The organism is Chryseobacterium sp. Tr-659 (assembly GCF_011752975.1).
Lineage (GTDB): Bacteria > Bacteroidota > Bacteroidia > Flavobacteriales > Weeksellaceae > Chryseobacterium.
Map to the genome: position 1 here is coordinate 1 of NZ_VWWP01000004.1, position 57,671 is coordinate 57,671.

Sequence of the window (57,671 nt, forward strand, 5' to 3'; positions counted from 1 at the left end):
GGTAAACGCCCAACGGACCGGAATAATAGGCTCCGCCTCCTGTGGAAGATTGTGGTACGGGAAGGTAATCTTTTGCCTGTCTTCCAAATTGATCGTATTCGATATGGGTTACCACATCTTTTTGCAAGGGGGATGCTTTTACATTAACAACCTGCTTAGGCCTTCCCAAACCATCGAAATACTGAACGGTTTCTGAGGATTTTGTAGCGGCAGTTCCGTTATAATCCAGATAAGTTTTGGAATAGACATAGTTTTCGGTAGAAGTCAGCGTCTGGGCACCAACCACATTGGACAGAAGCAATACTCCCACCGGAATTAATATTTTTTTCATCAGTTGTTAGTTTTTTTGATATTGGAATACTAAATTCAAAGGATTAGAAGAAGACGGATCAACAGTTCCTGACAACAATGTTGCCGTACAGTTCCCTTCTGTGTCAATAAATATTTTCCATTGACGATTTGAGCCGGTTTCTGTAAAAGTAATTTGACGATTTGCAGAAGGTACACATGAAGTTCCTACTTTTCCTATATTTATACCATTACTCCAGCTTTGCCAAATGCCATAACCTGAAAAGGAAAGATTAAAATTAACATTGTTATTAATTGTAGACGTAGAATTATAACTGTACTGAGGAGTACCAATGGTAGATGAGAATGTAAAACTACAAGATATCGCAGAAGTACAAGTCCCATTTTGATTTGCCATATTTTGCCCATTTGCACTAATATCATCACTGGCTTTCATATCTGCAGCTAATTGACTTACGTCAGAGGTATAAGTTCCAGCAGGTACTGTATAAGTATAAGTGCTTCCAACCGCATTTCCTGTACAGTTATTTTTTGTGAATACCTGACTTACTTTAGCATTAGAATATATTACAGCAGTATTCGTTGCGTATCTGTATCTAAATTCTTTTAATATTTTATTATTGATATCAATAATTTTTTCTAATCTATTAGTTACATCATATTTATAGTATTCTCTAACTCCTGATGGCGGTGTTATACTTGTTACTCCAATTAAAGGATCATGTGTATAGGTCGTAATTTGGTAATTAGCTAAATTCACATTTTTTCTAAGATTATCTTCTGCATTCAATAAAGCTTGCTCATTAGATGGATTTTGTGCATCATAATTAGAAGTAGAAATAATATCATTAATATACATTGCAATATTATCATACTGCACCCCTTCTATTTTTGCTATTGGCAAGCTAAAGTTATACCCCCAAATAACAGATACCGGAACTCCTTCTTTAGTAGTATATTGAATAAGGTTTCCTTTTGTATCATACTTGTCGAGGGTTATCTCCGTTGGAGAAGTATTGTTGGATAAATCATAGGAAGTTGTAGACTTTGGAAGTACAAAATTACCAATCTGGGCATCAGGTAGGGAAGTCGGATAAACCGTTTCTGTTTTTGATATTAATTTAGAAATACTATTATTCGTTTGTTTCACAATAGTTTCTAAAGGAATGCCTACCATATTTTTACTAATCAATAACTGATTCCCTTTTTCCTGTGCATAATTATAAGTTGTTTCATTAACAGATAAATCAGGATATGTAGTTTTTTGAATATATGGTAAATATTTATTATTGTATGTTGTTAATGTTTTAGTTTCTATGAAACTACTTGATCCCGCTGGAAAATACTCTTTTGTAGATATTGACTCTAATAGGGATTTGTAAAGATTAATACTATAATTGTGTATCAGTCCAGGTATTGGTTCCTCAATACGAGCATCACCACCATATGATACGGTGTTTCCAGACATTGAAATTAAAGGTCTTGCAATAAAGGATGTTACTGGTTCTAAAATTGCCCCTGAAATAAAATAAGTATTTTGATTATCAGGATAATTAAACTTATAATTATAAAGTGACTCTTTTATTAATTGATTATTATCACTGTAATAAAGCTGTTTTATGATATCTCCATTACCAATAGATACATAAGCTCCCCTGCCTTTCATATTCAAACAAGTCATATTATAGCTATTAGTAAAATAAGTTTCAGTTTTGCCCTTCCCAATAGTTACTTCTACAACTTTACTATAACCTACATGATTTCCTTGAGGAAGTGTAGAAGTACCTTGGGAAGGCGCTCCTTCATATACTGATAGTTTAAACATCTGATGATAAGTATTGCAGCTTGGTTCAGATGTAAATAGGGTAGATGCATCTGCTACCTGTCCCATCGAAGCAACTATAAAATCACTCTTTTTGTAGCATCTGTTTTCTATTTCGTAAAATCTTGGCAACTCAGAAAGAATACCATTTGATATAATTTTTGTTCCATTTTCGGAGATTTCATCATATTTATAATTTTTCAGTATAGGTATTGTTCCTGCTTTTTCTGTTGACTTGATGCTTTTTATTCTTATTCCTCCTCCAAAACTAAAATCACGCGGAATACTTGTTGGAGAATTATCTAACAACGATTGTAAAGGAATATTTGAAAATGTATTCGGCTCATAATCATATTCGGTTTTGCCTCCAGTCGGATATGAAATACTCGTTAATGTTCCAGCCAACGACGCCGTTGAAGCTCTCCTATCAGATAAATAATGTTTGCCATTAGAAGAAAAATTAAAGTATCCTTGACTGCTATCAAATGAATCTGATCCTGGTGGTGCATATGTTTCGTTATACCAATATCCCGTTGCATCATTATTAAATGAAGTTAAATTAAATATCTGTTGACCTTTTAGATATTTGCTTGGATCAGGAATAAAAGTATCACTATTGCTTTGTCCATTGTAATATCCCCAAAAATCACTTGAAAAACTTAGCTTATTTGGTAAATTATGGGTTGAGTTGTAATCAAAAACATATTTTTCATTTGTTAGTGATTCAGTCATACTTAGTAATTTTAAACGGTGAGTGAAAATTTTACTAGTTGCACCCGACCAAGCGACTAAGGGATTAGAGTTTAACCAATTAACCAATTGAGTTGTATTAAGATTATCTGTTGCAATAAAATAATCGTAGTTAAAATCATATTGTTTGATCAACTTGTAATTATTGTAAATTTTTATTGCTGACAACTTTTTAGAGTTGTTAACATCATCCCTATCCATCCATAAAAATTCAATTTTCCCATTTGAAAATTCAATTTTTTCAATAAAACTTTCATCTATTACTTGTGTACTACAATGAGTAAGTCCGTTAGCCTTTATATCTGCAATTGTCCCAGGAAAATTAGGTGGAAAAGTAATCCCTACTCTTGTATTCCTGCAACCTGCTAATCTACTACTCTTTAAAACAGGACTATAATAAAATTTAATTTTTCGTCCGACAGGATCTTCAATTTTTGTTAAGTATTTTGAAACCCCAGTTACCGCTCCATATGTTCCCGTTAATGGAATGCTAATTTCACTAGCTCCATCAAAAGAATATACTATTCCCCTATCATCGGATACTTTAAAATTATAATTGCCATAACTATCGGGCACAAAATTTAAATTACCTGATGGTATTAGTTTAAAATCTATATTAGGCTGCTCAGCAATAGCAAATTTTGGATAATCAGTTTTTGTTGTCTTTGGCATATCTAAATATGCCTTATGAGTTTTATTAGGTAGGTTAATTAAGAAAAGATCTGGTTGCAGATCCATTGATAAATAAGTTCCACTTTCAGAATAGTTACTATTGGAAAAATTATTTGTATAATAAGAACTAACAGACGTACTATTATTCCATGGTAAAGTAGTACAACCCTGTATTGATCCAACATACCCTGAAGCATTTCTAGGGAATATATTGTAATATCCGTATAAATTAAAGTCATTGCTTCCTGCTACTATTTGAGAAACTCTTCCTCCTGCATTTAGACTCCAGCCTAAACCTACAGATGAAGCTTCGTCAGTCACTTTGATACCTCCTGCATGATATGAAATCGAAATTGGGACTTCTATATCTCCTTCTTTAATCGTGAAAATTGGAATATTGATATTAGGTACACCTGTATATAAAGACACTGGTGTTTCTGAATATCGAAATAGTGCAGCAGCATTTGGCGATTGTACTGCAGTATTGTTGACTGCATTTTGTATAATTGATTTTGAACTTACTTGATTTTGAGCGTGTAATAGTAAAATTTGCAAGCCGATACTTAGTAGAGTTAATATTTTTTTCATCATGTTATTTCTTAATCAGCTTTGCATTCGCTGTTTTGTTATCATTAGTTTTTATGGTAATTAAATAAGCTCCCTGAATGAGCGACTGGGTATTGATCTTAGTCACCTTATTCTTTGTTTTCAGGTTCTGGACCTGTCTTCCACTCATATCATACAACAGAATATCAGCCTCTTTGAAATCAAAGCCGATTTCTACATACGCATAATCGGATACAGGGTTCGGATAGATCTTAATATCATACTTCTCAATTAGCTGATCTACTTGTTTATCTCCAAGTTTTACAATCTTCCAGTTTTCTTTGCCTAACTCTTCTGCACTCGTTCCTGCTAAAATGATGGAACCATCACGGTTTAATTTTAAATCGGAAAGTCTTTCTTCTTTTTTTCTGGATTCTCCGGCAATGTGTTTTCTCCATTGTTCGTTTCCGTTTTGGTCTAAATACAGCATCCAGAAAGTCTCATCATCTTTCTCTATTCTTCCTTCTGCCTGGGTATAACCTCCCAACAGAATGCCTTTTGACCTCCGGCTTCCATCTTCCAGCTCCCCGCTGATCACATTCATTCCCATCAGGACATCTCGGTTTTTGAAGTTGTAGGATTTCTGCCACTGTTCTTCTCCTCTTTCGTTTAAGGAAATCAGCCAAAGGTCTGTGCCTTCTTCAATGCCTACTGTTTTATTGCCGGATCTCTCGGATCTGGATTCTCCTCCAACAAGGTAACCTGTTGAAGTTAATGCCAGTGTTCTTAGATGGTCATCTCCTTTGCCTCCGAAGTTCTTTTCCCATTCTACTTTACCATTTTTATCTAATTTGATGATCCAATAATCACCTTCCCCGAAATTGCTGCTGACTTTGGAATGAGAGACAAGCTTTGCACTGCTTCCAGCATCCTGCTCCCCGCTTCCCGCCTTCACCTCAGAGCTTCTGGAATAAACTCCCACTAAAGCTCCGCCATCTTTTGTAGGAATCATCTTTTCGACTTCATCCAACCCTTTTCCGCCTAAAATTAATTGAGAGAGCTCTTTTCCGTTTTTGTCGAGTCTTGTGATCCAGACATCTTTGGAACCATAGCCTTTTGAAGCGTTTTGTACATTACCGGCTGCAAAGAATCCTAAGTCTGTGGTTTGGATAACAGCTCTGGCTTCTTCATCGGAAGGGGTGCCTAATGTTTTCTGCCATAATTCATCGCCGAATTCATTGATTCTGATCAGCCAGATATCGGAACCGCCTTTGGATTCTTCTTTTTTATCTAATCCTTTTCCTGAGTAAGAGGTTCCGGCTAGTAGAAAGCCCCCATCCTGAGTGGTAACGGTGGCTGACAGGTAATCATGGTTAGATCCTGAGAAATATTTTTCCCAGGCCTGGTCTCCCTGCTGGTTGAGTTTAACTAAATGGAAATCGTAACCGTTGTTTGGTTTAGTTCCAGCCTCCTGTTTCCCTCTTGATTGTATGGCGCTTCCGGTGATAAGATACTGCTGATCGATAGTGGTGGTGACCTGTGAAAGAAAATCCTGGGTAGAGGATTTGATATCTTTCTGCCAGACCACTTCCTGGGCACTTGCACCCAAGACTGTACATAACGTAAATGCACAGAGATAGATTCTTCTCATATTTATGGTTTTTATTTTGGCGGAAAGCTAATATTTTCACGTAACATCAGTCAATATCATACTTTCAATTAACAGATTTTAGGCATCATTCATTTTATTTTAGGATATTTTTTAAACCACAATTCTTATTTAAACAAAAAAACCTTTGAAAATCATCCGAAGGTTTTTTGATTTTTTGCTTCAAAAGCACAATAAAAAATAAAAGGCCCTGCCACATTACGAGGCAGAACCTTTCTTCTAACTATCTATCTAAGCGAACTTTGATTTAAATCAGGCAAGTTTTTTTAAGCAATAGAAATCATTGATTCCTATTTATACAATCGTTGATTTTCCGATTCTTACATTTTCAAAATTATAATAGGATTTCTCTGAGTATCTGATGTGATCTGCGATAAAGCTTCCCACTTCACTTGTTAAATAATGCTGCTTGCTGTTAAGATCTACCGTAACATATTTATTTTCAATGGCATGTTCAACAGATTGTCTCAGTTTACCGGCTGCGGCCTGTAAATTCAGATGATCCAGCATCATCGCAACACTCAGAATTGAAGCGACAGGGTTTGCGATTCCCTTTCCTTTAGCTTGCGGATAAGATCCATGAATAGGCTCAAACAAAGCATTATTCTCTCCTACTGAAGCTGACGGAAGCAATCCGATAGAACCTCCGATCACACTTGCTTCATCAGAGATAATGTCTCCAAACATATTTTCCGTTAAAATCACATCAAATTGTTTAGGATTAAGGATCAGCTGCATCGCTGCATTATCTACAAACATATAATCAAGCTGTACTTCAGGATATTCTGGGGCAATTTCCTGACATATCTTTCTCCATAATCTGGAAGTATCCAATACGTTCGCCTTATCAATGAGTGTAAGCTTTTTATTTCTTTTCTGAGCTTCCTGAAATGCCATATGTGCAATAGGAATAATGTCTTCTCTGCTATACTTACACACGTCATAAGCATAAGCTCCTTCAGGATCGGTAAATTTTTCACCAAAATAAATCCCGCTTACCAATTCTCTGAAGATCTGAATATCTGCTCCTTCAATAATTTCTCTTTTAAGCGGACTTTTGTCGATCAGAGATTCATATGTTTTCAATGGACGGATATTTGCAAAAAGACCTAATTCCTTACGTAGTTTTAAAAGCCCTTGTTCCGGTCTTACCTTCGCTTCAGGATTATTATCAAAAGCCGGATCTCCAATGGCCCCAAAAAGAACAGCATCAGATTCTTTACATATTTTCAAAGTCTCTTCAGGTAAAGGATTTCCTGTTTTAAAAATAGCTTCAGCTCCAATCAATCCATATTCAAAATGGAACTTATATTGAAAGACTTCAGCAATCACATCCAATATCTTGATGCTTTCACCAATAATTTCCGGTCCTATCCCATCTCCCGGAAGAACTGCGATTTTAAAATAATTGTCGCTCATTTGTTTTTTGTGTTTTTAGTTCAAATTCTGTAATCGCCTTTTTTTTGCTGATTAAAAAATCAATATCGTCATAGCCGTTTAATAAGCATATTTTTTTATAAGAATCAAGCTCAAAGGTTTCTGTTGTATCTTTAAAGCTGATAGACTGCAATTCTACGTCAATGGCGATTTCATTGTCAGGGTTTTCTTTGATTCCTTCTAAAATTTCTTTTAAAAATTCTTCTGAAACCTTCACTGGAAGAAGCCCGTTGTTTAAAGCATTTCCTTTAAAGATATCAGCGAAATAACTGGAAACAATAACCTTAAAACCGTAATCTGTTAATGCCCAGGCAGCATGTTCACGACTACTTCCGCATCCGAAGTTATTTCCTGCCACCAGAATTTCACCAGCGAATTTCGGATTGTTCAAAACAAAATCAGGATTAGGTTCTCCAGTATGGATGTTGAATCTCCAATCTCTGAACAGATTCTCCCCAAACCCTTTTCGGTCAATACTTTTCAGGAATCTTGCCGGAATAATCTGGTCTGTATCTATATTTTCTGCCGGCAATGGAACTGCACGGGATTTTACTATAATTAATTTTTGCATGTACTTTGTTTATTGAACTTCTGAACACAAAAATTTCTTTTTTACACTTTAGTTCATTTAAGAATGTATAAAAGGACATATAAAAACTCAAGTAACAACAAAATCAAAGATTTTTTGAAAAGCTTAAGCGCTCTTTTATATGATTAAATAATAACTTTTCTTACCTAAGTGTTATAATTTTTTGTGCCTTTGTGGTTAAAATATATTTTGATCCTTTTAGTTTAAGCTTTCAAAAGCCGATATTCTACCTTCTATGGCAGCTTTTGCAGCAGTAAGCGGACTGGCAAGGATTGTTCTTGCCCCTTGTCCCTGTCTTCCCTCAAAGTTTCTGTTCGAAGTAGATACACAATATTCTCCTTCCGGGATCTTATCATCATTCATCGCCAGACATGCCGAACATCCCGGCTGACGAATCTGAAATCCGGCATCATTGAAGATTTTATCCAACCCTTCTTCATAAATCTGTTTTACAACTTGTTGAGAGCCCGGAACAATCAAAGCTTTTACTGCTTCTGACTTGCTTTTTCCTTTAATATATTGTGCAGCAGAACGGAAATCTTCAATTCTTGCATTGGTACAGCTTCCTATGAATACATAATTGATTTTGATATTGGAAAGTGCCTGTCCGGCTTCCAACCCCATATACTGTAAAGCCTTCTCTTCAGACTCGTTTTGAGGAACAGGAATTGTTTCATGAATGGAAATTCCCATTCCGGGATTTGTTCCGTAAGTAATCATCGGGTGGATTTCTGATGCATCAAAACTTAGTTCTTTATCAAAAACAGCCTCTTCATCGGTTCTCAATGTTTGCCAATAGGCTACTTTTTCATTCCATTCCTCTCCTTTCGGAGCAAATTTTCTTCCTTTCACATAGTTGAACGTAATTTCATCCGGAGCAATCATTCCTCCTCTTGCTCCCATTTCAATACTCATATTACAGACTGTCATTCTTCCTTCCATAGACATTTCTTCGAATACATTACCTGCATATTCACAAAAATATCCTGTTCCTCCGTCTGTTCCTATTTTTGAAATGATATAAAGAATAACATCTTTAGGCTGTACGTCTGCATTAAGCTTACCGTTCACCGTAATTCTCATTGATTTCGGTTTATTAAGAAGTAAACACTGGCTGGCAAATACCTGAGCCACCTGACTTGTTCCTATTCCGAATGCTATCGCTCCAAATGCTCCGTGGGTAGAAGTATGACTGTCTCCGCAAACAATGCTCATTCCCGGCTGGGTAATTCCTAATTCCGGAGCAATGATATGCACAATTCCCTGATATTGATGCCCTAATCCAAAAAGTTCAATATTATTTTTCTGACAGTTTTCCGTCAGCTGCTGAACCTGATTTCTTGAAAGTTCATCTCTGATCGGCTGCTCCTGATTCAATGTGGGTACATTATGATCTGCTGTTGCTACAATCTGTTCCGGTCTGAAGATCTCAAGATTTCTGGACTCCAGCTCTGCGAAAGCCTGTGGACTTGTAACCTCATGGATCAGATGTTTATCAATGTAAATGACCTGTGGCCCATCCGGAACGGTGTCCACCACGTGAGCATCCCATACCTTATCAAAAAGTGTCTTTTTATTGTTGTTCATTTTTTACTTTATCTTGATTGTATTCAAACCTAGCCTATTTTTCTGCTGAAAGATTCCATGATCAGGCTCAGATCATCATTGCATATTTCTTTCTTGATATCGGCAACTTTCAAAAACTCCTGATACAAGTAATCCAGTTCATTCTTGGTAACATCAAAACCTATATGCTTAAAACGATAAGCCAGTGCCGAGCGGCCGCTTCTTGCCGTAAGAATAATGGAGGATGCGGTCACTCCCACTTCTTCCGGATCAATGATTTCATACGTTTCTCTGTTTTTGATCACTCCATCCTGATGGATTCCGGAGCTGTGGGCAAAAGCGTTAGCTCCTACAATCGCTTTATTAGGCTGTACAGACATTCCCATAAGATCGGAAACCATAGTACTCATTTCATTCAGCATTCTGGAATTCACATCTGTATACAGATTCAAATCTTTATGCTGCCTAAGAATCATTACCACTTCTTCCAATGCCGTGTTTCCGGCTCTTTCACCTAATCCGTTGATGGTACACTCGATCTGGCGGGCACCGTTAATAGCCCCTGCAATAGAATTGGCAGTGGCCAGTCCAAGATCATTATGACAATGGCATGATAGCACAGCTTTTTCAATACCTTTTACATTTTCTCTAAGGTATTTAATTTTCTGGCCGTATTCTTCCGGAAGACAATATCCTGTTGTGTCGGGGATATTCAATACGGTTGCTCCGGCTTTGATGACAGCTTCACAAACCTGCGCCAGATAAGCATTATCTGTTCTTCCGGCATCTTCAGCATAAAATTCCACATCTTCCACATAACTTTTAGCATATCTTACCGCTTCTGCAGCACGTTCAATGATATCTTCTCTGTTTGAATTGAATTTATATCTGATATGAGAATCGGAAGTTCCGATTCCTGTATGTATTCTTGGCCTTTTCGCAAACTTCAGGGCTTCTGCAGCGGTATCAATATCTTTTTTATTCGCTCTGGTCAGTCCGCAGACTTTTGCATTTTTTACCAGTTTTGAAATTTCCGAAACAGATTCAAAATCTCCCGGACTGGAAATCGGAAACCCTGCTTCTATGATATCAATCCCTAGCTCGTCAAGCTTTTCTGCAATAATCAGTTTTTGCTCCGTATTCAGTTTACATCCCGGAACCTGTTCTCCATCTCTCAGTGTGGTATCAAAAATTTCAATTTTTTCGGAATTCATAAATGAAGTTTTTTACTTAATTTTGATCCAAAACTACAGCTTGCTATATTTTTTCAGTTTTATTTTTTCTGAAAATTACAATATTCAACTGTTGAAAAAATAGACATAATCACTTATTAATCAATAATTTAATTTTCAAAAATTTACAATGGCAGAATTGCAGAAAGATTTTTTGTTTGTACTGGTAAAGTCATTGACCACCTCAGAAAAACGACAGTTTAAGTTGTATGTGAACCGGCTCGGAATTAACGTAGACGCAAAATTCTTACTTCTGTTTTCTGAAATGGATAAGATGAAAGAATATGATGAAAACATAATTATTGAGAAGAAAATATCAACAAAACAGCAGCTTTCAAACCTTAAGGCTCATCTTTATAAACAAATTCTCGTAAGTCTCCGCATGAACCCAAGTCATCAGAATTATAGAATTCAGCTTCGGGAACAGCTAGATTTTGCCAATATTTTATATCAAAAAGGGCTTTATAAACAGGCTTTAAAGATACTGGACAAAACCAAGCAGACCGCATTGGAGCTTGATGAAAAAAGTATTGCTTCTGAAATTATTGATCTTGAAAAAGTAATTGAATCTCAATTTATTACCCGAAGTATTGAAGGACGTGCAGAAGAGCTGATCAGGCAATCACAGGAAATAAGCAAACAAAACCGCTATACTACAAAGCTGTCTAACCTTTCGTTGAAATTATACAGCGAAATGCTTACCCACGGCTATGTAAAAAACGATACCGGCCGTGAAGAAGTTTTAAGTATTTTTAATGAACAGATTAAAAACATCAGACTTGATAAACTGAATTTCACGGAAAAACTCTGGTATTTTAAAGCGCATGTCTGGAAAAACCAGCTTTTACAGGATTATAAATATACTTTGAAATATGCCTATCAGTGGGTAGATCTTTTTCATAAAAAACCAGAGATGATCTACAGTCATCCGGTTTGGTATATCAAAGGAAATACCTATCTGCTGAAAATTCTTTTTCTTTATGGAAATATAGATATTTTGGAGGAACATTTTAAAAGTTTCAATAAGATGGTGAATGCCGAAAATTTTGCTCAGAATGAAAACCTTCAATCTTTGATTTTCCTTACCCATTATAATACATTGATGAATATTCACTTTGTAAAAGGTGAATTTTTCACGGGGACAAAACTCATTCCTGAAATAGAGTTAAAGATGGATAAACTCCGAGAAAGGATTGATGAACACCATTTTATGATTCTTTATCTTAAAATGGCAGCTATGTTTTTTGGCAGTAAAATGTTTAAAAAATCAATTGAATATTCAATGCGGGTCATAGAATCTAAAGGGAATGTTCAGGAAGATTTGCTGTTCCATACAAGAATATTGATCTTAATGGCGAAATACGAATCCGGAAATGATGAAGACTATGATGAATTTATTGCCTCTACTTTAAAGTTCGCAAAAAAGATGAAAAAGCCAGAGGAATTTCATTTTGAAAGCATTCAGTTTTTTAAAAATCTGAATAACCAGATTCCTGATCAAAGGCAAAAAGCTTTTGAAATTTTTGATAAAAAGCTGGAGGAATTTTCCAAGAATGAATATTACAGAAGATCCTTATTTTATATTGATATCCACGGCTGGATAAAATCTAAAGTTCAGCATGTGGATGTAATTGAGATTATCAAGCAGAAAGTAAAATATAAAAGAAAAAGCTAGCAGGAGGTAATTTTTCCAGCCAGCTTTTTTATCTTTTTGTCGTTCACAGATTGAGCAGATACAGCAGGCTTTTATTTCGCTGTAATACGGAATCATCTTCAAAAACGGCTCAATTTGCAAGAGAAATTGTATTATTTATAAATCCTTTCTATAAAATTCAAAGCATTATTGTGGCTGATTTTTTCCACGATTTCTGTTGAAAATCTTTTTTCAATCTCATCATTGATGGCGGGATACACTGAAGCGTTAGAATGTTCAGGGAAGAAAAACGGATGACGGGATTTATCCGGATGATCCTTCCAGTAAAAGTAATCGGCTCCATAAGCGATATTATCTTCTGCACCAAGATCCAGCCCGTATTGAATATGTTCATACAATCTTTCAGGATGTTCAAAATCAACATAATCTTTAATAAAATTCAACCCTATCAATCCATTTCTGTTGATCACTTCTTTTGCCAGCTCATCAGGAAGATTTCTTTTGTTTTTACAGACTGTTCTGTAATTTGAATGGCTTGCCAGTACAGGAATTGAAAAATTTCTCTGATCTATGTAGTTAAAAATATCATAGGCAAGCTGGTCACTTGTGTGGGCCAGATCAATTGCTATCTTTCTATCAGCAATATAATCGATCAAAACTTTTCCATCATCTTTTAGGCCGGCTTCCGAATTGTTTCCGCCTCCAAAACGATTTTCTGTATGATGGGTAAGCCCGATATAAAAGACTTTCTGAGTATTTTCGATAATAGTTTCCAGATTTTTAAATCCGGAATCCAGGCTTTCGGTTTCATCACAAAAGGCAGATCCGTTCTCTATGGAAGCAATGACTCCTACCTTGTTTTTATTTTCCTCATTTTTATAATCATCTCCATCAAAGAAGAAAAAATTTTCATTTTTTATAAGATCTGAAAATAATTGGCTTTGTTTCTTCCCTTCTGCAGTACTACCTGTTCCCGTTCCTGCATAAATCGCCATTACCTGCAACATAACATTCCCTTCCTTTAAATAAGGTAATGAGCACCCTATCTCTTTATCATCAATAGTTGAATTTGATCCTAGCAAATAGTGGAGTAAATCGCAATGCAGATCAATGTTTAATATATTCATAATTATCTGTAATTTTGGGAGTTATATTTTTGATTGGGTGTATTATTTACTGAAGATAATAATACAATTCTTATTTGAATAATCACTGTATATTTTTCTTCAATTTGAATCCTTTAAATTAGCATTATTCATCATAGTAATATCATATTTTAATTAAGTTTATGAGATTTAAAATATCTATTACTATTTATCTTGATCGCGACAGATTTTTAAGAATAACAGGCTTTACAAGCTTGATTGCAGACATAAAAAGCAGGCTTTTTTCCTCTGAAAATCTTTAAGTGCATAAGCTATAAAAGTTCAAACAGTAAAAATCTTCTGTTATTTAATATTAATTATCATTCTAAATAGGTGCTAATATAGTTTATTATCTAAAAAATGCGTATTTTTGCATCTTAAAATTTCTTAGTAAACAATGATAAAAATTACACTTCCAGACAATAGTGTCAAAGAATTCGAGGGAGCAGTTACTCCCCTAGATGTGGCAAAATCTATAAGCGAGGGATTGGCTAGAAATACCATTTCCGCAATTGTTAATGACAAACAAGTAGAAACGACCACACCTATAACCACGGATTCTACGGTACAGCTTTTGACCTGGAATGATGATCTTGGAAAGAAGGCTTTCTGGCACTCTTCTGCCCACCTTTTGGCGCAGGCTATCCTTGAGTTTTATCCGAATGCTAAGTTGACCATTGGTCCGGCAATTGAAAGCGGATTCTACTATGATGTAGATTTCGGGGATGAAAGCTTATCTGAAAAAGATTTCGAAAAAATCGAAAAAAAGATTCTGGAAAATGCGAAGAAAGGTTCTACTTTCTCTCTATATCCGGTTTCTAAAGATGAAGCTTTAAAAACATATGCAGACAACCCATACAAAGTGGAACTCATCTCTAATCTTAATGATGGAGAAATCACTTTTGTAACTCATGATAACTTCACAGATTTATGCCGTGGAGGGCACATTCCTAATACAGGTATTGTGAAAGCAGTTAAAATTTTAAATGCTGCAGGAGCTTACTGGAGAGGAAATGAGAAAAACCCTCAGCTGACAAGAGTATATGGTATCTCTTTCCCAAAACAGAAAGATCTTACTGAATATCTTGAAAGATTAGAAGAAGCAAAAAGAAGAGATCACAGAAAATTAGGTAAAGAACTTGGAATTTTCGCATTCTCTGAAAAAGTAGGTGCAGGTTTACCGCTTTGGTTACCAAAAGGAACCGCTTTAAGAAGAAAATTGGAAAACTTCCTTTCTGATGCTCAGAAAAAAGGCGGTTATGAATTCGTAATGTCTCCACACATTGGAGCAAAAGAATTATATGTAACTTCCGGACACTGGGATAAATACGGTGCAGACAGCTTCCAGCCTATCAAAACTCCGAATGAAGGAGAAGAGTTCTTATTGAAGCCTATGAACTGCCCTCACCACTGTGAAATTTATAAAACATCACAATGGAGCTATAGAGATCTTCCTAAGAGATATGCAGAGTTCGGTACAGTATACAGATATGAGCAAAGTGGAGAACTTCACGGATTGACAAGAGTTCGTGGGTTTACTCAGGATGACGCTCACCTATTCTGTACTCCGGATCAGCTTTCTGAGGAGTTTGAAAAAGTAATAGACCTGACACTTTATGTGTTCAAGTCTTTAGGATTCGAAGATTTTGTAACTCAGGTTTCTTTAAGAGATCCTGAAAACAGAGAGAAATATATCGGTTCTGATGAAAACTGGGAGAAAGCAGAAAACGCAATTATCAACGCAGCGAATAAAAAAGGATTAAAAACGGTAATAGAATACGGAGAAGCTGCATTCTACGGACCTAAGCTTGACTTCATGGTGAAAGATGCATTAGGAAGAAAATGGCAGCTTGGAACGATTCAGGTAGATTATAACTTACCGGAAAGATTTGACCTTCATTATATCGGAAGTGATAACGAAAAGCACAGACCGGTAATGATCCACAGAGCACCTTTCGGTTCAATGGAGCGTTTTATTGCGATCCTATTAGAAAATACTGCTGGTGATTTCCCATTATGGCTAAGCCCGGATCAGTTTATTATTCTCCCAATCAGTGAAAAATATGTAGATTATTCAAAAAATGTTTCACAATTTTTGGAAAATCACGATATTAGCGGTCAGATTGATGACAGAAACGAGAAAACCGGTAAGAAGATCCGTGATGCTGAATTGAAGAAGATCCCATTCATGCTTGTTGTAGGGGAAAATGAAGAAAAAGAAGGCACAATTTCTGTAAGAAGACGTGGTGAAGGAGATCTTGGAGCAATGAAACTGGAAGATTTTGTTGCTTACTTCAAAAAAGAAGCAGCCATCTAATCTGAATAAAAAAGAATTAAATCCTGAGCGATTCAGAAAATAGATCAATCGCTCAAGATTTTAAATAAATAAGTAGTTAACCAATAAAATTATAATACAATAGCACAAAGATTTAACAACAGGGGCCCACAGAGACGTCCGGTACAAGAGGACGCTCACTTGATCAACGATAAAATTCGTGTGAGAGAGCTTCGTTTAGTGGGCGATAACGTAGAACCGGGAGTTTATCCAATTGACAAGGCAAGACAGCTTGCTACAGAACAGGAATTGGATCTGGTAGTAATTTCCGATAAAGCAGAACCATTCATTGCGAGAATATTAGACTATAAAAAGTTTTTATACGAGCAAAAGAAAAAACAGAAGGAACTTAAAGCTAAGCAGGTAAAAGTAGTTGTAAAAGAGATCCGTTTCGGGCCTCAGACTGATGATCACGATTACGAATTCAAGAAAAAGCATGCTGAAAAATTCCTTGAAGAAGGTTCTAAACTTAAAACCTACGTATTTTTTAAAGGACGTTCGATTATCTTTAAGGACCAGGGAGAAATTTTGCTTTTAAAACTTGCTCAGGAATTGGAGCATGTGGGTAAAGTAGACCAGCTTCCTAAACTTGAAGGAAAAAGGATGATTATGATGATGAGTCCTAAAAAACCAGCAAAATAATTAAGTCATTATTTTACATACAAACCTCAAAGCAATTTGAGGTTTTTTTATTTTATTACCATGGGAAATTTCATCGTACAACAACCTATTTTCCATATGTTTTATTTCGGTGAGTAAAGAAAAGTGATCTTGCTGCTGAAGAGCTGCCATGATATATATTCACTTAGAAAAAATCTATTTCACTCCAATCTGCGCTCCTTTTTATAGCCGAATCTATTGCTGTTAAATTTACGTTAATGATATTTTCTTATTGTTCTTATATTTTAATCAATTATTATCTTAGATCAATGTATTGTGAAGATTTTCCATCTAGATTTGCAGATATATAAAAATAAAACGAACTATTATTAATAACATAAAATAAAAACAATGAGCACACTTAAATTAAAAGACGGAACAGAGATTTATTACAAAGACTGGGGCAAAGGGCAGACCATTTTCTTTCATCACGGATGGCCTTTATCAAGTGATGATTGGGATGCACAAATGTTTTTCTTTCTGGAACAAGGCTACAGAGTAATTGCTCACGACAGAAGAGGCCATGGAAGATCCGAGCAAACTCCTTACGGACACGATATGAATACTTATGCTTCAGACGTAGCAGAGATTGTTGAGGCATTGGATCTGAAAGATGTAATTCACGTAGGACATTCCACAGGAGGTGGTGAAGTGATCCGATATGTTGCTAAACATGGGAATGGCAGGGTTTCAAAAGCTGTTTTGGTAAGTGCTGTTACTCCTATTATGGTTCAGAATGAAAATAATCCGAACGGAGTTCCGATTTCTGTTTTTGATGACATCAGAAATAATACGGCAAAACACAGACAGCAGTTCTTTATCGATATTACTTTCCCATTTTATGGCTACAACAGAGAAGGAGCCGAGGTTTCCGAGGGAATCCAGAGAAACTGGTGGAGACAGGGCATGAACGGATCTATTAAAGCTCATTACGATTGTATCAAAGCTTTCTCTGAGACAGATTTTACAGAGGATCTTAAAAGTGTGGATGTACCGGTATTGGTAATGCATGGCGAAGATGATCAGATTGTACCTTTTGAAACAACGGGTAAAGTAGCTGCTACTCTGCTTAAAAACGGAAAACTGATCTCTTATCCTGGTTTCCCACACGGAATGCCAACAACGGAAGCCGAGACCATCAACAGAGATCTCTTGGCATTTATCAAGTCTTAATTATCTCCTTTCATATATAAAAGCTGTAATTGATCTTTTCAATACAGCTTTTTTTACATCCAAATCCACACAGCTTTCTTCTGTAAAGGGATTAAAGTAAAAATCCTTTCATGTGTCACATTTTTTTTGTAATTTTGCAAACTATTATTCCTAATGTCCTTAGGAGTAACCAAAACAGATATTGATAACAAAAACAATAAAAAAGCAAAACAATGCCAAAATTAAAAACGAAATCAGGTGCTAAGAAACGTTTTGCTCTTACTGGTACTGGTAAGATCAAAAGAAAAAACGCTTACAAAAGCCACATCTTAACTAAGAAAGAAACTAAGCAGAAGAGAAATCTTACTACTACTTCTTACGTAGCTAAAGTGGACGAAAAAAGCGTTCAACGTCAATTAGCAATTAAGTAGTTTTTATAAATCTATATTCGGTTTATAAGAATTCAAAACAAATTCAAAATTTTAACCCTGAAACGGTGCAAATAAGAGTAACATCAGTTGCCGCCCTTTTCAAAAAAAACAATTTAAATTATGCCAAGATCAGTAAATGCCGTAGCTTCAAGAGCTCGCAGAAAGAAAATTTTTAAGCAAGCTAAAGGTTTTTTCGGAAGAAGAAAGAACGTTTGGACTGTAGCTAAAAACGCGGTAGAAAAAGCAATGCAATATGCTTACCGTGGTAGAAAAGAGAAGAAAAGAAACTTCAGAGCACTTTGGATCACTCGTATCAACGCGGGAACCAGAGAGCACGGAATGTCTTACTCTCAATTTATGGGAGCTCTTAAAAAGAACAACATCGAACTTAACAGAAAAGTTTTAGCAGATTTAGCAATGAATCACCCTGAAGCTTTCAAAGCTGTTGTAGATCAAGTAAAATAATGTAGAATAGATTTTGTTATCAATATAGTCCCGGGTTTTCCCGGGATTTTTTTTTGTGTTTTTTTGCAGATTCTTTTTTCATCGAAATATCATTAAAAATTCAAATTAAAAAAACATAAATAGTTAAAAATATAATAATACATTTAATTTAAAGTGAATATAAAACTAGTGTAATAATAAATTGACTAACAAGTTTTATAATTATTAAAAAATCAATTAAAATACAATAAATAGCTTTAATTATTGAATACAAATGGCAATTTATTATTATATTAGCAACCGAGAAAAGAATTTAATAAAATGAAAAGAATTGCAGCTTTTTTACTCACTTCTGTGGCAGTACAAAGTATTGGAGCACAGAGTTTTATTCAGGCATATAAAGACAGAGCTGATATGGTTACCCAAGCTAATATCACAGCAAATCTTCAGCAGTTTGCAGGTTTGGGGATAAAAACCACGGGTTCGGCTGCCAATACGGCTGCATTCGACTGGGTTAAAAACAAATACCTCTCCTATGGATACGCAGCCAATACAATTACGGAAGATATCTTTACCTACGGCAGCACAAATCCAAAAAATTTAATCATTACCAAAACGGGAACTTTGTATCCTGACAAATATGTAATTATCTGCGGGCATTATGATACTATTATAGGAGCTGGAGTGAGCGATAATGGCAGCGGAACTTCTATTATTTTGGAAGCTGCAAGAATTTTAAAAGATGTTCCTACTGAATATTCTATAAAATTCATTCATTTTTCCGGAGAGGAACAGGGACTTCTCGGTAGTAAACACTATGTAAATAATGTTGCTTATGAAGCAGGTGTTCAAAAATTAGATATAAAACTGGTTTTAAATATTGATCAGGTAGGAGGACTTATAGGAAATAATAACAATACCATAACCTGTGAAAGAGATACGGGAGGAGTATCATCTAATAATGCAGCATCTAATACAGCCACTCAGGAGCTGATGAACTGCACTACCCTGTACTCTCCTCTCCAGACCAATCTGTCTTATGCTTACAGCTCGGATTATATGCCTTTTGAGGCCAAAGGATATATTATTACAGGGTTTTATGAATATCTGAGAAGCCAAAATGAACATACTGCAAATGATACATTTGCCAATATTGATCCAGTGTATGTTTTTAATGTAGGAAAAGCGGCAGTAGGTGCTTTACAGCATTTTGCAGTGGCTGCAACCACCAATAATCTTTTAAGTACAAACGAAAATTCTGTAAGAAAAGCTTCGGAGTCTGTTAGAATCTACCCTAACCCGGCCAAAGATACGGTTACTATTGAGTTTCCGCAAAAGGTAAAACAATTCAGCGTTGAGATTGGTGATATGGCCGGAAATATTGTATTAAGTACGGAAAATCAGGAGAAAATCAATGTATCCGGGCTTAAGAACGGGGTTTATACATTTACGATAAAAACAGATAAAGGAAACACCACAAAAAAAATAATCATTGAAAAATAAATAATGCTGATAAAGTACGATCAATACATCTTATCAGGTATTAATATAGTATGCAAATGAAAAAAACAGCTACTTTTTTACTGGCTGCCATAGCCATGCAAAGTGCCGTAGCCCAAAATTTTATTCAGGCTTATCAGGACAGAGCAAATATGGTTAATCAATCCAATATTATTACATCTCTTCAGGAGTTTGCTAACTTGGGAGTTAAAACCACAGGTTCACAAGCTAATGCTAATGCATTGGACTGGCTTAAAAATAAATATCTTTCCTATGGATACAGTGCTGCCCAGATGGTTGAAGATCCTTTTACCTCCGGAAGTTATACCTCAAAAAACTTAGTAATTACCAAAACAGGAACTGTATATCCTGATAAATATGTTATTATATGCGGACACTTTGACAGCATCACCGGACTGGGGATCAATGATAATGGAAGCGGAACTTCTATCATTCTTGAAGCTGCGAGAATCCTGAAAGATATTTCTACGGAATATTCCATTAAGTTTATACATTTTTCCGGAGAAGAACAGGGACTTCTGGGAAGCAAGCACTACGCCAATACGGTTGCTTACCAGGGAAATAATCGTGTGCAGGATATAAAGATTGTCTTTAATCTTGATCAGGTAGGCGGCGTTATGGGGAATAACAATAATACGGTTTACTGTGATCAGGATCTGGGTGGTCTTTCTTCAAACAATGCTGCTTCGGCTACTGTAACCCAGGAATTGAGAAACTGCACCACGCTCTATTCTACTCTTCAGACCGCTGTAGATCCGGCGGCAGATACGGATTATATCCCTTTTGAGCAGAAAGGTGAAGTGATCACAGGTTTTTTCGAAAGAATAAGAAGTACTTATCCTCATACTGTTAATGATACATTCGCCAATACGGATCCCGTATATATTTATAATATCGGGAAAGCATCCGTAGGAGCGTTACAGCATTTTGCCGTAGCTACCGGTACATTGGGAACTCATGAGGTTGTGGTGAAAAACTCATTAGAAAGTGTAAAAATTTACCCTAATCCTGTAAAAGATATGCTTAATATCGAGCTTCCGAATCCAGGGATTAAAAATTTCAGTTTTGAAATCACAGATTTCCAGGGGCGTTCTATTTTAAAGACATTTAATGAAACTAAGATCAATGTCTCCGGGCTGGAAAATGGAGCTTATGTGGGCATTATAAAAGCTCACGATAAGACCGTAGTGAGAAAAATATTAATCGACAGATAACTTTTTTAGTTGCATAAAAAAAGGATTTACAAGACTTCTGAATTATTTTCAGAAGTCTTATTTTATTAACCAGATTTAGATTCTTAATGAATATTCCAATATGACAACTCAATTAAAATTAATTATATAAAGTTGATCAAGAAAACTGACGGGTTTTAATTTTATTTTAAAAAATTAAACACTTCATTGTGATTTATTAACTATATTAGATTTACCAAAACAATATTAATAATATGAAAAAAATCACCACAGTTTTATGTGTTGCAACACTGATACAAAGTATCGGAGCACAATCTTTTATTCAGGCTTATAAGAACAGAGCTGATATGGTAACCCAAACAAACATTACCAACAATTTACAGGAATTTGCAAGCTATGGAGTAAAAACCACCGGCTCACAAGCTAATGTGAATGCCATGAACTGGATCAAGAACAAATATCTTTCTTATGGCTATACTGCCAGTCAGATAGAGGAAAGTCCGTTCACATTTGGGAGTACAAGTTCTAAAAATTTAATCATAACAAAAACCGGAACATTGTATCCTAATAAATATGTTATTATTTGTGGGCATTTTGATACAATTAACGGTCCGGGAGTGAATGATAATGGCAGCGGAACTTCGATCATCCTGGAAGCAGCCAGAATTTTAAAAGATGTTCCAACAGAGTATTCTATAAAATTCATTCATTTCTCCGGGGAAGAACAAGGGCTTAGAGGAAGCAGTCATTATGTGAATAATGTTGTTTATCAGGGAGGCGTGCGTAAACTGGATATAAAACTGGTATTCAATCTTGATCAGGTAGGTGGTGTGAAAGGAAATAATAACAATACGGTTTATTGTGATGAAGACCAAGGCGGGCTTTCCAGTAATAATGCAGCTTCTGCGGCGGTAACTCAACAGCTTAGAAACTGTACAGCGCTCTACTCTCCTCTTCAAACCGCTGTGGATCCGGCGGCTGATACGGATTATATTCCTTTTGAACAGAAAGGAGAAGTAATTACCGGATTTTTTGAAAGGATAAGAAGTACATACCCTCACACTTCCAAAGATACTTTTGTGAATATGGATCCGGTTTATGTTTACAATATCGGAAAAGCAACTGTTGGGGCTTTACAGCATTTTGCCACGGCTTCAACTTCCACCAGTAAAGCAGCATCAAAGAATTCGCTGGAAGGTGTTAAGATTTATCCAAATCCTGCCAATAATGTTTTAAATATTGAATTACCGGATACCAAAGAAACCAATTTCAGTTTTGAAATTACCAATCTTACCGGCAGATCGATGTTGAAAGTTAATAACGAACGAAAAATTAATGTTTCTTCTCTTCAGAATGGAGTTTACGTAGGTATTTTAAAAGTTGGAGACCAAACTCTCGTTAAGAATATTATGATCGAAAGATAAACTCAACAAATTCATAATAAAAAACAGCAGGAATATTCCTGCTGTTCTATTTTTGAAAACGTGTTTAAATATTTTTCATTTTAAACAGTTATTTTTTAATGCCAATTCTTTGATTTTAGAAATAACAGCCTCTTCATGAATAAAGCCGTTTTTAATATCTGTTAATAGTTCCTCCAGAGTTACTTTATAAACATCCGCTTCATTAATAGTAACAGCAGACATATATTGCCCATCATTCATTAGATTCAGAGCTTTCTGTAATTTTTATTTATCTCTGTTTTTAAGAATTCCTTCGATATCATCCATTGAAAATCCTTTGGCTTTCAACAGAATTAAGAAGTGATATATCAGATCTGCAGCTTCATTTTTAAAGAGCAATTCATTATCATCTTTAGCTTCTATAACCAATTCTACAGCCTCCTCACCTACTTTTTGAGCTACTTTATTAATACCCCTCTGGTATAACGAATAGGTATAAGAACCTTCTGCTTTATCATCAATCCTTTGAGAAATTTTTTCTTCAAGTTCGTACAAAAATCCTTTAGAGTTCTTTTCACCGAAGCAGCTGAAACTTCCCGTGTGGCAAACCACATTCTTGGGTAAAGCTTTGATCAATAAGGTATCCTGGTCACAATCAATATCTATACTTTTTACCGTTAAAAAATTCCCGGATTCCTCTCCTTTTGTCCAGAGTCTGTTTTTGGAACGGCTGAAAAACGTGACAATTCCTTCTGCTTTTGTTTTTTCGAATGCTTCTTCATTCATATAACCCAACATCAGAACCTGTAAAGTTCTGTCATCCTGAATGATCACCGGAACAAGACCATTATCTTTATTAAAATTAATATTCATCGTACGTTGATTTTTTGAGTTTTTAATTCTTTTTTCAATTCCTGAATGCCTATTTCATTAAAATGGAAAATACTGGCTGCCAATGCTCCTGTAGCTTTAGTTTCATTAAATACTTCAACAAAGTCAGCCACAGTACCCGCACCTCCCGAAGCAATAACAGGGATCCCGATTTGCTCTGAAACAAGCTTTGTAATCCGAAGATCAAAACCATTTTTGGTACCATCACCATCCATTGACGTTAGAAGGATCTCTCCCGCTCCCAGAGATTCTGCTTTTTTTGCCCAGTCTATCGTAATGAGTTCTGTTGCCTGTCTACCACCTTTGATGTGAACGAGATCAGTATTCTCTACCAGCCTGGTATCAATGGCCACTACTACGCACTGGCTTCCGAATTCTTTAGCCAGATGAACAATAAGCGCCGGATTTTTTACCGCAGAAGAATTGATACTGATTTTATCTGCCCCGGCTTCAAGAAGCTTTCTTACATCTTCTACGGACGAAATTCCGCCGCCTACCGTAAATGGAATACTAAGCTCTTTAGCGATGTCTTTTACCAGTTCTACGAAAGTCTTTCTGTTTTCAATGGTTGCCGTGATATCAAGGAAAACAAGTTCATCTGCTCCTTCCTGCTCATATTTCTTTGCAAGTTCTATGGGATCCCCCGCATTTTTAAGGTCCTCAAAATTGATTCCCTTCACCGTACATCCGTCTTTAATATCCAAACATGGAATAATTCTTTTTTTAAGCATTTTCAATAAAATTTTGAAGTTGTTGCAGGCTTATTCTGCCTTCATAAATTGCTTTTCCGATAATTGTCCCGGCACAGCCGATATCTTTCATTTTATACACGTCTTTGATGCCTGAAATGCCGCCACTTGCCACCAGCTGCACAGAAGTCTTATACAAAATCTCTATATAAAGCCCTGTTGAAGGTCCCTCCAGCATACCATCTTTTGAAATATCAGTACAAATAGCTGTCTGAATCCCTTTTTCCTGATATTGAAGAATGAAGTCAATCACATCATGACTGCTCTCTTCCAGCCATCCGGATGTTTTTATTTTTCTGTTATCGCAGTCAGCTCCCAGAATGATATTTTCTGAACCATATGTTTCAATCATCCGGAAACAGAATTCGGGATCCTGAACAGCAATACTTCCTAAAGTAATCTGTTGGGCTCCTGCGTTAAAAGCTGTTTCAATATCTTCTTTCGTTTTCAGACCACCCCCAAAATCGATATACAGGGAAGTTGAGCTGGCAATATTTTCCAACACCTTCTGATTAACAATATGTTTAGATTTTGCACCATCAAGATCTACCAAGTGAAGAAACTGAATCCCAAAACTCTCAAACTCTTTAGCCACTTCTACAGGATCTTCATTATAAATTTTCTTTGTGCTGTAATCTCCCTTCGAAAGACGCACACACTTTCCATCAATAATATCAATAGCCGGAATAATTTTCATTTGTTCATGTTTTTATTATTATAAATTGATAAAGCTGTTTAATATCTGATTCCCTACAGTTCCTGATTTTTCCGGGTGAAATTGTACTGCATAAAAGTTGTCTTTCTGTAAAGAAGCACTGAACGGCAGGATGTAATCACATACCGATGTGGTAAAATCTGACAATTCACAATAATAGCTGTGAACAAAATAAACATCATCCCATTTCTCTACGGCTGAAAACAAAGACGAAGTCTGATTTGAAATGGTATTCCAACCCATATGAGGTACAATGTCTTTAGCAGGAAACCTTCTTACACTGATATCAAAGATTCCGAGTCCTTCGGTATTTCCTTCTTCATTATCTTTACACATAAGCTGCATTCCCAGACATATCCCAAGAACCGGCTGTTTTAAAGAAGGAATAAGAAGATCCAGTCCTCTTTCTTTCAATAGTTTCATCGTTGAAGAAGCTTCCCCTACGCCAGGAAATATCACTTTATCCGCTTTCAAAATCAGTTCAGGATCATCTGTGATCACAGAGTTTCTATTCAGCCTGTTAAGAGCATTCTGAACTGAATTTACGTTTCCTCCGTTATATTTTATTATTGCGATCATATTTATAAACTTCCTTTTGTGGAAGGTAAACTATAATTAGTGTCTGATTGATTTACCGCCATTTTAATAGCTTTTGCAAATGCTTTGAATATGGATTCGATTTTGTGGTGCTCGTTTTCACCTTCTGCCCTGATATTCAGATTGGATTTTGAAGAATCAGAGAAGGATTTGAAAAAGTGAAAAAACATTTCCGCAGGCATATCTCCAATTTTTTCCCGCTTGAACTCTGCATCCCAAACCACCCACGATCTTCCTCCGAAATCGATCGCCACCTGGGCAAGACAATCATCCATCGGAAGCAGGAAACCATATCTTTCAATCCCTTTTTTCTTTCCTAATGCTTTTAAAATGGCTTCACCAAGAACAATTCCAGTGTCTTCTATCGTGTGGTGTTCATCTACTGCAAGATCTCCGTTCACTTTTATCTTCAGATCCATATTCCCGTGTCTGGCGATCTGATCCAGCATATGATCAAAAAAATGAAGCCCTGTAGAGATTTCCGATCTTCCGTTTCCGTCAATATTCACTTCAATTTCAATTTCTGTTTCATTCGTTTTTCGGGACACTTTTGCTTTTCTCATTCCTGATTTTAGGAACTGATAAATCTTTGCCCAATCTTTAGTAGAAAGCTCAGATTCATTATTAAAGTTTTGATTAAGATAAATAGATTTAGTTCCCATATTTTTAGCTAATTGAACATCACTATCTCTATCACCAATTACATAGGAATTTTCAAGATCATAATTGCCGTAAATATATTTCCCAAGCATTCCTGTTCCCGGTTTTCGCGTGGGTAAATTTTCATGTTCAAAACTTTTATCAATCAAAATATCGCTAAAGATGATGCCTTCATTTTCGAATGCTTTCAACATTTTTTCATGAGGAGCAATAAAATCTTCCATCGGAAAGCTTTCCGTTCCCAACCCATCCTGATTGGTTACCATAACAAGTTCATAATCCAATTCATTGGCAATTTTTGCAAGGTTTTGAAAAACGCCGGGATAAAACTCAAGTTTTTCCAAAGAATCCACCTGAAAATCCGTAGGCGGTTCAATGATTAATGTGCCGTCACGATCTATAAAGAGTACTTTTTTCATAATTTAAATGCTTTTTAAAAGGTTAATCAGCTTTTCATTTTCTGCACGGTTTCCTACATTAATTCTGATGCATCCAGCAATCGCAGGATCTCTTCTGCTCGTTAGAATCTCTTTCTTCAGCATATTTCCGTATACAGATTCAATATCTTTCACTTTAATCAAAAAGAAATTGGCATTCGTAGGAAATACTTTTGAAATACATTCAATTTCCTGAAACTGTTCTTCCAGCCATTTTCTCTCTTCCAGAATGCTCTTTACATTTTCTTGAAGTCTGCTTTCATCATCCAGTGTTTTCAGAATCAGTTCCTGGCTTAGTACATTCACGTTATAAGGCGCTTTCACTGTATTGATAAGTGTAATAATTTCTTCTGAAGCGTAGGCCATTCCTACTCTTGCTCCGGCAATTCCCCAAGCTTTTGAAAAGGTTTGAAGAACAATCAGATTGGAATACTTTTCCAGAAGCTCCAGGCTCGATTTTTTTCCGGAAAACTCAATATAAGCTTCATCCACCACTACAATTCCGTTGAAATTCTGAAGATAAAATTCAATATCATCAATACTGTTTCCGGTAGGATTATTAGGTGAACACAAAAAGAAAATCTTGAGAGTTGCGTCTTCTGCTGCTTTTAGAAAATCATTTTTTATGATCTCAAAGTTTTCATCCAGATCAAGTTTTAACACTCTATTTTCATTGATAGCCGCATAAAAACCATACATTGCAAAGGATGGATTCATCATCAGAATAGAATCTTTTTTAGGCTCACAGAAAATTTTAATGATCAGATCAATAAGCTCATCACTCCCATTTCCGATGGCAATCTGCGAAGGAGACACATTTTTAAGTGCAGCTAATCTGCTTTTAAGCTTCTTTTGAGTAGAATCCGGATAGCGGTTACATGTTCCGAACGGACTTTCATTGGCATCCAGAAATACCGGAGCATTAAACTCATTATGATCCCTAAAACTGATATACGGCTGTAATTTTAATATATTTTCTCGTACTAAAGTATTGATACTGTTATTTTTCATTGAATTGATTTTTATTGTAAACAAACGCAATAACCAAACGGTCGATTATTATGTATTAATTATTTTAATCTTATGGATACTGCATTTTTATGCGCAAATAAACCTTCTGCTTCTGCCATAAGTTCTATGGTCTTTCCTAAATTCAGGAGCCCTTCCTTTGAAAGATGTTGAAATGTTATTTTCTTTACAAAGCTATCCAGTGAGACTCCGCTATAATTCTTTGCATATGCATTGGTGGGAAGTGTGTGATTGGTTCCGCTGGCATAATCTCCCGCACTTTCACAGGAATAATTCCCGAGAAAAACTGAGCCTGCATTCTGTACTTTCGGGATATATTTTTCAAAATTATCAACAGCCAGAATAAGGTGTTCGGGAGCATAAATATTACTAAATTCAAGAGCTTCTTCTAAAGTATTCACTACAATAAAAGAGCTGTTTTCCAGCGCCTGACCTGCAAACTCATTTCTTGGTAAATCTTTGATTTGCCGCTCAACAGCCCTTATAGTTTCATCAAAAACTTTAACCTCAGTAGTAATAAATACAACCTGACTATCACTTCCGTGTTCTGCCTGAGAGAGAAGGTCTGCTGCACAAAATTCAGGGACAGCCTGCTGATCTGCTATAACAAGAACTTCACTGGGACCGGCTGGCATATCTATGGCAACTCCGTAACGCTGTGCATATTCTTTAGCAGCTACGACAAACTGGTTTCCGGGGCCAAAAATTTTATATACCTTGGGAACACTTTCCGTCCCTAAAGTCATCGCAGCAATGGCCTGAGCTCCTCCTGTTTTAAATATTTTTGTAACTCCGCAAAGTGTAGCCGCATACAAGATGGCAGGATTGATATTTCCGTTCTCATCCGGTGGCGAACAAAGAATAATTTCTTTACAACCTGCCAGATTTGCCGGCACCGCAAGCATTAATACGGTTGAGAATAAAGGAGCTGTCCCGCCCGGAATATAAATTCCCACATTTTCAACAGCCCTATTTTCTCTCCAGCAAACAACACCTTTTGTTGTCTCAATTTTTTGAACTTCCTGTTTTTGTGAAGCGTGGAACTTTGAAATATTCTCTTTCGCCTGCTGAATGGCACTTTTCAAATCATTATCGATTTGATTTACTGCACTTTCTATTTCTTCTTCGGTAACAGAAATTCTTTCTGTATCCGCGTTATCAAATTTTCTGTTGAATCCTATTAAAGCCTGGTCTCCATTTTTTTCAACTTCTGCAAATATTTCAGCCACGAGTCCTGAAATCTCTTTCTGCTCTAAAACAGGGCGCTTCACCAAATCTTTCCAGATATTTTGTTCCGGATATTTATATATTTTCATAGTTTCTTCTTTAAATAACCATTTTATCAATGGGAATAATTAAAATATCCTGTGCTCCGTTGTCTTTCAATTCATCAATCACTTCCCAGAAGCGTTCTTCATCAATCACAGAATGAATACTACTCCAGCCTTCTTCTGCCAAAGGAATAACCGTGGGACTTTTCAGAACCGGAAGAACTTCAGCCACTTTTGATATCTTTTCGTTGGGAACATTCATCAGAATGTATTTTGAATTTTTTGCTTTTAATACAGCTTTGATCCTGAAAACAAATTTTTCAAGAATCACGTTTTTTTCAGAAGATAATTGAGGAGTTTGAGCGAGTACAGCCTCGGATTTCAATAAAGTTACCGTTTCTCTGAGCCCATTTTTGAATAAAGTGCTCCCGGAACTTACAATATCACAGATTCCTTCTGCCAGGCCGATATTAGGTGCTATTTCCACAGATCCGGAAATGACGTGAATATCTGATGTAATGCCCCTGGTTTCCAGAAAATTCCGGAGGGTATTTGGGTAAGAAGTGGCTATTTTTTTGCCTTGGAAATAAGAAATATCGTCTGTTTCCACTTCTTTTGGAACAGCAAGTGAAACACGGCATTTTGAAAAGCCCAGCTTTTCAACAATCTGAATGTTTTTTCCCTTCTCTATTAAGAGGTTTTCTCCCACAATGGCAACATCCACTACGCCATCTTCAAGGTATTGGGGGATATCGGAATTCCGGAGATACATAATTTCCATCGGAAAGTTATCTACCGAGACTTTCAGCTGGTCTTTTCCGTTGTTGACGAATATCCCACAGTCTTTGAGAAGCTGTAAGGATTCTTCGTAGAGCCGGCCGCTTTTCTGAATCGCAATTTTTAATTTACTCATTTCGTCTTTTTTGAGTCCGAGTAAATAAAAACTGATCTATTGAAATTTCTGAGGAGAATTCAGGAAACAAAAAAACCGTCTATTTACTCAGACGGTTTTAATTATTTTTGATTTTAGCACAAACATATATCAATCAATTCCGCCTAACAGAGATGATGATAATAATGATGTAATGCTAAAAAAATGGGTTTCATTGTATTGAATTATGATGCAAATGTAGGGTTTATTTTTAAATTGCAAAGTTTTTTCCGCTTATTTTTTGATAAAGATTCATTAATTCTTCTGCAATGGGTTCGTCATTAAACTTCTGAACAAACTCAAAACCCTTTTCTTCACGGCGTTTCCTTTCAGATTCATTTTCCCATAAAAATTTTATCTTCGCTCTTATATCAAGTTCATTGGATGGATTAACATACACAGAGTCTTTCCCTCCCGCTTCAGGCAGGCAGCTTGTGTTGCTTGTAACCACAACAGTTTTAGAGAAAAGTGCCTCAATCACAGGAATTCCAAAGCCTTCAAAGAAACTCGGGTATACAAAAATATCTGCGAGTTTATAGATGGCAGCCAGTTCGTCCATAGAAACTCCTTCCAGAAACAACACTTGTTTTTCCATCTTATTTTTCTTCAGGAAGGTCTCTATTTTCTGATAGTATTTCGTCTTTCTTCCTACCACCACCAAAGGAATTTCTGTACCGCTGATCGCTTTTACTACATTCAAAAGATTCTTACGGTCTTCAATAGTTCCTACATTCAAAATAAACCTTTCCGGAAGCTTGAATTTTTCTTTTGTTTCCTTCATTAATTCCTGAGACTGCTGTTCTTTAAAAGCCTTATGACAGCCCTGATAAATCACTTCAATTTTGCTTTCGGGAACTTTTAAAAATTCAATAATATCTCTTTTCGTCTGTTCCGAAATAGCAATAATCTTATCCGCAGTATCCGCCGCTTTTTTGAATTTCCAGAAATGAATTCTTCTGTCAAAAAAAGAATAGTATTGGGGATACCTGGCAAAGATCAGATCATGGATGGTTACAATTTTTTTAATAGGCTTTGTGTCCCATTTTAAAGGAAGTTCCCCGGATAAGCCATGGAAAATATCCGCACCAAGTTTTTGAGCATCTTTACCCATTTTAAGCTGTCGTGAGAAATTTCCTTTTGAAGTTTCCACAAATGTAACATTCGGGCGCTCCAGAATCTCTTTTCCGCGGTCAGATTTATTTTTATTGAGTAAGAGGTATTCATTATCCGGTTCATACTGAGAAAGAATTCTTACAAGGTCTCTTGAATAATTCCCGAGACCTGATGTATTGTGAAAAAAACGTTTCGCATCAAAAGCAATCTTCATCGTTGTATCTGTTTTTGAAATTCCTGAAATGTTCCGAATATATGTCCTTTTTCTTTCAGCCAGCCTACAAACGCATCAAATCTCTCCACCATATCTTTTCCTGAATTTTTTACGGTAAACCCGGGAAGTTTAAATGCTTCATCTTTGATTTCCGCAAACTCCCAGGGATGGAAATAAATATTAAGATAATGATCCTTTTTCAAAGTATCAGCAGCAAGTTTTCTATACATAAATAATGGAAAATTGTGAAAGCTTAGCCAGAATAAAGGAATTCTGAAATTTGGAGAAACAGAAGCCGGAACTTGTGTTACATTTCCTTCTTTGAAATAGGTTCTCGATACTTTTAAATTGTTATATCTTCCAGGTAAAAACGTAGGATTGATGGAAGAATTATATGAGTATCCTGCTTTTTCAACTGCTTTTTCATCTACAGGCATCATTCTCGGCATTCTTAATCCTGTTACTTTGGTTGAGAAGAGTTCTTCCAGTTTTTCTCTTGATTCTTTCAGGTGTTTTTCTTCGAACTCTGAATGAAACCAAGTATGAGAAGCCAATTCATGGCCTTCTTTTAATAATCTCTCTATGAGATGTTTGCTATTTTCTGCAAAAACGACTGTAGAAAAGAAAGTCGCCTTTGCATTATGTTTTTTAAGGATGTCCAGGATTCTTTCCAATCCTGTTTGTGAAATTGAAATTTGCTTATCAAAGGGAATTTCACCCTTATATTCTAATGGCATATCAAATTCTTCAATATCAAAACTCAATAAAACCATTCTAAAAATTTTTGTTTTTAATAATATAATTAGGTCTGTCTTTCACCTGTTTAAATATTTTACCTAAATAAATTCCCATGATTCCCATAATGATGAGCTGAAGGCCACCAAAGAAAACAATAGTCATAATTAAAGATGCCCAGCCTGAGATCTCAGTTTTGGCAACAAATGAATGAATGACATATGCTCCGTACCCGATCACTGAAAGTGCTGAAAACAGAAAGCCCAGATATGCCGCAAGATAAAGAGGTTTTACACTGAACGCGGTAATTCCGGTAAAGGCAAACGTGAACATCTTTTTAAGGTTATAACTGCTTTGTCCGGATAATCTTTCATTAGCTTTAAAATCAATACCGGCCTGTTTGAATCCCATCCAGCTTGTTAGTCCTCTCAGAAACAAATCATCTTCATTGAAACTGCGCATTACTTCAACAGCATTGGCATCCATCAGTCTGAAATCCGAACCTCCTCCTTTAGTTAAATTTACATCAGAAAGGCTTGACAAAAGTTTATAAAAAAGATCGGATGTTTTTCTTTTAAAGTAAGAGATTTCCTTGGGATACGTTCTTACTGTGAAAACGATATCATAGCCTTCTTCCCATTTCTGAATCATTTCAGGGATAAGCTCCGGCGGATGCTGAAGATCTCCATCCATAGAAATAACGGCATTTCCATTGGCATTGTCCATTCCGGCTTTTACAGCAGGCTGGTGGCCAAAATTACGGGAAAATTCGATAAACTTTACTTCATCATAACGGTTTGAAAGTTCTTCTAATTTTTGTTGTGTATTGTCTCTGCTGCCATCATTGACAAATATGATTTCAAAGTCATAACTGCTTAATCCATCAAAAACCTCTTTGATCTTCTGATGGATCATGGCAACATTTCCTTCTTCGTTATAGGCGGGAATTACAATTGAAATTTTCTTCATATTTACTAATTCAGGCTGTAGTTTTTCTCAAAATCTTTAGTTAAAAGTTCATATGTAACTCGTAACCAAATCACAATACAAGGTACTGCTTTTAAAGAATATTTGATGATATAATTCTCTTTTACAAATTTTGGAAATAAATCCGAAGTTGAAAAACAAGTGAAAATAATGACAAAAACAAGCAGTCCGATAATCAACGGTGTTCTTTCTTTCTGAAGGAAAAACCATATAAGTACTCCTACCACAGCAATAATATATGTTGGAGACTCTGAACTGGAACTGAACAATACCAGAAACAGTAATGTTGATGCCAGAATCATCAGCTGGAAAGCGTAATGTTTGTATTGTTTAATTCTGATGTAAGGCAATGCAAAAAGCGGCAGTCCAAATGTTAAAAATACAAGGTTAGAAATGGAGGCATCTCCTAAAATTCTTCTTACAAAGCCCATTAGCGAGATATCCTGCATATTTCCCAATACCTGATTTTCATTATTCTTTTCTATGATAGACTGAAACCAGTCAGTATAGCACTGTATTACAAATTTCGGGCTTGAATAGGCCATTGGAAGTACAAAGAACACAATGGCAATTCCAATTCCTGAAAGAATAAATTTAGTCTTGTTTTTAATAAAGAAAAACTGTGTCAGTCCTACAATTCCATAGATTTTCACAAATATTCCTATCAGGATTGCAGTTACGGATTTTACTTCTTTTCTTTCGTAAATGTACACTGCAGATAATAACAAAAGCCCTGTAAGCGCTACGTTGAACTGTAAGCTTAATGCTGCTGTAATATATTCCTGAAGGCAAAGCAGTCCGAAAATTGCTTTTTTAGAATCGGAAAACGGCAGCTTATAAACTCCGTAGACGAAAATAAAAGTATTGGCAATATTCCAGAGTGAGATTCCTAACCAATCGGGCATCATGGCAAACGGCGCAATCAGTGCGCTGAAAAATACTCCGTAATGATTTAAATCAAAATAAAGATCCGGGTAATGGATAAATAAGTTCTTCTGATGAACAGTATTAAAGAATACGTTTTTAAAAATCAGATAATTATTGATCGCATAATCTCCTCTGAAGTATTTGGAAATTGCTGTAACAACTGATATAATAAGATAAACCCCAAATATATATTTAGGGTTTAAAAGTATTTTAAGAAATTTTTCTTTCAAGATTGTGGTATTAGCTTAGAATATTAATCTTATACAGCCACATTATTATCTCTCAATGCATCATTCAGAGATGTTTTCTTATCTGTAGATTCCTTTCTCTGACCAATGATCAATGCACATGGAACCTGATATTCTCCTGCAGGATACTGTTTGGTATAGCTTCCAGGAATTACTACTGAACGTGCAGGAACTCTTCCTTTAATTTCAACAGGTGTATCTCCTGTTACATCAATAATTTTTGTTGATGCAGTCAGTACAACATTGGCACCCAATACTGCTTCTTTTTCTACATGAACTCCTTCTACAACGATACATCTTGAACCGATAAAGCAGTCATCTTCAATGATTACCGGCGCAGCCTGTAACGGCTCCAATACACCACCGATACCTACACCACCGCTCAGGTGAACGTTTTTACCAATCTGTGCACAGCTTCCAACTGTAGCCCATGTATCTACCATTGTTCCGGAATCTACATATGCTCCAATATTTACATAAGATGGCATCATAATTACTCCCGGAGCAATGTAAGCACCTTCTCTCGCCACTGCATGTGGTACAACTCTCACACCTTTTTCAGCATAGTTTCTCTTCAAAGGCATTTTATCATGAAATTCAAACGGACCTACTTCAATAGTTTCCATTTTTTGGATTGGAAAATACATTACGACAGCTTTTTTCACCCATTCATTTACCTGCCATCCGTTTTCTGTAGGTTCAGCAGTACGAAGTTCACCTTTATCAACTAAAGAAATAACCTCTCTGATCGCCTTCTGGCTGTCTTCATTTTGTAATAGTTCTCTATTATCCCAAATATTTTCAATAGTTTGTTGTAACGACATGTTTCTTATTTAAATTAGTTTGAAAAAATTATACCGGCCAAAGATACAAAAAAGTTCAGCAAAACGATTTTTAACATCATGCTTTTAATAAAGGCTCAACATGCGGCCAACTCTCTTTTTATAGGCAAAGTAGATTTCCCCGTGTTGTTTATCCAGATAATCTTCTTCAAGTCTGATCTGAATTTGTATTAAAACACTTCCCATAAATAAAAACAATAAAGTAATCATAGTTGGGAAAGCTAAAAAGAAACCGGCAAGACTTACAGTCATTCCCAGGAATATAGGGTTTCTGGAAAACCTGAACAAACCGCGGGTTATTAATTCAGTTTTGACCTCTTCATCAATTCCTATCCGCCATGAATCTTTCATTTGAAGCTGAGCAACAGTAACCCAGAGAAAAGCACCAATCATTAAAATAATTCCGATATATTTCAAGCCATCAAGATTCATCGATGTGATCATAAAAGCTGAAAATGCCTGACTGGGAAAGAATAAAAGTGTTAAAGTGTAAATAAATAAGCCTAATAAGGTAATTTGAAAATACCGACCAATAAGTGCATATGCTGAATCATCCTTCGGAAGGACGTTTGGATTTTTTCCAATTCTTCCGGCCACTTTCAAACTAATTCCTAAGAATGAAACTCCAAAAAACAGAATAAAATATATTGGAATAAAGTATTGGATAAAATCTGTCATAATATTATAGTTTTTGACAAATTTCAGAAGTTTTATGATGCAATACTATTGCAATGATAACCGCTTTATTAGGATTGCAAATTTTCGCGACCGGAAATCTGGAAATTCACCTCCTTGCGGGTGAAGAAAATTCAAAGAATACTTTCGGGTAAGTTTTGGCTAAAGCCCATCGAAGATTGACATTCTATTAAACAGGCTAAAGCCTGTTTCTTTTGAATGTAAAGGGATCTTAATCCAAAATAATGAACTCCATTGTTTTTTCAACATGTTCTTGCTTACTAATTGCAGCTGCATACGGAATATTGTGTGGGGTGTTGTATTTTTTTACATAAGCGCTGTTAATATCTTTTGTAAGATGATTAATATCTTCAGGAACGACTGCTTTTATAGAGTATATTTCTTCACCGCATTGAATCTCTCCTTTCGGATTTTCTAAAAAAGAATTATACCAGCTTCTTTCGGCGAGGCCCCAGGATCTTGCGAAAATTCTGTCATGAACTACAACCATCCATATTTCAAGAAATCCAGGTCTTTCCAATCCTGCTTTGATCCCAATAATCGTGTTTGTTGTGATGTACTCCAATGCATTGTCTTTATTCATTATCTATATTTTTTTGTAAAACTAGTATAAGAGAATAAAAGAAAAAATTTTTTTATGCAGAGTGTCAGAAATAGAATCCGGATAAATATTTTTCTGATGTTAATAAACTTTTACAGCATCATTTTGCTGAGAGCGTTTGTAAGACAATCTTTATAACTTTTGGCTACTGTAATTTTCATTTCACCACATACGAGCCTGTTGTCTTCGAAAGATTCTACATTGGTTAAATTGACAATATATGAATTATGAACCCGCATAAATTCCTCCGGGAGATTTTCTATGAGTTCTTTAAGGGTTTTGTAATAGATATATCTTTTGGTATCTGTGGTATAAATTTCCACATAATTCCCAAGCCCTTTGATTATATTGATGTCTTTAAAAAAGAGTTTAATCAGCTTCTTATCTGTTTTAATAAAGGCAAATGTTCTGTTTTCCATGATCAATATGATATCTTACAGTACTCTCTGAGCATGAAGATAAGCCTTGTTCCAGTATTTTTCGTTCAGGGAAGAAATAATCACTCCTTTTGAAGTAGAGGCGTGAATGAATCTTACTTCTCCGTCAGGGCCAATATCATGAACGATTCCTACATGAGAAACTCTGCTCCCTCCGGCAGTGGCAAAAAATAACAGATCTCCAGGCTTTACTTCTCTGATATCGATATTTTTTCCCGCTTCAGCCTGATCGGTAGATCTTCTCGGAAGACTGAAGTCGTTTTCTTCAAAAACTTTAACGGTAAATCCGGAACAGTCGAATCCAGATGAGGTATTTCCTCCAAATTTATAAGGGGTTCCAAGATATTTCTCAGCATCTTTTAGAATTTCATTGATTGATCTTGGTACTTTTCCGTCAAATCTTGAATCCAGTTTTCTGAGGTTTTCAGATTTTGCTATTGTTTTCGTACCGGATTTCTTACTGGCAGAAGCATTCTTTGATGCTCCGCAGGAAACCACAAAAGCAGATGCGATCAGTAATACAGACAGCTGCTTTATTCTCAGCTTATATCCAAATAATTCCGTTCCCATACTCGTCTGATTTATACTTAATTAACTAATTCAGGACAAATATACATTTTATATTTTAATTATATTATAACTATACTACAACTATATTATAAATATATGTTAAAACTTTGATATTCATTATTTATTGGTATATTTGAGTCCAATTTTGGAAGTATGGCAACATATGAAAGTCTTATCAAGATCACAGGGGCTGTTGGGGACCTGGTTTTTTATAATCTGAACGGCAAAAATGTGGTTCGGAAGAAAAGCGGGTTCAATAAAACAGCTTTTAAAAAGAGTGCGTCTTATGAGAAGGTACGGCAAAACAGCTCAGAATTTGGGCATTGTTCCAAAATAGGAAAGGTCATCAGAAACAGTATTGATTCTTATATTAAAGAAGCGGGTGATCTCCTCCTCTACCAGAAGTTTGCAAAGTTAATGACCAGTATCAAAGATCTGGACCTCATTTCGGAAAGGGGTAAACGAACCGTAGAGAACGGGTTAAAAACTGATGAAGGTAAAAACCTTCTTAGAGGCTTTGTATTTGGTGAAAAGAAAAACCTGACAGGTTGTATAAGGAGTCAGGGCCAAGCCTTATATCTAAGTGAGCATTGTTTGGCTGAGGAAGCTACTATTATCACTATAAAGATAGATTTTGAAAGCTATCAAGCCGAACATATTGAAGCATCGATTTCATTTCAAAAAGAAAAGAATCAGGGTTTGAAAGAATATGTTTCAGAAAATGATACTTTGCTTTATTTTATTGCATTAAAAGATGAAAAGGGTGAAATTACTCATATGGGATTTCTCTAAGCTTTCTAATGCGACCTAAAGTGTTGAAAAATAAAAAAGTCTGCAGTTGGTTCTGCAGACTTTTTATTTTTTATTTTTTCTCTCCTTTCCAGCTTCCTGATCTTGCAGGTGTCGGAATGGAATTGGACCAAGTTCCGTTTCCTTTTTTATCCGTAGTTAACGTTCCTCTGAATTCTCCTTTTGAGGGAAGCCCTACTGTTGCGTTAAGGTCTCCTGATTCACTTAAATTACCGGAAATATTATAGTTTTCATTATTTACATCGGAATGCATTGTTCCTACCACTTTACCGCTGTCATCTACTACAAAGTTCCAGACTCCTTTGTCATTTCCGTCATAAGTGCCGGACCATGTTCCTACGTAGTCAAAAATGGTATCATCATTGGAGCTACAACCGATAAATAAAAACGCCGTTAAAAAAAGTAAAAAAATTTTCTTCATAGTTTAAAGTAGTTTTATAACCTAAAATTTCTGTTATTTTCTGTTCGATTTCGTAATAATCTTGAGTTGCAGAAAACAAACTTTAATATTTATTATTTTTTATTTCGTGCAAATCTACTAATTTTTTATTCAAATTATCTGAATTTTAATCAGTCCTCTATATCTTTATTAAAAATCAATATATTCCGGCTAAAATACAAATATTTTTCAAACAAAAACAGCTCTCTAAAATTTTGAGTTATCCTAAGTTTAAAAAACTCACTTCAATTTATATTAAGAATATTTAAAGTTGATGGCATATACATTTTAAGCAAATTTTAATTTTCATTGCATATATATTTCCTATATTAGTGAAAAATTTAAAATATTTACTCAATAACATGAAAACAAAGACATTTTTTTGGGCATCTTTTGCTTTTTTTAACAGTTTAAGTGCGCAGGTAGGAATTAATACAAATACTCCAACCCAAACTTTAGACATTAATGGTCAAGTTAGAGTAAGAGGATTATCCAATGCTGACGGGAAGATTGTAGCGGCGGATTCTCAAGGAGTTCTTACATTGATTTCGCCGGAAGAACTTTTTGCTCCGAAAGCATTATTGAATACTTCTATGTCTGCATCTGAACAAAGGCTGACTATTTATGAAGGAAAATGTTTTGTTCCTACTGACAATGCTTCATCTTGCACTGTTTCTTTAAACCATTATACTTCATGCCTAGGATTCAATAATCCTGTAGATACCCAGGTTGTGATTGGGCAAGGAATCAATACAGGTAACGGACAGTTTTTAGGTGTATGGACCGCGAGATATGTTGATAATAAAGGATTTTCTAATGCCACTCCTACTGCGAACCAGACGGCTCCTGACTATCCCAGAATTTCTTATCCGACAGCTAACAAGGTTAATTATTTAGGAAGCGGTGACTTTGCCGGACAATGTAATGCAGATTTTGTAACCACCATCAACCAGACCACCGGAGATATAAAGATAGAATCTGTGAAACGAAGCATGTATGCTCATTTGGTGTATCTTATTAATATTGCCCGCTCCAGATCTTTATAATAAAACGATATTTGATTTCAGAAACAGCTGCAATATTTTCATTGTGGCTGTTTCGCTTTTATAGAAGATACAGCTGAATTCTACCACAAATAATAATATAACTACTAATGTAATAAAAAGCCTCCGAATCCGGAGGCAAAAACTATTGGGATGAATGAAAAACTTTGATTAAAAGTATGAAACATTCATTGGTATCTTTATGAGCCGAGTCATAATAAAGAAAATCTTTATTTCTGGAAGTTTAATTTTAATATTTAACGAATAAACGGGACTACCTTTGAGTCCCGTTTATTTTAAACCTGAATAGAAATTATAATCTGTTTTTCAGCTTATATAAATTTATTATTTTTTTGCCCATGATGGAAGCGCTTTCCATCCTTCCTTTGGGGCTTCTTTAATACTATCCGGAACAGGAATATTCGGATAGATTGTAGAAAAAGAATGATCCTTTACTGAAAACTGCACTAAATACCTGCCAGGAATTTTTACCTCGGGATCTAAAGCATAAATATTCGTCTCATTATAGTTTTTCCCATCCACATTATAATTATACTCTATCCTTTTATAAGATATTACGGGCCAATACATTTTTGTTGCATACGCTATTGTGTAATTTCCTTCCTTTATGGGAGATTGTTTTGTATAGATATACCAAAATAAGGGAGATATCACTATCAATAAAAATACGATATTCCATTTTGACTCTCTGACAAAAAAATAATAGTGTAGTTTTTCAAATAATTTTTTCATTATGGTACTCTGTTTTGAAGAGTTGCTCTGGTATAATCCGGTGTATTCATTAATACATTAGCCACCGCAGTCCCTGCAGTCTGTCCTAAGGTTGATGTAGTACTCATATATGATCCTACCACAATACTCTTGAATACCGGAGAAGATGTTATTCCATTTACCGCGGCTCCTCCCGCAATACTCAGACTTGCCTGCGTGGCATAAGTCCCTAAAGAAACTCCACCTGTAAATACTGATTTAGTGTCTGCTGCATTAACATTAATAGCAGTTGATACCACAGCATTACCTATATAGCTCACTCCTGCACCTGCTAAGGCAGATTGTGTCAGATTAACATTCTTTATCGCTGATCCTAAGTTTCCACCATTGGTATTAAAATTAGCCGCAGCCTGTACTGAAGCATCTGTTAAAAACCTTGCACTAACGGCACTGGCGGTCATTTCTCCTGATACCGCAAACCCACCTAATCCACCAGTTGCAATAGCGATAGGAACACCAATGAACAAAGCTTTTTCCACACTTTCTAATTGTTTGCAGGCATTACAATTATTAATTGCCTCGCCTAATCTTGCTCTATTAACATCGGTAAAATCTTCAGACCATTTTCCTTCAGTTCCTAATGTTACTTCAGATCCTGATTTAGAAGTATATTTATTATTGGTAACACCATCAGAATAAGAGTCAAATCCATTTTTAGCGGCATCCGAAGCGTTCGTTATATCTGCTCTCCATTGCCATGTAGTACTTCCGTTAACATCTGTCTTCCCAACCCAGTCTGTTCCTCTTCTACCATCCGGATCAATAAATCTTATCGGATTATTAAATACATAATTATATGGACTATATCTTGTCATTTTCTCTGCCAAAGGATCTACCGTTCCCCATCTTCCCAGCTCCGGCATATACATTCTGGCTCCGTAATCATACATCTTTGTCTCAGCCTGGTATTCTTTCCCATTATAAGCATAACTGTAATTAGGAGACAATGAACCAAAGATATTCACTCCGTTATCACCAAACGTCAATCCGAAAGGATAGTAATCATTCGTCCGGTCAACCACTGCATTGTTATTAATCCCTTGGTAGAAAGCCAGACGGATATTACCCAGATGATCTTTATACTGGTAAATATACTTATTTTGAACAAAATCAAAATAACCTTCTGTAGTTGGTACAAACTGAAGGACCGAGGTTGGAGGAGCAGGATCAAAGATTATTCCTGAAGATTCCCCTGTATACTGAAAACCATCAAGATAATCTGTCATCGTGGTCACGCTATTATTATTTCTTCCTGAAAAATAACTGTAATCCTTATGCAGCTTAGCTCCATCCGCTCTGTAAAGATAGGAGATATTCTCCATTAAATAATTTCCAAATCTATCAGCAATTGTCGTCTTTTTCTTTATCCTGTTTGGTAAATTAAGCGGGTTATACGCTATTTCTGAAATCCTCTTATCATCATGATCGGTCATATTACCGTTATTATCATAATGAATAAGTGATCCTGAAGTATCAGGGTAGCCAAAATGGTTCAATGAAGAATCCGTAACAGTATCAAGGCGGTTACCAGTGTAAACATACGATAGATTATCGATCAGCTCTGCTCCTACGTTAGCTGCGTTTCTATATCTTTTAAGGCTTGCTATATTTCCATTGAGATCATAGGTTGTACTTTCGTTATAATAATTGTTCTGAGGAACAGAAGTGTCCGGTTCTGAATAAATTCCTTCTGTTAGTCTGCTTAATTTATCATATTTGTAATTATATCTTTTAAGAATATTATCACGAGACGTTCTCCAGTCAACTTCCGTTATATTACCGTTGAACCTTCCGGAAGACACATTTGAGTAGACAGGAGAGGTATATTTTACTTCATAACCGAATAACTTTCCGTTAAGATTAGCCGGATCATTGATTTTCGTCATCCAGCCACGGATATTATACTTGAAATCCATCTGCTGAAGCGGAGCTGCCGCCGCAATTCCTCCTACTTTTTTATTTTCCAGCTGAGAAAGTTCATTGTACTTATTCTGGGTCAAGAACTCTACGGGATTACTTCCCACCTGGTGGGTGTGTACCAGCAATCTGTTCTGATCGTCATAATCAAAAGTCTCTTTTATCGTGACTTCTGGATCCATGGCCAAACGACTATGTTTGGTGATCGTTGTCTTGGCAACTCCTGAAAAGTCCAGCTGCGATTCTACATAGGTATGTCCTCCCAAATGATTCACAGAGTAACTCCCTATACTTCTTCCTTTGGTGTCGTAATAACTGTAATTCTTTGTCCAGCTGTCGTTTTCAATATTCTTTATATAGGTAGCTGTAGGAAGACTTTTGGTACTAAAAGTCTGTGAAATGTCATCACCAAGAGTGGGTTGTGAAAATGTATTGGCAAATACCGGACTTCCTGAGGGATAGGTATCATAATAGTTAATGGTATATACTTTTTCTATATTTTCTCCAGGATAGCCGGAATTAGTGTAATTAATCGTCATCCCTTCAAAATTAAACCCCGTGCTGCTACGTTCCTCTGTAGCAGGACGTCCGTTATCTATATGCTGGTAAATGCTGTTCTGAACCTGTTGACGTGTAAATTGCGCTCCTATGTTCGCTATACCTGAAAATATAACACGTGAGTACTTGTCATATTTATTGAACATCCATTTCCCTGAAGCACGCATATTCGCATCCTGGGTCATGATAAGACGGTCGGCTTTATCATACGTCATATATTCCCAGCCTTTCCCGGGAAGTTTCTTCTCAACAAGCCTTCCTTTGCCATCATAACGGTACTGATAGCACAAGCTGTTCAGAAGGTCTTCGGTAACGGGTTTGTGAATGGCATTGGGTGGAAGAACAAATGCCAGCTGGTTATATTCATTATACACATAATATGTATCTATTTCTACAGTTTCGCTTACTTTTCTTACCAGAATTAGCTGACCCTGACCGTTTTTAAATTCAATGGTCTTATTGCCATCTTCATCAGTAATGGTATTTTTATACAACTGACCAGGGGCATAAACGGTGGCTGAAGAAAGGCTCAACTGGCTCTTGGTGGCTCCCCCATCCCATGTGGTGGTGGTTATATACTGATAGACTTCATTAGACAGATTGGCATCATAATCAAATTTAGCGGGCTGGTTACTCCAGGCATTGCCTACCTGAACCTGTTGCTGAATTCTGTCTAAAGGAGAGTTTTCAAGAATCTTTTCTGAAAAGGCTTTTTCTCCGGTGTACATCCCTGCCGCATCGTTTACAGGGAAATCTACCAAAGAGGAGTTTTGAGGATAGATACTCCCGTTCTGGCTCCCGGACTGAGGCACGGGAAGATAGTCGCGGGTATGTCTCCCAAAGGAATCATACACAATGGGTGTAACCACATCTTTACCTGAGGGCGAAGCTTTGATTCCAACAACCTGCTTGACTCTCCCCAAGCCGTCAAAAAACTGAACACTCTGGATTTGACGCGCACTAGCATCACTCTGGGTTTTGGCTTCTAAATAGGTCCTTGTATATATATAATTTTCTGTAGTGGTACTGGCTAATCCGGAAGGCAGCTGAACCTGTGCCTTAATGGTACTCATCAGTAAAAGAGTACTTATGGGGATTATTAATTTTTTCATGGAGGGGTATTAGTTTTTATAGTTGTATTTCATTTCCTTCAAAAGCTTTCCGTTGGAATCTATTACTTTTTCCAGACGGTTCGAGGTATCATAGAGGTAACTCTCCCGAATGCCTGAAGGCGGCGTAATGCTTGTTACTCCGATAAGCGGATTGTAAGTATAGGTTGTGATCTGATAGTTGGAAAGATTACTGTTCTGCCTGAAGTTTTCCAAAGAAGAAAGCAATATTCCTTCTTTACTTGGGTCTGCAGCATCTGCATCTGAATCATTTACAATAGTGGTAATAACTCCCAAGCCAACCAGTTGATCATAGGTTGCTCCTTCTACTCTGGCTATCGGCTGCGTATTGTTATATCCCCATATAAAGCTTACAGGAGAACCATCTTTGGTGGTGTACTGTAAAAGATTACCTTTGGAATCATACTTATCATAAGTTATATCAGTTTGCGAAGCAAAAATATTGGATAAATCATAAGACCTGGTAAACATTGGCAATATCAATCCTGAAGTTTTGGTATTAGCTTCTTGCTGGCTCGCCGGATATATCGTTTCTGATTTAGAAATAGGAGTATAATAATTTTTTCTGGCCTCAACAGATACTGGAATTCCTACCATATTTTTTGAAATCATCAAACTATTATTAACATTTGCATCATTGGCATATGCCAGCTGTTTTTCTACTGCATTATTATCCGGAGAGATTGTTCTTTCTATTGTTAAATTGAGGTTGAAACCGCTTTCATGCAGATAGTCTGTTTTGGTGGTAAGTATTTTATCACCCAAATAATCTTTTGTGGTGCTTGAGATCAGGAAATAAGGATAGGCAAATTCTTTCTGATAATGAATCCACGATGAAAGCTGGTGTACTCTTGTAAAGTATCTATTTTGCAGTAAAGAGTGGTAGCTTAATGATGAATATGTATTGCTTATTTCTTTGATAACATTATTGTTATTAAACATCTGTGTTTTCAATAGCTTCCCACGCTGATATTCATTAGAATTATGCCTGATAAAGAAATTTTTTGTCAGTTTATAAGGTTTAACATCATCAGAAAGGTTTACATTACTTTGCTCAATAAGTACATCCGGATTGGTAGAATAATCACTGAAAAAATATTTTTTCTGCAATGTATTATTTACTAACTCCGCAACTTCGCTATAGCTTATTGGTGAAGAACTTAATGAGTTTTCTGAAATATTTTGTGCTGTTTCTGTTAAAACCTGTGTACGTCCTGATCCTATATTTTTATAATCTATATAGTTCATGTACCTGAACATCTGCGTTGAAATACCACTTGATTCAGTTGATCCGGAGCCATAGTCTTTTATATATTTAAAATCTCTTACCACGGTATTTACCCCGTCAGAATCAACAATTTTACTAATACGGGCTCCGCCAACACTTCCTGATTCAGTTTTCACATAAGGGAAAAAGTCTGAAGAAAAGTCTTTTTCCACTTTTTTGGAATACGCATGAGGTTCATAATAGAATGTTGAACTTCCTCCAGTTGGATAAGTGGCAACTTTTAACAATCCCGTACTTACCAGCCCCGGATTGGCATTTCTGGAGGTACCGGTAATTTGATAATCTCCGGTATCTGCATTAAAATTATATTTGGGGATCAGATAATTATTATTTTCATCCTGCCCGTTCCAGTATCCCCAAAAATCAATTCCTAATGTAGTTTCTTTTGGAAGTGTTTCTTTACTATAATAATCAAAGGTATATTTTTTATTATTCTGAAAGTTAACTGCTGTCAGAAAGAATCTGTCTTTATTTCTGTAATATTCAAAATCTATTTTTTTTACCATAAGATTTTGATCTTTAATTTCAATACTGCTCAACTTTAAAGGCTGATAACTATTATCATTGGATTGATAACGTGTATAATTAAAGCCTACAAGCTGCCTTCCATCTAAGGATATCTTTGAAGGAAAAACTTTTTTAGTAAGAGTATATTGGAAATAAGGTGCCTGGTAAGAGAAACCGCTACCATCACCCCAAACATGATTACCACCCATGCTGGTGTCATAATTGTAGCTGAAGCGCTGATTTTCCTGGCTGACATATTTATTGTAATCAAATAGTTCTTCTACAAAGTCAAATGTAGAGTGCTGAGGAGGTGGAACCGATGTACAAAAGTTACCTAAACTGGGCATTTCAAAATTGCCATCTATCTTTTTATATTTTAGATATTCTATTTCTAATACATGATTATTAGGATATTCAACTTTTCTTAAATACCAGCTGTTGATTGAAAAAATCCCCTGGCCATTTGGAAGAAAATGGGCAGGATCTTTGGAGTTTCCCATTTGATAAGAAATCTCAAGATTGGTATGGTTTCCTCCAAAATAGTATTTGATACCCCTCCCATCAGTAATAACAATTTCTGAGTTTTCCGGAGTACAGGCGTAATTTTGCTGACTACTTAAATTAGAAACATCTACTTTTAAGTTCATATCTTCTGAAACAGCGATCGGAATTCCATTATTCCCGATATAGAAATATCCGGAAACTCCCATGAAATTAAAATTGAATTTGTCTGGTTTAAGTTCATACTGATAACCTCCTACAGATACATGATCTTTCCAATAAGAAGAACTGTAATTTCCTGTATAAACATCAAAATTCGATTTGGGGCTTAATCTTGCTCCCACAAGAAAACCTTTTGATGAGAATGTACTTTCGGATGAATCTGAATCATCAGCAATTCCATTAACATCTCTTGAAATAACACCTCCAAAATTTAAAAACCAGTTCTGTCCTACATAATTTGATTTTTTATTAGGGATAAATCCTGAAGAATTATACCCTAATGTCAGGTTAAAATCTCCAATTGAGTTGAAATTTCCTGCAAATAACGGAATACTTAAATCAATTCCTCCAACATTTAAATTAACCGGAATATTCCCGTACCTCTCCATCTCGTAACTTTGAGGAGATTTCACATTGACAGTTTGAGAGTTATATAAAGAAGAAAGCAGTAACGAAACTAATATTATATTCTTTTTCATGTATTCTATTTCTTAATCAGCTTTGCATTCGCCGTTTTGTTATCATTAGTTTTTATGGTAATTAAATAAGCTCCCTGAACCAAAGCTTGCGTATTAATCTTAGTCACTTTATTCTTTGTTTTCAGGTTCTGGATCTGTCTTCCACTCATATCATACAACAGAATATCTGCATCCTTAAAATCAAAGCCGATTTCTACATACGCATAATCGGATACAGGGTTTGGATAAATCTTGATGTCGTATTTTTCAATCAACTGATCTACTTGTTTGTCTCCAAGCTTCACAATCTTCCAGTTTTCTTTGCCAAGTTCTTCTGCACTCGTTCCTGCTAAAATGATGGAACCATCACGGTTTAATTTTAAATCGGAAAGTCTCTCTTCTTTCTTTCTGGATTCTCCGGCGATGTGTTTTCTCCACTGTTCGTTTCCGTTTTGATCTAAATACAGCATCCAGAAGGTTTCATCATCTTTCTCTATTCTTCCTTCTGCCTGGGTATAACCTCCCAACAGAATACCTTTTGACCTCCGGCTTCCATCTTCCAGCTCCCCGCTGATCACATTCATTCCCATCAGGACATCTCGGTTTTTGAAGTTGTAGGATTTCTGCCACTGTTCTTCTCCTCTTTCGTTTAAAGAAATCAGCCAAAGGTCTGTGCCTTCTTCAATGCCTACTGTTTTATTGCCGGATCTTTCGGATCTGGATTCTCCTCCAATAATGTAACCTGTTGAAGTTAATGCCAGTGTTCTTAGATGGTCATCTCCTTTGCCTCCGAAATTCTTTTCCCATTCTACTTTTCCGTTTTTATCTAGTTTGATGATCCAGTAATCGCCTTCCCCGAAATTGCTGCTGGATTTGGAATGAGAGACAAGCTTTGCACTGCTTCCAGCATCCTGCTCCCCGCTTCCCGCCTTCACCTCAGAGCTTCTGGAATAAACTCCCAGTAAGGCTCCGCCATCTTTTGTAGGAATCATCTTTTCGACTTCATCCAACCCTTTTCCGCCTAAAATTAATTGGGACAGCTCTTTTCCGTTTTTGTCGAGTCTTGTGATCCAGACATCTTTGGATCCATAGCCTTTTGAAGCGTTCTGTACATTACCGGCTGCAAAGAATCCTAAATCCGTGGTTTGGATAACAGCTCTGGCTTCTTCATCGGAAGGGGTGCCTAATGTTTTCTGCCATAATTCATCGCCGAATTCATTGATTCTGATCAGCCAGATATCGGAACCGCCTTTGGATTCTTCTTTTTTATCTAATCCTTTTCCTGAGTAAGAGGTTCCGGCTAGTAGAAAGCCCCCATCCTGAGTGGTAACGGTGGCTGACAGGTAATCATGGTTAGATCCTGAGAAATATTTTTCCCAGGCCTGGTCTCCCTGCTGGTTGAGTTTAACCAGGTGAAAATCGTAACCGTTGTTTGGTTTAGTTCCAGCCTCCTGCTTCCCTCTTGATTGTATGGCGCTTCCGGTGATAAGATACTGCTGATCGATGGTTGTGGTGACCTGTGAAAGAAAATCCTGGGTAGAGGATTTGATATCTTTTTGCCAGACCACTTCCTGGGCCTGGAATGTTGCTGCCACTGAAAGAATCGGCAGATACATTAAAAGTTTTTTCATAGTTATAGTTTATTAAAAGTATGCATAAGGCATATAATCTGATGAGACTATATCCTTTATCTTAATTAATTATATCTGGTAAAATCCAAGGAGAAGATGTCAAAAGTGACATGAAACTACATCAGTTTAAGTAAATACTGAACATTTAAAATTTACTCTTCCGTCAGCTAAAAAAGCCTGGTTAAGCTTTGGTTTCATAGATTATCGTTGTTTTTTAAAGCACTAAATTAAACAAATATTTAAAAATAGCAGTATTCAAATTCATTTAATTTATTATTAAAATCAGTTCAATTTGATAATATCTCAATTTTTCTATAGAAATTTTATGGGCGATAATCTTTATGTTATGGCGGCTGGTTCCGAAGCTTCCTTTTCTCAGTATAATAAAATACGAGGCTACCGTATTTCTACTCATATTTAAAAATAAGTATTTCAACTGTTTTATACCTTTAATTTAAGTGGTTATTTAGACTCTTCAAATTGTACCGACTTATACCTCCAATCCCTATGGATTACTCTTGATATAAGAGATTTTAAGCCCTGTATATACTTATTATTACAAAAACCAAAAAAAAACGATATGCCTAAAACAATTTTAAAAACCAGTGAAATCACTCTTGAAAAATCACTTATAAGTGACAAGGTTAATTATGAACAAATGGAAGTACGCCATGATGCAAGTACAGGTAAGTTCAGCTTTTTTATAGGGCCAAATGATGGACAACACCTCTATGAAGTAAAAACTGTATTTGGTATAGACGGCATTGGGAATGAAACAGCCATGCTATCTGTACTCGGGAAAAAGAAAACCACAGTTTCAAGATCGCATAATAATGAATTTACAATACGTCTTGTAGACAAACAATCTGGCCAGACTCCCCATAATGATCAGGCATTATCTTCTGAAAATGATTCATCAGGTCTATTAGATAAAGACAGCCTGATTTCAACCATGCAAAGTTTACCTCTTACAGACGGATGGGATATGGTTGTCGTTTATGGGCTGACTACGCTTAATAATGTACTGGAAACCATTTATTCAGACCCAACAGGAAAGGTTGTCAAAAATATTATATTAGGGAGCGACGATACTCCTTATCAAAGTACATACACAGTTATCAGCATCCCGAAAGTGTTTACAGGTTTATCTCTGAGTGTGCTGCAAACAATAAATATGGCAGTAGAAACACCTGTAATGTCATTTGAAGCAGATGTTGACTCTAGTTCTAACTCAGCTATTCTCAACATGCCTATCAGTTCTGTTACCTCGCAAAGTTATGACTTCACGCTGGAACTAATAAACCCTCAACCTAGTGGCATTACCGGCCTTACAAACAATAATGTATGGTATAAAAGCACAGACGGAAAAACTTTTACCGAAGTTTCAGTGAGTGAGGTATCTACCGCAAATCAATCCGACTGGAGCCTTTATTATCTGAAAGCACAAGATCCATCTCTAAGTACGGTATACAATAACATGATCTATAATCTTGCGAGTGTAAATCCTCCAAACACCCAGCCTAGCGTAGATCCAGGGTTTGCACTGCAGGCAATAGTGCCTATATCGGGAGTTACAGGTTCCGGTGAAGTACAGCCTGGTGATGATGTAATTAGCTTTGACGGCACAGGTGGTACAGGTACTTCTATTGTACTTGATTTCCAAACATCAAACAATCAGACAACTTATACGTTTACCCAAAACGGGCAACCCTACGATCCAACGATATTGATTAATTCCCCCAACCTATTAGAAGACATTAAAAATTATTTTATTACACATGTTTCTGCTATTGATTACTCACTTACGAGCATAACAAATACCAATACAGGCGGAGTGGTTCCACTTACTCCAAAAAATTTCAGATTACAAACACAGCAAGTTAACGGGCAGGGCTATCTGGCTTTGTTTATTCAAACCAACGAAAGCGGTCTTGGAGAAGGAGGTTCTAACCTTGTTTTTCAGGATGTAAACAATAGCCCTTTTGTTCCTTTGTGTAATGAAGCTAATACAACGGTCATGTTTTCGCGTGATTTTATGTCAAAGTTTTATCTTCCTACAGGACTTTCGAACTGTGGTTATACGGATGCCACTAATATTGGGAATGAAAATGTCCCGATTTCCGTTTCTGCTGTATATACTTTCCAGGAAACACTGAATATTAAAGTTTCGCTTAACCTGAGCTTTTGGCAATCATTAAGCTCTGGGTATACAAGTGCAGACGCTGATCCTGTAAATTTTAATGGTGTTCCGATGAGCATCACATTTACAGATAGTAATAATCTTACATTAGCGGTGAACGCAGTTGAAACTACTAATTTAAACCTGCATTATTTTACACCGGGCGGCCCGTGTATGCCGCCAATTTCAGGAACAGATACTTATCCGGTAACCATCACAACACAGATCAACAACAATGCGGCAACTGTTCCTCTTCAATGGGTTACAGACAGCCAGGGAGATCTTAGCTTTGCTTTTTCGGTAGGACAAAATGATTATACGCCTAATATTTCAGTAAGCGGCTTCTCAGAATCCTGTGATTCAATAAGTATTAATGATATTAATAGCCAAATACAAAGCCAGGTAGGCGCTATCCTTCCACAACAGAACGTAACACTTGAAACACTTAAGACCGTAGCAGAAACAAATCTTTTATTTAACGGGCAGCAACGGTTTACATTGGATACAAGCCTAAACGTAAGCTCACCCCGCGACATTGTTATGTTCGGAAACATTTCTTAAAGAAAAGCGACATGTACAAGATATCAAAAACAATAAGGCACAAAAGCGCTGACAATGCCAGCCAGAGTACGACATATATCCCTTTAGGGGGTACATCAGCTGCAGATCAAGACCTGTTTGCTCAAGAGCAGGAATATTACATGCATTCTGTAGACATCAATAACAATACGTTAATCTTAACCACACTTGATAATTTCCAGGTTGGCGGCTCTTCTGATTTTAGTGATGATAGTGACGCTCCACAAACTACGATTATTGCGGAGCTTCTTACTCTTACGGGTGCACTAAAAGCGCAAAACCTTACCATCGCCGGCATTATAACCTCTTCAGATAATGGTACTTTTGATGTAAGCGGAAACCCACCTGTTGCTCAGCCTCCCGCTATAACGGGGAACGGAGGACCTGCAAGTCCGGGTAATCCTGCAGGAACCATTCAGCTGCTCTCACAACAGGTTAACATCCCTTTACCTCAATTCAATGCAGCAGGTGGTGATGGACAAAACGGACAGAATGCATCTGAAGGAATTGGAGGGGACAGCGGAAATGGAGGAAACGGAGGCAATGTTACCTGCCAGATATTCAGTCCCTTTCTTGCTTCGGTTAACAATATCAATACTGTTTTGAGTAATCTGAACAAAGCCGCTTTGTACGATTTATCTGATCAGCTGCAAACTGCTTTTCCCAATAGTGCATTAGATAGTAAGTTTCAGGAGATCAAAACCAAAGCTGATGCATTATTTCCTTCCGATCAACCAGTTAATCCTTCTGTATTGGGAGCATTAACAAGTTTACTGGACGAATTATCTGCTGATTTTACTGTTGAAGATAAAAGCCTGCAATCGGGTATTATAAGCCAAATTAATAATCATGCTGGCAATGCAGGGAAAAAAGGTGATGGCTCAACAGGCGACGGTTCAGTAGGAAAATATGGAACTGCACCCAAGGCAGGCGATATCAATGTAACAACCTTCGATACCTCACCAACTCCCGGAAGCATGAGCATCGATCAAGGAGATTCCGGTACTTCAGTAGACCAAGCCTTTCTCACACAAACAAAAATGGCATTACAGAAAGCAAAGATGGCCTATCTTCAAGCAGACTCGGTAGAAGATCCTGATGCCATGACCACTGCTGCCATTCTTCTTCAGCGTCTTACAAAGCGTCTTGATTTCGTATTAAATCAGCAAGGAACATTACCCACAAACCTGCTCCCTTATCAATCCATATATAATGAAGCCAATGCCTATATGCGACAATTTGCAAAAGGAATGGATTATTACGGGCATGGTTACAATTATGTTCCATTGGTTGCTTTAAAACAGTATCAAACTGTTTTACAAACATTAGTCAATAACCTTCAGGAAATAGAAAATGCCTATGCATCTTACTTCAGCAGCCTACAGAACCAGGATCAAACCCGCGCTAATGTTCAGATCGTAAAAAGTGCGGCCGGTACTGCTGTAAAAACAGCACAGGCCAACATCGACGATTTATATAATCTTATGGATACAACAGGACAGAATATAGGTCAGTATGAAGTACCGATTGCTACAAAAGAAGCCTACCTTGAAGCGACAATTAAACAGACTTCACTGGATATTATGGCTTATTACAATGCTCCTGACGGTTTTGAAATTTTTGATGACGTAGTGAGTGCATTGTCAACCTTTGCAATGGCTCCCAGTGGCTTTATGGGTTTCCTTCAGGGAGCAGATACCATAGCAAAAACAATCAACTCTTTTTCTAAAGCTGCTGCAACGATTCCCGATGACCAGGGAAGCCAAATTAACAGAACTTATCTGGTAAGCCAGGTAACATCACTGGGAGACGACATTAACAATCTGAACGAAAGTTACACACAATTGGATGATGGTTCATTAAGCCCCAGTGATCCCGGAGCCTCAAAAATATTGGCAACAGAATCTCAGCTAATGCAGCTCCTTAATAGTTTTAAAAACGAGCTGCCTGATGATATAAAAGCTGTTCAGGATGCTTTTACTGATTACATACAATGTATAAACAACAGAAACAATCTCATTTTACAATACAATGCCATGCTTGATCTTGTAGTTCAATATAACTCACAGATCGATTCGGCGAACCAAACGATAAGCCAGGCCAATCAGGTGAGTAAGAATCAGCTTGACCCAGCACTTCCGAGTGTTGTTAATGCGGTGGGAAACATGTTCAATATTATGAGAGATCAGGTCTTGTCATGTGCTTATGAAGCTTCACGTGCTTTACAATTCTGGTCTTTGAGCAATACTAATTTTTTTGCTGAGGCATTGGGTTTCGATCAGGGAGGTATGGTTCCTTCGGATATAACTTTTAATTTCATAGAAAGTGCCTTCTCACAGCAATGGCTCACAGCCCTTGAAAATTTTTCCACAAACCCTACTCCATTTCCTGCCAACCCGTTAACTCAAAGCGGAGCTATCTATCGTATTGATGACCCTAACATTCTCCAGACAATGAAAAATGAAGGAGCTGTCATCATCAATATCCCGGCAATTACCAAAGGTTCTTTCCTGGATGGGAATTGGGCTAACAGTTTATTATTTAACGCTGCCAATGTCCGCATCACCAATGTATGTGTATGGCTTGACGGAGCTGAGGTTACTCCTTCTGTTAAAAATCCTCAGGATGATTATATCCAGTTAACAATTACGCATCAGGGTATGGAAACACTAGTCTCTCCTGAAAATGAACAATATAAGTTCGAGCATCAGTCAATAAGCAAAACTTTTACTTACAGCAGCAAGAGCCTGAATGTTGAAATTCCGGCAAATTTTGGAATTCCCGACTCCACAGATCCTACTTCAGGTGAAAACTTTACATTACTGGGACCATTTACCAACTGGAAGATTGAGATCGAAAACGTTTCTTCATCTACGGAAGACCTCAGCACTGCATTAAATAATGGAAAAGTGCTGCCAGGCTCAACGGTACAGATTGATAATGTTACTTATAATGTAGTTTCTGTTCAGCAGCAAAACAGCGATATCTTATTGAATGTAACGCTCTTTGGATTACCTAAACAATATACACTTTCTTCAAACGTGATCAAGGATCCCAAAGGTAAGGCAGTGGTATCGGCAATAGCAATTCTTCCGCCGGATCCTTCTGCCAAGCAGACAGATCTTTCCGGCTTAACCGCTATACGAATGGAGCTATTTGGCACCTTATATACTTTTTCATAAATAATTCTCAAACTAAAAAACATCTACTCTTATGTCTATTATACCCTCTGTTACATGGAAAAAAGTACCATATCTAAGTATTCGCGGACTGGCCAGGATATTTGGCACAAAATATACTCAGCTTTCCCAGCAGGAGCTTACCAACTTCAATCAAACAATTTTCAACAAAGGAGATGTTCCTCCCAAATTGATTCCTTCCCTCTTTGATGATAATAAAGACCTTTTGAAATACCAGCTTCCTAAGTTCATGAATGATTTTATTCCGCGTACCTACCAGGCTCACGTTGCTGCAAATAAAGATCTAAACTCACCAGATGCTAAAAGATCTGTTTATGCAGCTACAGATCGTACTGATGACGGACATAGCATCATTTCAGTATCATTTCAATCCAATATCAAAACAAAAGAGGCTGTCATTGATCCTGGATATTTCATTCATACTTTAAGCAACTTTCCTGCAGGAGGAGGTGTTCTTGTTCCTACATCTTCTCTGGTTGATGTAATCTATGGAAGTCGGCAGCTTAAGAAATTCGATTTTAGTAAAGTAGACGAGCTCTGGCCTTCATTACAACAATACCAGGCTAAGATCTTTAGAAGTAAAGATCTGCTTACCAATAATACGGTACTTTTGGGCCAAAATGCCGTTTATTTTACTGATCATTTAATCCTGCCTGAAACTGAGACCGGGAGTTCCATGCAGATTGCCAGACCGCAAACCATCCTTCCTCATAATTTTGACGGACAAGGTCTTTGGATTGCGAGTTCACATCCTGAACTCCCTAATGATACTATTGCGCTTTGTTTTATAGGTCATGGTAAAAGTAACAGCAGCTTGGGAGAAATCACCAATAATACATTTGCACCCTCTGTTTTCCAGCTTTCGTTCAGGTCGGGAAATATATCTTATCTCGCTTTTGATGAGTTAAAAAACTCAATAGGACCTGACGCTGATATGCTCTGCATGAACCCTCAATATAATAGTGATATATGTGGACGGCTTGTAGAAGAAGATTTCATGTATAGGATTAATCTACCTCTTCTAATCACCATGGATTATACCGGTGGAAAAGCTATGCGATTGAGACGTGAACAATTAGGTCCTAATACCTGCCCTGTTCCTCCTGATACCAAAAATGAATTGATGAAGCTCTCGTCAAATGAAGATTGTGAAACCCAAAATCTGGATCTTGATGATCTGTACGACAAAATATCATCCGGAGAAATCAGTAATGCAGCAGGTATTGACAAGGCTTTTGCAGAAGCACCTATGAAACAGAATATAATGGGAGGTGCATACGATAACGCCGGCAACCTTTATCCTGGTAATGTGACAAGCATGATGCTCTCTATGCCTGATGGTATCTCAACATTTGATATGCCTGTTAATGCCTTACTGGGTGAACCTATTGATTCTACAATTGCCAGCACCTTAAAGCAAAACCTAAAAGAAATGAATTGGGATAGTATTCAGCGGGATGTTCAAGATAAGATTAAAGATTCAGTAGGTGAACTTGTACAGGCTTTTGATCCTTTCAGTGACGGAGTGAGTGTAAGTGAACTCGCTGCAAGCTACGCTTCAAATATTGATCTTACTGATACGATTAAGCAGCAGGTATCCAAAAGCATTGAGGAAAATATTGCTCCTCAGATATCTAATATTAACCAGATTCTTTCTGAAAATTCTCAGACATCAGCCTTTTCTCTACAGGAATATCCATTTACCGATGCAATTTCCGGATATATCTGGGCGTCTATGACTTCAGCATCGCAGGATAGTGCTTCCTATCTTGAAAACAGCATCAAATCTGAAGTTGCCAAGCAAAAGGTTCAATATATTTCTGATCCGGCAAATAAACTGGCTATTCAGCAAAATATTGCTTCCAGGCTTTCTCAATTAGGAGATCTGTCAACACTTGATGCAGACCTTGCCCAAACTTCAGGTGAACTGAAGCAAAGCCAGCAAGCCTTGAGTGATGTTATTAATCAGCTGATTAATACGCCTCATGATCCGGATCTTCAACAGCGTCGTGACGAACTGGAAAAAGAAATACAGGCAAAAACTGATGAATTAGAAAAACTCGATGAAAAACAAGCAGAAAGAACAGCCATTCAAAATGAGCAGGATAATCTTGATCCGGGCAAATTAAATGAAGAATCTGATCATGCAGGCTCTGATGCTAATGAAAAGGGCCGTGAAATATTTAGCGAATAAATTTAAAAACAAAGAATATGCATAACAAGACCGTCAAAATTATTAATCAGCCTAAATGGTTCATGGGTATCCCTGAATATGAGACAAAGTCTGCAACAAAAGACTCTTGGTTTAAATTATCAATGTATACACATCTTTTTCCTCTCAATCTTCATGAAGCTGAAGATCATGGCACCTATACTCATGAAAAAGCAACCTATGTACTGTTTAATGCTTTTAACCAGGCTACCTTCCTCCTTCCTGAGAATTATGCCGACGAGGTAAAAATGCTTTTCAATCATCATCATTTCAATAGCATTACCATAGATAAAAAAATCTTTCAGCTTCTGCTTGACGGAAGATTTATTGTTCCTGACTTTATTGATGAAAAAAAACTGGTAAAAGATAGAATTAAACGGGGAAGGCAAAGAAACGATATGCTTTATCTTACTATTGCCCCTACATTGGGATGCAATTTTAATTGTACTTATTGTATTGAAGATGAATCTTTCCGTAAGGATTTTAAAGGAATGCCGCTGGAAGTAGAAGATGGAATTGTGCAATTAGCAGAGCATCACATCCTCAAAAGCGGAATTAAACATCTTACTGTCGCCTGGTTTGGAGGCGAGCCTCTTATAAAAATTAACAGCATTGACAGAATCTCTGAACGCCTGATGGCATTATGCGAGAAACATAAGATCACATTTGACACCAATATTACAACCAATGGATTTTTGCTGAATGATAAAGCTATTGATATACTCACACGTTACCATACGAATTTTGTGAAAATCTCTCTTGACGGGCCTCCCGACATTCACAATAAGCGGCGTACTTTATTGAGCGGGAAACCCACTTACAGTAAAATCCTCGACAATATCATGAAGGCTTCACAGAAAATGCCTGTAACAATTCGTGTAAATATAGACCAGTCCAATTACGAATCATTGATGGAACTTTTAGACCTTGTAGCGGCCAGAAAAACTCCTCTACATAATATCACCATGTATCTCGGAATTGTTGAAGAAAATGAATTCATCACAGATAAATTCAAAACCTATTTG

Annotated in this window: 46 protein-coding genes (1 of these 46 running past the window's edge); 15 read left to right on the forward strand and 31 right to left on the reverse strand. The window is 36.6% G+C overall.

Going from position 1 to position 57,671, the window contains the following annotated elements; translation table 11 throughout:
• The 7 genes from F3J23_RS10630 to F3J23_RS10660 form a co-directional block, all read right to left on the reverse strand.
• Positions 1 to 331 (reverse strand): DUF6443 domain-containing protein (locus F3J23_RS10630; RefSeq protein ID WP_167028198.1); only part of this gene is annotated, 331 nt, incomplete at its 3' end.
• A 6-nt stretch (positions 332 to 337) separates the two neighbouring features.
• Positions 338 to 4,141, reverse strand: a complete 3,804-nt coding sequence (locus tag F3J23_RS10635; RefSeq protein WP_167028201.1) for a DUF5977 domain-containing protein — start codon at positions 4,139 to 4,141, stop codon at positions 338 to 340.
• Between the two features lie 4 nt (positions 4,142 to 4,145).
• Positions 4,146 to 5,750: a T9SS type A sorting domain-containing protein gene (locus F3J23_RS10640; protein ID WP_167028204.1), complete on the reverse strand. Its 1,605-nt coding sequence runs from the start codon at positions 5,748 to 5,750 to the stop codon at positions 4,146 to 4,148.
• Positions 5,751 to 6,062: 312 nt separating this feature from the next.
• Complete coding sequence (leuB, locus tag F3J23_RS10645; RefSeq protein WP_167028207.1) at positions 6,063 to 7,187, reverse strand: 3-isopropylmalate dehydrogenase; 1,125 nt, start codon at positions 7,185 to 7,187, stop codon at positions 6,063 to 6,065.
• Positions 7,168 to 7,776, reverse strand: a complete 609-nt coding sequence (gene leuD, locus F3J23_RS10650; protein ID WP_167028210.1) for a 3-isopropylmalate dehydratase small subunit — start codon at positions 7,774 to 7,776, stop codon at positions 7,168 to 7,170. Before leuD ends, leuB begins: the two co-directional genes overlap by 20 nt.
• A gap of 216 nt (positions 7,777 to 7,992) precedes the next feature.
• A complete protein-coding gene (leuC, locus tag F3J23_RS10655) occupies positions 7,993 to 9,381 on the reverse strand; it encodes a 3-isopropylmalate dehydratase large subunit (RefSeq protein ID WP_167028213.1) in 1,389 nt (462 codons plus the stop codon).
• Positions 9,382 to 9,410: 29 nt separating this feature from the next.
• Complete coding sequence (locus F3J23_RS10660; protein WP_167028216.1) at positions 9,411 to 10,574, reverse strand: 2-isopropylmalate synthase; 1,164 nt, start codon at positions 10,572 to 10,574, stop codon at positions 9,411 to 9,413.
• Positions 10,575 to 10,722: 148 nt separating this feature from the next.
• On the opposite strand from F3J23_RS10660, the gene F3J23_RS10665 reads away from it, so the two are divergent.
• Entirely contained in the window at positions 10,723 to 12,267 is a 1,545-nt protein-coding gene (locus F3J23_RS10665; protein ID WP_167028219.1) for a hypothetical protein, read from the forward strand.
• 131 nt (positions 12,268 to 12,398) lie between these two features.
• Here F3J23_RS10665 and F3J23_RS10670 read toward each other — a convergent pair whose 3' ends face one another.
• The gene (locus F3J23_RS10670; RefSeq protein WP_167028222.1) at positions 12,399 to 13,373 is read right to left on the reverse strand and encodes a dipeptidase; all 975 of its coding nucleotides are present in this window, start codon (positions 13,371 to 13,373) and stop codon (positions 12,399 to 12,401) included.
• A 415-nt stretch (positions 13,374 to 13,788) separates the two neighbouring features.
• Here F3J23_RS10670 and thrS point away from each other — a divergent pair, with 415 nt between their 5' ends.
• From thrS to F3J23_RS10710, 8 genes are all read left to right on the forward strand, one after another.
• On the forward strand, positions 13,789 to 15,708 hold the full coding sequence (gene thrS, locus F3J23_RS10675) for a threonine--tRNA ligase (protein WP_167028225.1): 1,920 nt from the start codon (positions 13,789 to 13,791) through the stop codon (positions 15,706 to 15,708).
• A 159-nt stretch (positions 15,709 to 15,867) separates the two neighbouring features.
• Positions 15,868 to 16,368 (forward strand): translation initiation factor IF-3, encoded by a 501-nt coding sequence (infC, locus tag F3J23_RS10680; protein ID WP_172617123.1) that lies wholly within the window; start codon positions 15,868 to 15,870, stop codon positions 16,366 to 16,368.
• A 369-nt stretch (positions 16,369 to 16,737) separates the two neighbouring features.
• Entirely contained in the window at positions 16,738 to 17,559 is an 822-nt protein-coding gene (locus F3J23_RS10685; protein WP_167028228.1) for an alpha/beta fold hydrolase, read from the forward strand.
• A 212-nt stretch (positions 17,560 to 17,771) separates the two neighbouring features.
• On the forward strand, positions 17,772 to 17,969 hold the full coding sequence (gene rpmI, locus F3J23_RS10690; protein WP_034676300.1) for a 50S ribosomal protein L35: 198 nt from the start codon (positions 17,772 to 17,774) through the stop codon (positions 17,967 to 17,969).
• 120 nt (positions 17,970 to 18,089) lie between these two features.
• Positions 18,090 to 18,434, forward strand: coding sequence for a 50S ribosomal protein L20 (gene rplT / locus F3J23_RS10695; protein WP_034694451.1), 345 nt, complete (start codon positions 18,090 to 18,092; stop codon positions 18,432 to 18,434).
• A 300-nt stretch (positions 18,435 to 18,734) separates the two neighbouring features.
• Positions 18,735 to 19,916 (forward strand): M20/M25/M40 family metallo-hydrolase, encoded by a 1,182-nt coding sequence (locus tag F3J23_RS10700; RefSeq protein ID WP_167028231.1) that lies wholly within the window; start codon positions 18,735 to 18,737, stop codon positions 19,914 to 19,916.
• Positions 19,917 to 19,972: 56 nt separating this feature from the next.
• Positions 19,973 to 21,148, forward strand: a complete 1,176-nt coding sequence (locus F3J23_RS10705; protein ID WP_167028234.1) for a M28 family peptidase — start codon at positions 19,973 to 19,975, stop codon at positions 21,146 to 21,148.
• Positions 21,149 to 21,381: 233 nt separating this feature from the next.
• Positions 21,382 to 22,551, forward strand: a complete 1,170-nt coding sequence (locus tag F3J23_RS10710) for a M28 family peptidase (protein WP_167028237.1) — start codon at positions 21,382 to 21,384, stop codon at positions 22,549 to 22,551.
• Positions 22,552 to 22,626: 75 nt separating this feature from the next.
• Here the strand turns inward: F3J23_RS10710 and F3J23_RS10715 are convergent, their stop codons facing one another.
• From F3J23_RS10715 to F3J23_RS10800, 18 genes are all read right to left on the reverse strand, one after another.
• Positions 22,627 to 22,791 (reverse strand): hypothetical protein, encoded by a 165-nt coding sequence (locus F3J23_RS10715; protein WP_167028240.1) that lies wholly within the window; start codon positions 22,789 to 22,791, stop codon positions 22,627 to 22,629.
• 24 nt (positions 22,792 to 22,815) lie between these two features.
• The gene (hisIE, locus tag F3J23_RS10720; protein WP_167028243.1) at positions 22,816 to 23,403 is read right to left on the reverse strand and encodes a bifunctional phosphoribosyl-AMP cyclohydrolase/phosphoribosyl-ATP diphosphatase HisIE; all 588 of its coding nucleotides are present in this window, start codon (positions 23,401 to 23,403) and stop codon (positions 22,816 to 22,818) included.
• A complete protein-coding gene (gene hisF, locus F3J23_RS10725) occupies positions 23,400 to 24,152 on the reverse strand; it encodes an imidazole glycerol phosphate synthase subunit HisF (protein WP_167028246.1) in 753 nt (250 codons plus the stop codon). The genes hisIE and hisF overlap by 4 nt, the downstream gene beginning before the upstream one ends.
• Entirely contained in the window at positions 24,145 to 24,867 is a 723-nt protein-coding gene (gene hisA, locus F3J23_RS10730; protein ID WP_167028249.1) for a 1-(5-phosphoribosyl)-5-[(5-phosphoribosylamino)methylideneamino]imidazole-4-carboxamide isomerase, read from the reverse strand. The genes hisF and hisA overlap by 8 nt, the downstream gene beginning before the upstream one ends.
• An 18-nt stretch (positions 24,868 to 24,885) precedes the next feature.
• Entirely contained in the window at positions 24,886 to 25,464 is a 579-nt protein-coding gene (gene hisH, locus F3J23_RS10735) for an imidazole glycerol phosphate synthase subunit HisH (protein WP_167028252.1), read from the reverse strand.
• A gap of 2 nt (positions 25,465 to 25,466) precedes the next feature.
• Positions 25,467 to 26,561, reverse strand: a complete 1,095-nt coding sequence (gene hisB, locus F3J23_RS10740; protein ID WP_167028254.1) for a bifunctional histidinol-phosphatase/imidazoleglycerol-phosphate dehydratase HisB — start codon at positions 26,559 to 26,561, stop codon at positions 25,467 to 25,469.
• A 3-nt stretch (positions 26,562 to 26,564) separates the two neighbouring features.
• Positions 26,565 to 27,590, reverse strand: a complete 1,026-nt coding sequence (gene hisC / locus F3J23_RS10745; RefSeq protein WP_167028257.1) for a histidinol-phosphate transaminase — start codon at positions 27,588 to 27,590, stop codon at positions 26,565 to 26,567.
• Positions 27,591 to 27,649: 59 nt separating this feature from the next.
• Entirely contained in the window at positions 27,650 to 28,924 is a 1,275-nt protein-coding gene (hisD, locus tag F3J23_RS10750; RefSeq protein WP_167028261.1) for a histidinol dehydrogenase, read from the reverse strand.
• 10 nt (positions 28,925 to 28,934) lie between these two features.
• Positions 28,935 to 29,792, reverse strand: a complete 858-nt coding sequence (gene hisG / locus F3J23_RS10755; RefSeq protein WP_167028264.1) for an ATP phosphoribosyltransferase — start codon at positions 29,790 to 29,792, stop codon at positions 28,935 to 28,937.
• Between the two features lie 229 nt (positions 29,793 to 30,021).
• Positions 30,022 to 31,137, reverse strand: a complete 1,116-nt coding sequence (locus tag F3J23_RS10760; protein ID WP_167028267.1) for a glycosyltransferase family 4 protein — start codon at positions 31,135 to 31,137, stop codon at positions 30,022 to 30,024.
• Positions 31,134 to 31,910, reverse strand: coding sequence for a polysaccharide deacetylase family protein (locus tag F3J23_RS10765; RefSeq protein WP_167028270.1), 777 nt, complete (start codon positions 31,908 to 31,910; stop codon positions 31,134 to 31,136). Before F3J23_RS10765 ends, F3J23_RS10760 begins: the two co-directional genes overlap by 4 nt.
• A gap of 1 nt (position 31,911) precedes the next feature.
• The gene (locus F3J23_RS10770; protein ID WP_167028273.1) at positions 31,912 to 32,841 is read right to left on the reverse strand and encodes a glycosyltransferase family 2 protein; all 930 of its coding nucleotides are present in this window, start codon (positions 32,839 to 32,841) and stop codon (positions 31,912 to 31,914) included.
• 5 nt (positions 32,842 to 32,846) lie between these two features.
• Complete coding sequence (locus F3J23_RS10775) at positions 32,847 to 34,016, reverse strand: glycosyltransferase family 87 protein (protein ID WP_167028276.1); 1,170 nt, start codon at positions 34,014 to 34,016, stop codon at positions 32,847 to 32,849.
• 29 nt (positions 34,017 to 34,045) lie between these two features.
• Entirely contained in the window at positions 34,046 to 34,858 is an 813-nt protein-coding gene (locus F3J23_RS10780; RefSeq protein WP_167028279.1) for a 2,3,4,5-tetrahydropyridine-2,6-dicarboxylate N-succinyltransferase, read from the reverse strand.
• An 84-nt stretch (positions 34,859 to 34,942) separates the two neighbouring features.
• The gene (locus F3J23_RS10785; RefSeq protein WP_228455320.1) at positions 34,943 to 35,554 is read right to left on the reverse strand and encodes a methyltransferase family protein; all 612 of its coding nucleotides are present in this window, start codon (positions 35,552 to 35,554) and stop codon (positions 34,943 to 34,945) included.
• Positions 35,555 to 35,783: 229 nt separating this feature from the next.
• Positions 35,784 to 36,155: a DUF2255 family protein gene (locus tag F3J23_RS10790; protein WP_167028282.1), complete on the reverse strand. Its 372-nt coding sequence runs from the start codon at positions 36,153 to 36,155 to the stop codon at positions 35,784 to 35,786.
• A gap of 110 nt (positions 36,156 to 36,265) precedes the next feature.
• Positions 36,266 to 36,592, reverse strand: coding sequence for a LytR/AlgR family response regulator transcription factor (locus F3J23_RS10795; RefSeq protein ID WP_167028285.1), 327 nt, complete (start codon positions 36,590 to 36,592; stop codon positions 36,266 to 36,268).
• A 15-nt stretch (positions 36,593 to 36,607) separates the two neighbouring features.
• Complete coding sequence (locus F3J23_RS10800) at positions 36,608 to 37,180, reverse strand: C40 family peptidase (protein WP_167028288.1); 573 nt, start codon at positions 37,178 to 37,180, stop codon at positions 36,608 to 36,610.
• A 153-nt stretch (positions 37,181 to 37,333) separates the two neighbouring features.
• Between F3J23_RS10800 and F3J23_RS10805 the strand changes: the two genes are divergently transcribed.
• Entirely contained in the window at positions 37,334 to 37,972 is a 639-nt protein-coding gene (locus F3J23_RS10805; protein ID WP_167028291.1) for a hypothetical protein, read from the forward strand.
• 70 nt (positions 37,973 to 38,042) lie between these two features.
• Here F3J23_RS10805 and F3J23_RS10810 read toward each other — a convergent pair whose 3' ends face one another.
• Positions 38,043 to 38,411 (reverse strand): hypothetical protein, encoded by a 369-nt coding sequence (locus F3J23_RS10810; RefSeq protein ID WP_167028294.1) that lies wholly within the window; start codon positions 38,409 to 38,411, stop codon positions 38,043 to 38,045.
• Positions 38,412 to 38,791: 380 nt separating this feature from the next.
• On the opposite strand from F3J23_RS10810, the gene F3J23_RS10815 reads away from it, so the two are divergent.
• Positions 38,792 to 39,475: a hypothetical protein gene (locus tag F3J23_RS10815; protein WP_167028297.1), complete on the forward strand. Its 684-nt coding sequence runs from the start codon at positions 38,792 to 38,794 to the stop codon at positions 39,473 to 39,475.
• Positions 39,476 to 39,817: 342 nt separating this feature from the next.
• Here the strand turns inward: F3J23_RS10815 and F3J23_RS10820 are convergent, their stop codons facing one another.
• From F3J23_RS10820 to F3J23_RS10835, 4 genes are read right to left on the reverse strand one after another with little or no spacing between them, the layout of a single operon-like run.
• A complete protein-coding gene (locus F3J23_RS10820) occupies positions 39,818 to 40,225 on the reverse strand; it encodes a hypothetical protein (RefSeq protein ID WP_167028300.1) in 408 nt (135 codons plus the stop codon).
• Positions 40,225 to 43,851 (reverse strand): DUF6443 domain-containing protein, encoded by a 3,627-nt coding sequence (locus F3J23_RS10825; RefSeq protein ID WP_167028303.1) that lies wholly within the window; start codon positions 43,849 to 43,851, stop codon positions 40,225 to 40,227. The genes F3J23_RS10820 and F3J23_RS10825 overlap by 1 nt, the downstream gene beginning before the upstream one ends.
• 9 nt (positions 43,852 to 43,860) lie before the next feature.
• Complete coding sequence (locus F3J23_RS10830) at positions 43,861 to 46,866, reverse strand: hypothetical protein (protein ID WP_167028306.1); 3,006 nt, start codon at positions 46,864 to 46,866, stop codon at positions 43,861 to 43,863.
• Positions 46,867 to 46,871: 5 nt separating this feature from the next.
• Entirely contained in the window at positions 46,872 to 48,476 is a 1,605-nt protein-coding gene (locus F3J23_RS10835; protein WP_167028309.1) for a T9SS type A sorting domain-containing protein, read from the reverse strand.
• A gap of 580 nt (positions 48,477 to 49,056) precedes the next feature.
• Here F3J23_RS10835 and F3J23_RS10840 point away from each other — a divergent pair.
• The 4 genes in view from F3J23_RS10840 to F3J23_RS10855 are tightly spaced (at most 31 nt apart) and all read left to right on the forward strand, a layout consistent with a single transcriptional unit that may run on beyond the window.
• Positions 49,057 to 51,216 (forward strand): hypothetical protein, encoded by a 2,160-nt coding sequence (locus F3J23_RS10840; protein ID WP_167028312.1) that lies wholly within the window; start codon positions 49,057 to 49,059, stop codon positions 51,214 to 51,216.
• A gap of 11 nt (positions 51,217 to 51,227) precedes the next feature.
• On the forward strand, positions 51,228 to 54,416 hold the full coding sequence (locus F3J23_RS10845) for a hypothetical protein (RefSeq protein WP_167028315.1): 3,189 nt from the start codon (positions 51,228 to 51,230) through the stop codon (positions 54,414 to 54,416).
• A gap of 31 nt (positions 54,417 to 54,447) precedes the next feature.
• On the forward strand, positions 54,448 to 56,628 hold the full coding sequence (locus F3J23_RS10850; protein WP_167028317.1) for a hypothetical protein: 2,181 nt from the start codon (positions 54,448 to 54,450) through the stop codon (positions 56,626 to 56,628).
• Positions 56,629 to 56,645: 17 nt separating this feature from the next.
• A protein-coding gene (locus tag F3J23_RS10855) for a radical SAM/SPASM domain-containing protein (RefSeq protein WP_167028319.1) crosses the window boundary here: on the forward strand, positions 56,646 to 57,671 show its 5' portion. It continues 450 nt past the right edge of the window; 1,026 of the gene's 1,476 nt are visible here — the first part of the coding sequence; the start codon lies at positions 56,646 to 56,648; the stop codon falls past the right edge of the window.

What these genes read in the sequence shown, in the direction of transcription:
- F3J23_RS10635 (WP_167028201.1), bottom strand. Translation starts at nt 4,141, where the DNA reads ATGAAAAAAATATTAACTCTACTAAGTATCGGCTTGCAAATTTTACTA.
- F3J23_RS10640 (WP_167028204.1), bottom strand. Translation starts at nt 5,750, where the DNA reads ATGAGAAGAATCTATCTCTGTGCATTTACGTTATGTACAGTCTTGGGT.
- leuB (WP_167028207.1), bottom strand. Translation starts at nt 7,187, where the DNA reads ATGAGCGACAATTATTTTAAAATCGCAGTTCTTCCGGGAGATGGGATA.
- leuD (WP_167028210.1), bottom strand. Translation starts at nt 7,776, where the DNA reads ATGCAAAAATTAATTATAGTAAAATCCCGTGCAGTTCCATTGCCGGCA.
- leuC (WP_167028213.1), bottom strand. Translation starts at nt 9,381, where the DNA reads ATGAACAACAATAAAAAGACACTTTTTGATAAGGTATGGGATGCTCAC.
- F3J23_RS10660 (WP_167028216.1), bottom strand. Translation starts at nt 10,574, where the DNA reads ATGAATTCCGAAAAAATTGAAATTTTTGATACCACACTGAGAGATGGA.
- F3J23_RS10665 (WP_167028219.1), top strand. Translation starts at nt 10,723, where the DNA reads ATGGCAGAATTGCAGAAAGATTTTTTGTTTGTACTGGTAAAGTCATTG.
- F3J23_RS10670 (WP_167028222.1), bottom strand. Translation starts at nt 13,373, where the DNA reads ATGAATATATTAAACATTGATCTGCATTGCGATTTACTCCACTATTTG.
- thrS (WP_167028225.1), top strand. Translation starts at nt 13,789, where the DNA reads ATGATAAAAATTACACTTCCAGACAATAGTGTCAAAGAATTCGAGGGA.
- F3J23_RS10685 (WP_167028228.1), top strand. Translation starts at nt 16,738, where the DNA reads ATGAGCACACTTAAATTAAAAGACGGAACAGAGATTTATTACAAAGAC.
- rpmI (WP_034676300.1), top strand. Translation starts at nt 17,772, where the DNA reads ATGCCAAAATTAAAAACGAAATCAGGTGCTAAGAAACGTTTTGCTCTT.
- rplT (WP_034694451.1), top strand. Translation starts at nt 18,090, where the DNA reads ATGCCAAGATCAGTAAATGCCGTAGCTTCAAGAGCTCGCAGAAAGAAA.
- F3J23_RS10700 (WP_167028231.1), top strand. Translation starts at nt 18,735, where the DNA reads ATGAAAAGAATTGCAGCTTTTTTACTCACTTCTGTGGCAGTACAAAGT.
- F3J23_RS10705 (WP_167028234.1), top strand. Translation starts at nt 19,973, where the DNA reads ATGAAAAAAACAGCTACTTTTTTACTGGCTGCCATAGCCATGCAAAGT.
- F3J23_RS10710 (WP_167028237.1), top strand. Translation starts at nt 21,382, where the DNA reads ATGAAAAAAATCACCACAGTTTTATGTGTTGCAACACTGATACAAAGT.
- F3J23_RS10715 (WP_167028240.1), bottom strand. Translation starts at nt 22,791, where the DNA reads ATGAATGATGGGCAATATATGTCTGCTGTTACTATTAATGAAGCGGAT.
- hisIE (WP_167028243.1), bottom strand. Translation starts at nt 23,403, where the DNA reads ATGAATATTAATTTTAATAAAGATAATGGTCTTGTTCCGGTGATCATT.
- hisF (WP_167028246.1), bottom strand. Translation starts at nt 24,152, where the DNA reads ATGCTTAAAAAAAGAATTATTCCATGTTTGGATATTAAAGACGGATGT.
- hisA (WP_167028249.1), bottom strand. Translation starts at nt 24,867, where the DNA reads ATGAAAATTATTCCGGCTATTGATATTATTGATGGAAAGTGTGTGCGT.
- hisH (WP_167028252.1), bottom strand. Translation starts at nt 25,464, where the DNA reads ATGATCGCAATAATAAAATATAACGGAGGAAACGTAAATTCAGTTCAG.
- hisB (WP_167028254.1), bottom strand. Translation starts at nt 26,561, where the DNA reads ATGAAAAAAGTACTCTTTATAGATCGTGACGGCACATTAATCATTGAA.
- hisC (WP_167028257.1), bottom strand. Translation starts at nt 27,590, where the DNA reads ATGAAAAATAACAGTATCAATACTTTAGTACGAGAAAATATATTAAAA.
- hisD (WP_167028261.1), bottom strand. Translation starts at nt 28,924, where the DNA reads ATGAAAATATATAAATATCCGGAACAAAATATCTGGAAAGATTTGGTG.
- hisG (WP_167028264.1), bottom strand. Translation starts at nt 29,792, where the DNA reads ATGAGTAAATTAAAAATTGCGATTCAGAAAAGCGGCCGGCTCTACGAA.
- F3J23_RS10760 (WP_167028267.1), bottom strand. Translation starts at nt 31,137, where the DNA reads ATGAAGATTGCTTTTGATGCGAAACGTTTTTTTCACAATACATCAGGT.
- F3J23_RS10765 (WP_167028270.1), bottom strand. Translation starts at nt 31,910, where the DNA reads ATGGTTTTATTGAGTTTTGATATTGAAGAATTTGATATGCCATTAGAA.
- F3J23_RS10770 (WP_167028273.1), bottom strand. Translation starts at nt 32,841, where the DNA reads ATGAAGAAAATTTCAATTGTAATTCCCGCCTATAACGAAGAAGGAAAT.
- F3J23_RS10780 (WP_167028279.1), bottom strand. Translation starts at nt 34,858, where the DNA reads ATGTCGTTACAACAAACTATTGAAAATATTTGGGATAATAGAGAACTA.
- F3J23_RS10785 (WP_228455320.1), bottom strand. Translation starts at nt 35,554, where the DNA reads ATGACAGATTTTATCCAATACTTTATTCCAATATATTTTATTCTGTTT.
- F3J23_RS10790 (WP_167028282.1), bottom strand. Translation starts at nt 36,155, where the DNA reads ATGAATAAAGACAATGCATTGGAGTACATCACAACAAACACGATTATT.
- F3J23_RS10795 (WP_167028285.1), bottom strand. Translation starts at nt 36,592, where the DNA reads ATGGAAAACAGAACATTTGCCTTTATTAAAACAGATAAGAAGCTGATT.
- F3J23_RS10800 (WP_167028288.1), bottom strand. Translation starts at nt 37,180, where the DNA reads ATGGGAACGGAATTATTTGGATATAAGCTGAGAATAAAGCAGCTGTCT.
- F3J23_RS10805 (WP_167028291.1), top strand. Translation starts at nt 37,334, where the DNA reads ATGGCAACATATGAAAGTCTTATCAAGATCACAGGGGCTGTTGGGGAC.
- F3J23_RS10810 (WP_167028294.1), bottom strand. Translation starts at nt 38,411, where the DNA reads ATGAAGAAAATTTTTTTACTTTTTTTAACGGCGTTTTTATTTATCGGT.
- F3J23_RS10815 (WP_167028297.1), top strand. Translation starts at nt 38,792, where the DNA reads ATGAAAACAAAGACATTTTTTTGGGCATCTTTTGCTTTTTTTAACAGT.
- F3J23_RS10820 (WP_167028300.1), bottom strand. Translation starts at nt 40,225, where the DNA reads ATGAAAAAATTATTTGAAAAACTACACTATTATTTTTTTGTCAGAGAG.
- F3J23_RS10825 (WP_167028303.1), bottom strand. Translation starts at nt 43,851, where the DNA reads ATGAAAAAATTAATAATCCCCATAAGTACTCTTTTACTGATGAGTACC.
- F3J23_RS10830 (WP_167028306.1), bottom strand. Translation starts at nt 46,866, where the DNA reads ATGAAAAAGAATATAATATTAGTTTCGTTACTGCTTTCTTCTTTATAT.
- F3J23_RS10835 (WP_167028309.1), bottom strand. Translation starts at nt 48,476, where the DNA reads ATGAAAAAACTTTTAATGTATCTGCCGATTCTTTCAGTGGCAGCAACA.
- F3J23_RS10840 (WP_167028312.1), top strand. Translation starts at nt 49,057, where the DNA reads ATGCCTAAAACAATTTTAAAAACCAGTGAAATCACTCTTGAAAAATCA.
- F3J23_RS10845 (WP_167028315.1), top strand. Translation starts at nt 51,228, where the DNA reads ATGTACAAGATATCAAAAACAATAAGGCACAAAAGCGCTGACAATGCC.
- F3J23_RS10850 (WP_167028317.1), top strand. Translation starts at nt 54,448, where the DNA reads ATGTCTATTATACCCTCTGTTACATGGAAAAAAGTACCATATCTAAGT.